Source organism: Paenirhodobacter sp. YD-8 (genome assembly GCF_056590935.1).
In genome coordinates, this window is sequence record NZ_CM152649.1 from 1,597,677 (window position 1) to 1,654,161 (window position 56,485).

Here is a 56,485-nt window from a genome sequence, read left to right on the forward strand (position 1 = left end):
CTACATCTTCGCGGTCTCGTCGCTCGAGGTGTACGGCGTGATCATGGGGGGCTGGGCGTCGAACTCGAAATACCCGTTCCTCGGCTCGCTGCGCTCGGCCGCGCAGATGATCTCCTACGAGGTCTCGCTCGGCCTGATCATCATCGGCGTGATCATCTCGACCGGCTCGATGAACTTCGGCGCGATCGTCGAGGCGCAGAAGACCAGCTATGGCATCTTCGGCTGGTACTGGCTGCCCCACCTGCCGATGGTGGCGCTGTTCTTCATCTCGGCGCTGGCCGAGACCAACCGTCCGCCCTTCGACCTTCCCGAAGCTGAATCGGAACTCGTTGCCGGCTATCAGGTCGAATACAGCTCGACCCCGTTCCTGCTGTTCATGATCGGCGAGCTGATGGCGGTGGTGCTGATGTGCGCGCTCGTGTCGCTGCTGTTCCTCGGCGGCTGGCTCAGCCCGATCCCCGGCCTGCCCGACGGCGTGCTGTGGCTGGTGGGCAAGATGTTGCTGTGCTTCTTCATCTTCGCGATGGTGAAGGCGATCGTGCCGCGCTACCGCTACGACCAGCTGATGCGGATCGGCTGGAAGGTGTTCCTGCCGATGTCGCTCGCCTGGGTGGTGATCGTGGCATTCCTGGCGAAATATGAGGTCCTCGGCGCCTTCTGGGCCCGCTGGACGATGGGGGGCTGATCCATGGCTTTCGATTACGCACGCGCGGCCAAATACTTCCTGCTGTTCGACTTCTTCAAGGGTTTCGGCCTTGGCATGAAGTACTTCGTGGCGCCCAAGCCCACGATCAACTACCCGCACGAGAAGGGGCCGATCAGCCCGCGCTTCCGCGGCGAGCATGCGCTGCGCCGCTATCCGAACGGGGAAGAGCGCTGCATCGCCTGCAAGCTGTGCGAGGCGATCTGCCCCGCCCAGGCGATCACCATCGATGCCGAACCGCGCGAGGACGGCTCGCGCCGCACCACGCGCTACGACATCGACATGACGAAGTGCATCTACTGCGGCTTCTGCCAGGAAGCCTGCCCGGTCGATGCGATCGTCGAGGGGCCGAACTTCGAATTCGCCACCGAGACCCGCGAGGAGCTGTTCTACGACAAGGCGAAGCTTCTCGATAACGGCGCCCGCTGGGAATCCGAGATCGCCCGCAACCTCGAGCTGGATGCGCCCTACAGATGACCGAGGAATTCTCGAAACTGTTCTCGGCGATGATGGAGCAGGGGGCCGAGATGGCCCGCCTGTTCAACCCGGCTTTGGAAAGTTTCAATCCCGTCGCCTTCGAAAAGCTCATCCCCACCATGTCGAAGGACATGATGGAGATGTGGTTCGGCAAGACCTTCAACCGCGAGGGGCTGGACGCGCGCACGCGCCTTCTGGTGACGATCGCGGCGCTCACCGTGCTGGGCGCGCAGGCGGATGCACAGCTGCGTCTGGCCATCCGTCACGCGATGGAGGCGGGCGCCTCGCAGCGGGAGATCGCCGAGGTGATCTTCCAGATGAGCATGTTCGGCGGCGTTCCCGCCATGACCCGGGCGCTGGAGATCGCGCGTTCGGTGTTTGACGAAAAATCGGGGGAAAACACATGACGGTGTTTGCATTCTACCTCTTCGCCGTGGTCGCGGTGGTCGCGGGCCTGATGGTGGTCCTGTCCAAGAACCCCGTGCATTCGGTGCTCTGGCTGATCCTGACCTTCCTCTCGGCCTCGGGGCTGTTCGTGCTTCTGGGCGCGGAATTCGTCGCGATGCTGCTGATCATCGTCTATGTCGGCGCGGTCGCGGTGCTCTTCCTCTTCGTGGTGATGATGCTCGACGTCGACTTCGCCGCGCTGAAGGGCGAGCTGGTGCGCTACATGCCGCTCGGCCTGCTGATGGGCGTCATCATGCTGCTGATGCTCGGCATGGGCTTCGGCGCCTGGCAGTCGGCCGACGGCGCGCAGGCGCTGCATGCGGCGCCCACCCCCGAGGGCGTGCAGAACACCGAGGCGCTCGGGCTGCTGATCTATGACAAGTACATCTACCTCTTCCAGGCGGCGGGTCTGATCCTGCTCGTGGCGATGATCGGGGCGATCCTGCTGACGCTGCGCCACCGCACCGACATCAAGCGGCAGAACGTGCTCGCGCAGATGCACCGCGATCCGGCGAAGTCGCTCGAGCTGGTGGATGTGAAACCGGGGCAGGGGCTGTGATGAGCTGCTGCGACGAACGAAACGGGCAAGGGAAAACGGGGCGCGCGCTCCGGAGGGACAGCGATGATCGGACTTGAACATTATCTGGGCGTGGCGGCAGCGCTGTTCGTCACCGGGATCTTCGGGATCTTCGTGAACCGCAAGAACGTCATCGTCATCCTGATGTCGATCGAACTGATGCTGCTTGCGGTGAACATCAACCTCGTCGCCTTCTCGTCCTTCTCGGGCGATCTGGTGGGGCAGGTCTTCACGATGTTCGTGCTGACCGTGGCCGCCGCCGAGGCGGCGATCGGCCTCGCGATCCTCGTGGTCTTCTTCCGCAACCGCGGCTCGATCGCCGTGGAAGACGTCAACGTGATGAAGGGGTAAGTGCTCATGGAAACGATCATTCTTCTGGCACCCCTTCTGGGGGCGGTCGTCGGCGGCTTCGGCTGGCGGCTGATCGGCGAGAAGGGGGCGATGGCGCTGACCACGGGCCTCCTGTTCCTCGCCTGCGCGCTGAGCTGGGTCACCTTCCTCGGCTTCGACGGCGTCACCCGCCACATCCACCTGTTCGACTTCATCCGCTCGGGCGCGCTCGATGTCAGCTGGGGCATCCGGCTCGACCGGCTGACCGCGATCATGCTGATCGTCGTCACCACGGTCTCGGCGCTGGTGCACCTCTACAGCTGGGGCTACATGGCGCATGACCCGGCCTGGGGCCATGACGAGGCCTACAAGGCGCGCTTCTTCGCCTATCTGTCGCTCTTCACCTTCACCATGCTGTCGCTGGTGACGGCGGACAGCCTGGTGCAGATGTTCTTCGGCTGGGAAGGCGTGGGGCTCGCGTCCTACCTGCTGATCGGCTTCTACTACAAGAAGCCCTCGGCCGGCGCCGCGGCGATCAAGGCCTTCGTGGTCAACCGCGTCGGCGACTTCGGCTTCCTGCTCGGCATGTTCGCGATCTTCTACCTGACCGGCACGCTGAAGTTCGACGAGGTCTTCGCGGCCGCGCCGACGCTGGCGCAGGAGAACCTGCACTTCCTGTGGCGCGACTGGAACGCGGCGAACCTGATCGGCTTCCTGCTGTTCATCGGTGCCATGGGCAAATCGGCGCAGCTGTTCCTGCACACCTGGCTGCCGGACGCGATGGAAGGCCCGACGCCGGTGTCGGCGCTGATCCACGCCGCGACCATGGTGACCGCGGGCGTGTTCCTGGTGTCGCGGATGTCGCCGCTTTACGAATTCGCCCCGCAGGCGAAGATGTTCATCGTCTACATCGGCGCCACCACCGCCTTCTTCGCGGCGACCGTGGGCCTCGTGCAGAACGACATCAAGCGCGTCATCGCCTATTCGACCTGTTCGCAGCTTGGCTACATGTTCGTGGCGGCGGGCGTCGGCATCTATTCGGCGGCGATGTTCCACCTGCTGACCCACGCCTTCTTCAAGGCGATGCTGTTCCTCGGCGCCGGCTCGGTGATCCACGCGATGCACCACGAGCAGGACATGCGCAACTACGGCGCACTGCGCAAGAAGATCCCCTTCACCTACTGGATCATGGTGATCGGCACCCTCGCCATCACCGGCGTCGGCGTGCCGCTGACCTCGTTCGGCCTCGCGGGCTTCCTGTCGAAGGACGCGATCATCGAGAGCGCCTTCGGGTCCGGCTCGGGCTATGCCTTCTGGATGCTGGTGATCGCCGCGGGCTTCACCTCGTTCTACTCGTGGCGTCTGATCTTCATGACCTTCTTCGGCAAGGAGAAGGGCGATCACCACACCCACGAGCACGCGCATGAAAGCCCGATGGTGATGCTGGTGCCGCTTGGCGTGCTGGCCATCGGCGCGATCTTCGCCGGCATGGTCTGGTACAACAGCTTCTTCGGCAACCACGACAAGATGCTCGCCTTCTTCGGCATGCCGCAGCACGAGGCGCAGATGGCCGAGGCCGGGACCGAGGCGATGCCGGAAGGCGTCGCGACCGAGGCGCCGGCGGCCGAGGGCCATGCCGTTGCCGCGACCGAAGGTCATGCGGTGGCCGAGGGCCACGCACCGCAGGGCGCGATCTACATGAGCGAGGAGAGCACCAAGGTGATGGAAGACGCCCATGCGGCGCCGACCTGGGCCAAGGTCTCGCCCTTCATCGCGATGCTGATCGGTCTGACGCTGTCGTGGCTGTTCTACATCGTCAATCCGGCGCTGCCGGCGAAACTCGCCAAGGCGCAGCCGGTGCTCTACCGCTTCCTGCTGAACAAGTGGTATTTCGACGAGCTCTACAACGTTATCTTCATCCGTCCCGCCAAGTGGCTCGGCGCCTTCTTCTGGAAGAAGGGTGACGGCGCCACCATCGACGGGGCGATCAACGGGGTCGCGCTTGGCATCGTGCCGGCGCTGACCCGCCTCGCCGGCCGCGTCCAGTCCGGCTATCTCTTCCACTACGCCTTCGCCATGGTCATCGGCATCGTGGTGCTCATGTTCTGGGTCGTCCTGACCGGGGGGTCTCACTAATGGAAAACCTTCTTTCCATCATCACGTTCACTCCCCTGGTATCGGCGGCGATCCTGGCGCTGGTGCTGAAGGGCGGGACGCCCGCGGCGGACCGCAATGCGAAATGGGCGGCGCTGCTGATCACCTCGGCGACCTTCCTGATCTCGCTCTTCCTGCTCGGCGGCTTCGACGCCTCGAACACCGGCTTCCAGTTCGTCGAGGACCGCGACTGGATCATGGGCCTGAAGTACAAGATGGGCGTCGACGGGATCTCGATCCTGTTCGTGCTGCTCACCACCTTCATCATGCCGCTGACCATCGCCTCGGCCTGGCACGTCGAGAAGCGGGTCAAGGAATACATGATCGCCTTCCTCGTGCTCGAGGGGCTGATGATCGGCGTGTTCACCGCGCTTGATCTGGTGCTGTTCTACCTGTTCTTCGAAGCCTCGCTGATCCCGATGTTCCTGATCATCGGCATCTGGGGCGGGCCGAACCGGATCTACGCGACCTTCAAGTTCTTCCTCTACACCTTCCTCGGCTCGGTGCTGATGCTGGTGGCGATGGTCGCGATGTACATGGAAGCGGGCACCACCGACATCGTCACGCTGCTGACCCACAAGTTCCCGACCGACAGCTTCGCCGTGCTGGGCTTCCACGTCGTGGGCGGCATGCAGACGCTGCTGTTCCTGGCCTTCTTCGCCTCCTTCGCGGTGAAGATGCCGATGTGGCCGGTGCACACCTGGCTGCCCGACGCGCACGTTCAGGCGCCGACGGCGGGCTCGGTGATCCTGGCGGCGGTGATGCTGAAGATGGGCGGCTACGGCTTCCTGCGCTTCTCGCTGCCGATGTTCCCGGTGGGCTCCGAGGTGCTGACCCCGGTGGTGTTCTGGATGTCGGCGATCGCCATCGTCTACACCTCGCTCGTCGCGCTGGCGCAATCCGACATGAAGAAGCTGATCGCCTATTCGTCGGTGGCGCACATGGGCTATGTCACCATGGGCATCTTCGCGGCGAACCAGCAGGGCGTCGACGGCGCGATCTTCCAGATGCTGAGCCACGGCTTCGTCTCGGGCGCGCTCTTCCTTGCGGTCGGCGTGATCTATGACCGGATGCACACCCGCGAGATCGACGCCTATGGCGGGCTTGCGGTGCGGATGCCGCGCTATGCGCTGGTCTTCATGTTCTTCACCATGGCCAACATCGGCCTGCCGGGCACCTCGGGCTTCATCGGTGAATTCCTCACCATGATGGGCACCTTCCAGGTCAACACCTGGGTGGCGCTGGTGGCGGCGACGGGCGTGATCCTCTCGGCCTCCTACGCGCTGTGGCTCTATCGCCGCGTCGTCTTCGGCGAGCTGATCAAGGAAAGCCTGAAGACGATCCAGGACATGAGCACCCGCGAGAAGGCGATCTTCGCGCCGCTGATCGCGGCGACGCTGATCCTCGGCTTCTGCCCGAACCTGATCCTTGACATCATCGGGCCTTCGGTGGCCCAGCTGATCCAGAACTATCACGCCAGCCTGCCCGCCGATCTCGCGGCGCTCGCCGGTCACTGAGGGAGAAAAAACGATGACTTCTGCGGATTTCTCCACGGTCCTGCCGGAGTTCCTGCTGGCCGTCTATGCGATGGCGGCGCTGCTCTTCGGCGTCTGGACCGGCAAGGACAAGACCGGCCCGGCGATCCTGTGGGCCACCGTCGCGGTGATGCTGGTCTTCGGGTTCTGGATCGGGGTCAGCGGCTCGGGGGCGCGTGACGCCTTCGGCGGGCTCTTCATCGACGATCCCTTCGCGCGCTTCTCGAAGGTCGCGATCCTGTTCTCGGCTGCTGCCATCCTCGCGATGAGCGCCGATTACCTCGTGCGCCGCGGCCTGCTGCGCTTCGAGTTCCCGATCCTCGTCGTGCTGGCCACCATCGGCATGATGATGATGGTCTCGGCGGGCGACCTGATGTCGCTCTATCTCGGCCTCGAGCTGATGTCGCTGTCGCTCTATGTCGTCGCCGCGCTGCGTCGCGACTCCGAGCGCTCGTCGGAAGCCGGTCTGAAATACTTCGTGCTGGGCTCGCTCAGCTCGGGTCTGCTGCTCTATGGCGCCTCGCTGACCTACGGCTTTGCCGGCACCACGAACTTCGCCGGCATCATCTCGGTGGTCGAGGCCGGTCACCTGCCGCTCGGCGTGCTGTTCGGCATGGTGTTCATGATCGCGGGTCTCGCCTTCAAGGTCTCGGCGGTGCCGTTCCACATGTGGACGCCCGACGTCTACGAAGGCTCGCCGACCCCGGTCACCGCCTTCTTCGCCACCGCGCCGAAGATGGCCGCGATGGCGCTGATCGCGCGGCTTGTTTATGACGCCTTCGGCCATGTGCCGAGCGACTGGGGCCAGGTGCTCGCGATCGTCGCCGTGGCCTCGATGTTCCTCGGCGCCGTCGCCGGGATCGGGCAGAAGAACATCAAGCGCCTGATGGCCTATTCCTCGATCACCCACATGGGCTTTGCGCTGATGGGCGTTCTCGCCGGGACCGAGGCGGGTGTCAGTGCGACGCTGATCTACATGTCGATCTACATCGCGATGAACGTCGGCGTCTTCTCCTTCATCCTGGCGATGGAGCGCGACGGCCAGCCGGTGACCGACATCTCGGCGCTCAACATGCTGTCGAAGGCCGAGCCGCTGAAGGCGCTGGCGCTGCTGGTGCTGTTCTTCTCGCTGGCCGGTGTGCCGCCGATGCTCGGCTTCTTCGCCAAGTTCGCGGTGATCAAGGCGGCGCTCTTCGCGGGCTATACCTGGGTTGCGGTGCTGGGCGTCGTCGCGTCGGTGATCGCGGCCTTCTACTACCTGCGCATCGTCTACTACATGTACTTCGGCACCGAGACCGAGGCGCTCGACAGCCGGATGCCGGCGGTGCAATGGGTGCTGCTGATGGCCTCGGCGCTGGTGATGGTCGCGGGGGCGATGAACCTCTTCGGTCTCGAGGGCGCCGCGCAGGCGGCGGCAGCGGCACTTGTCCACTGATCGCACCGAATGGCCTGAGGGCGTGGCGCGCCACGTCCTCGGCCGGGTGGACAGCACCATGTCCGAAGCGGCCCGGCTGGCCCCGCATCTTGCGGGGCCTGCGTGGATTCTGGCCCTTGACCAGACCGGCGGCCGCGGCCGGCGCGGCCGGCCCTGGCGGATGCCCGCGGGCAATTTCGCCGCCACCTATGTCTTTCATCCGCAGGTGAGCCCGCAGCAGGCGGCGCTTTACTCCTTCGTCGCGGCGCTCGCGCTCGAGGAGGCGCTGTCGCGCGTCGCCGGGCCGCATGCGCGGCTGACGATCAAATGGCCGAACGATGTGCTGCTGAATGGCGGCAAGATCGCGGGGATCCTGCTTGAAAGCCTGGGGCAGGGCGGCCGGATCAGCCAGCTTGCCATCGGCATCGGCGTGAACCTGGCCGAGGCACCCGATCCGGGCACGCTCGAGGCCGGTGCGATGGCGCCGGTGAGCCTGCGCGCCGAAACCGGCCTGGTGATCTCGCCCGAGGAATTCCTGACCCATCTGGCCGTGGCCTTCGACCGGCTGGCGCGGCAATTCGCGACCCAGGGCTTCGCGCCGATCCGCGCCGCCTGGCTCGCCCGCGCCGCGCGTCTTGGCGAGCGGCTTGTGGCGCGCACCGGAACCGAGACGCATGAGGGCGTCTTCGAGACGATCGACGAGACCGGCGCGATGATCCTGCACACGGCGGGCGGGCGGATGGCGATTTCCGCCGCCGAGATTTTCTTCTGAGGGGGGAGTGATGCTTCTCTGCATAGACTGCGGCAACACGAATACGGTGTTCTCGATCTGGGACGGCGAGAGCTTCGTCTCGACCTGGCGCATCGCCACCGATCACCGCCGCACCGCCGACGAATATTTCGTCTGGCTCAACACGCTGAAGAAGCTGCACGACATCGACGGCAAGGTGACCGAGGCGATCATCTCCTCGACCGTGCCGCGGGTGGTGTTCAACCTGCGCGTGCTGTGCAACCGCTATTACGACTGTCGTCCGCTCGTCGTCGGCAAGCCGGGCTGCGAGCTGCCGGTGGCGCCGCGCGTCGATCTCGGCACCACGGTCGGGCCCGACCGGCTGGTGAACACCGTCGCGGGTTATGACCGGCACGGCGGCAATCTGGTCGTCGTCGATTTCGGCACCGCGACCACCTTCGACGTGGTCGATGACGACGGCGCCTATATCGGCGGGGTGATCGCGCCCGGTGTGAACCTCAGCCTCGAGGCGCTGCACATGGCGGCCGCGGCGCTGCCGCATGTCGACATCACCCACCCCGAGCGGGTGATCGGCACGAACACGGTTGCCTGTATCCAGTCGGGCATCTACTGGGGCTATATCGGCCTTGTCGAGGGCATCGTGCGGCAGATCCGGGCCGAGCGCGATCGTCCGATGCGGGTGATCGCCACCGGCGGTCTTGCCTCGCTCTTCGATCAGGGCTTCGATCTCTTTGACAAGGTCGAGGATGACCTTACCATGCACGGGCTGCGGCTCATCAACGATTACAACAAGGGGCTTGGCGCGTGAGTGACCGTCTGATCTATCTTCCCATCGGTGGTGCCGGCGAAATCGGCATGAACACCTATGTCTACGGCTACGGGCCCGAGGGGAAGGAGCGGCTGATCGTCATCGACCTCGGCGTGACCTTCCCGGACATGGACAGCACCCCGGGGGTGGATGTGATCATGGCCGACAGCGCCTGGCTCGAGCAGAACGCGGCGCGGATCGAGGCGATCTTCATCACCCATGCGCACGAGGACCACATCGGCGCGCTGCCGCACCTGTGGCCGCGGCTGAAGAAGACGATGTATGCGCGCAAGTTCACCGCCCGCATCGGCGCGCTGAAGATGGAAGAGGCGGGGCTGCCGAGCGACGTGCTGAAGGTCGTCGAGCCGCGCCCGCAGGTGATCGAGGCCGGCCCCTTCAAGGTGCAGTTCGTGCCGCTGAGCCATTCGATCCCGGAAAGCTCGGCGCTCATCATCGACACGCCCGCGGGGCGGATCGTGCACACCGGCGACTTCAAGCTCGACGGCTCGCCCGTCGTCGGCGAACCCTTCGATCCGATGGTCTGGCACGAGATCGCGCATGAGGGGCAGGGGGTGAAGGTGCTGGTCTGCGATTCGACCAACGTCTTCTCGCCCTCGCCGGGCCGGTCCGAGGCGACGCTGGTCGAGCCGCTGCGCGAGATGATCGCGGCGCAGAAGGGGATGGTCGTCGCCACCACCTTCGCCTCGAACGTGGCGCGTCTGAAGACGCTCGCAGAGGCCGGCAAGGCCGCGGGGCGCTCGGTCTGCCTGCTCGGCCGCGCGATGAAGCGGATGGTCAGCGCGGCCGAGGAAACCGGCGTGCTGATCGGCATGCCCGGCACGATCTCTGCCGAGGATGCGGTCGAGGTCGGGCGCGACAACCTGATGCTGATCGTCACCGGCAGCCAGGGCGAGCGGCGCGCGGCGACGGCACAGCTCAGCCGCGGCAAGTATCTGGGCCTCGAGATGAAATCGGGCGACAGCTTCCTGTTCTCGTCGCGCGTGATCCCGGGCAACGAGCGCGGCGTGATCCGCATCATCAACGCCTTCTCCGAGATGGGCGTCGACGTGATCGAGGATCACGACGGCCGCTATCACGTCTCGGGCCATGCGAACCGCCCCGATCTCGAGGCGGTGCATGACCTGCTGCGGCCGCAGATCCTGATCCCGATGCACGGCGAGCACCGCCACCTGCGCGAACATGCGAAGCTCGGCACGGCGAAGGGGATCGCCTCGGAAGTGGCGACGAACGGCATGATGATCGACCTGACCGGCCCGGCGCCGAAGGTGGTCGAATATATCGAGACCGGGCGGATCTATCTGGACGGGTCGGTGCTGATCGGCGCGATGGACGGGGTGATCCGCGACCGGATCCGGATGGCGCTGAACGGCCATGTGCTGATCACCGTGATCGTCGACGAGGACGACGCCCCGCTCGGCGATGCCTGGGTCGAGCTGATGGGCCTGTCGGAAACCGGCCGCAACGGCGCCGATCTGGTCGAGCGGCTGGAGGACGAGCTGGCCGAATTCCTCGAACGCGCCTCGGCCAAGGTGGTGGCGAGCGACGACAAGATGGACGAGGCGCTGCGCCGCATCGTGCGTCAGGTGACGATGGAAGAGATCGGCAAGAAGCCCGAGGTGACGGTCGTCGTCTCGCGTCTGATGGCGGAGTGAGGCGGGGGGATTCGCCCCATCTCGCTTTATGAAATCTGTCCTTCCGGCCGCTTCAGGGCGACCGGAGGGGCCATGGCTCGGAGCGCATCTCCCGCTCCGAGCATGGTGATCCCTCTTGGTACCCCGCCCGAGTGGCGGCTTTGAGTCCGCTACGCTCCTTGGCATGCATTACCAAGCTTTTAGCCATGCTGGGCAATGAATGCTTCTGCTTCTTCGCAGGTCTTAAAACTAGCGTCGGATCGCTTATGATAATGCTCGCGCCTTCGATCATCACAACATCATAGATATCGAAGTAGGTCACTCCCCGCCCATCGGGTGTGCGGATGGTCTCTTTCTGTACGATCATTCTGTCTGGCATGGGGGCTTCTCGTAACGGTAGATGAAGAGGGCAGTTCTGTATGATAGCAATGGGGACATGTTCTAGCTAGACTGGCTTCAGATCTTCCTTGGAGGCTGGAATGAGCGGATTGAAGAGGTTGCTTGAGGAAACTGAGGCGGAACGTGCGTGGGCTGTCCAACTCCTGCTTGATGCAGGCGCACTGGCCGAATGTGAGGACCATGGGTATCTCACCGACGAAATGGATAGCGCCGCTTTTGACGATGCAGTTGCGGCAGGGGTGCGGGATTCTGGTGACAGCGAGGCCAGAGTGAGGCGGCGCTTGCAGGATGTGCTGGACGAGTACGGTGACGAATGCCCCGGCTGCGAAAAAAACGCTGCGGATTGATAGGGAGCCTAGGGGAAGGCCACCAGAACCAAGGGGCGATCAGCTCGGCGAAATCCGGCGTTCGATGGCGTTTGGCAGCCTGCCAGTGGGGCCCGCGCGACCGTCCACTTCGTCCGCTGAGCTGCCCCTCGCCAACAGGTGACAGTTCTGTCGGTCAAGACACCCGGGATAAGCGGACATTCTCAAATGCGAAACCCCGGGCGATGGCCCGGGGTTTTGCGTTTCCGATAGCGGGAAGGGATCAGCCTTCCGAGGTTTCCTCGACCTCCTCGGTCACCGTCGCCGGTTTCGAGGGGCGGAAGGGGCGCAGCAGGAAGTCGGGGACGTGATCGCCCATGCCGACGACGACGGGCCCGGTGTCGCGGTCGCGCGGGCGCGAACGGTCCCGCTCGCGGCGGTCGTCGCGACGCTCTTCCCGACGCTCCTCGCGCTTCGGCGCCTCGGCCACCGGGGCCTCGACGACGGCCTCGACCACCGGCTCGGCGGCGGCGACGGCGACGGGGCGGGCCTCGTCACGGTCGCGATCGCGCGAGCGCGAGCGGCTGCGCGACCGCGAGCCGCCGCGGGCCGAGGACCGGCCGTCCTTTTCCTCGTAGACCTTCGGCTCGCGATGCGCGGCATCGCTCAGCGTGAAGCCCTCGGGCACCTCGGCGCGCGGGATGTCCATCTTCACCAGCGCCTGGATCTGCGACAGGTACTTCTCGTCCGACGGCGTCGCGATCGAATAGGCGGTGCCCAGACGGCCGGCGCGGCCGGTGCGGCCGATGCGGTGGACGTAATCCTCGGCATGGCTCGGCAGGTCATAGTTGAAGACGTGGCTGACCGCCGGGATGTCGAGCCCGCGCGCGGCGACGTCAGAGGCGACGAGCAGCTGCAGCTTGCCATCGCGGAAGGCGTCAAGCGTCTTCATGCGCACGCTCTGCTCAAGATCGCCGTGGATCGGCGCGGCATCGAAACCGTGCGATTTCAGCGACTTCGCGACGATGTCCACATCCGACTTGCGGTTGCAGAAGATGATCGCGTTGGTGCAGGCCTCGCCCTCGCCCTCGATCAGCGCGCGCAAGAGCTCGCGCTTGGCCTTGGCGGTCTGGTCCTTGCGTGGCGGGGTGATCTCGACCAGCTTCTGCGTGATGGTTTCCGAGGTCGTCGCCTGGCGCGCCACCTCGACGCGGGCGGGCGCGTGCAGGAAGGTGTTGGTGATGCGCTCGATCTCGGGCGCCATGGTGGCCGAGAAGAACAGCGTCTGCCGGGTGAAGGGGGTGAGCTGGAAGATCCGCTCGATGTCGGGGATGAAGCCCATGTCGAGCATCCGGTCGGCCTCGTCGACGACCATGATCTGCACGCCGGTGAGCAGCAGCTTGCCGCGCTCGAAATGGTCGAGCAGACGGCCGGGCGTGGCGATCAGCACGTCGACGCCGCGGTCGATGAGCTTGTCCTGCTCGGCGAAGGACACGCCGCCGATCAACAGCGCCTTCGTCAGCTTGGTGTATTTCGCGTAAAGGTCGAAGTTCTCGGCCACCTGCGCCGCCAGTTCGCGCGTCGGCGCCAGCACCAGCGAGCGCGGCATCCGGGCGCGGGCGCGGCCGGTGGCGAGGCGGGTGAGCATCGGCAGGGTGAAGGAGGCGGTCTTGCCCGTGCCGGTCTGGGCGATGCCCAGCACGTCCTTGCCCTCGAGCGCGGGAGGGATCGCCCCCTCCTGAATCGGCGTCGGCGCCTCGTAGCCCGCCTCTGCGACGGCCTTCAGCACATTGGGATCAAGGTTCAGTTCAGAAAACTTCGTCATTTGCGTCCTTGCGGCGTGATCGCTTCACGCGGTGGGGGGGGACGCAAATCTCCGGGCGTCCCGGGCGAGAGCCGCCGGGGTGCGGCTGAAAAACCCCCTACTGCAAAGCGCGGGAAAGGTCAACAAACTGCACGAAAAATGCGTTCTTTGCGGGGTGGGGCTGCGGGGGCGGCGGTTGACGGCGCGCGCGGGCTCTGGCAGGGGAAGAGGCAACAGAGGAAACCTGAAAATGAACCTGTTTGCCGAGATGCGCGCGGGCGTGATCGCCGCGCTGGACCAGATGACCGCCGAGGGCACGCTGCCCGAAGGGCTCGACTTCGCTGCCGTGACGGTGGAGCCGCCGCGAGATGCCGCGCATGGCGACATGGCGACGAACGCCGCGATGGTGCTGGCAAAGGCCGCAGGCAAGAAGCCGCGCGAGATCGCCGATGCGCTGGCCGCGAAACTGGCTGCCGATCCGCGGGTGACGGCGGCCGAGGTCGCCGGGCCGGGCTTCCTGAACCTGCGTCTCGCGCCCGCCGTCTGGGCCGATGTCACGCGGGCCGTTCTGGCCGAGGGCACCGCCTATGGCCGTTCGGACCTCGGGCAGGGGATCAAGGTCAACGTCGAATTCGTCTCGGCGAACCCGACCGGGCCGATGCATGTGGGCCATACCCGCGGCGCGGTCTTCGGCGATGCGCTCGCGGCGCTGCTGGCCTTCGCGGGCTATGACGTGACGCGCGAATATTACATCAACGACGGCGGCGCGCAGGTGAACGTGCTCGCGCGCTCGGCCTTCGAGCGCTACCGCGAGGCGAACGGGCTCGAGCCCGAGATCCGCGAGGGGCTTTATCCGGGCGATTACCTGATCCCGGTCGGCGAGGCGCTGAAGGCCAAGTATGGCGACAGCCTGCTGAACAAGCCCGAGGAGGTCTGGCTCGCCGATGTGCGCGAATTCGCCACCGCCGAGATGATGGCGATGATCCGCGAGGATCTGGCGCTTCTGAACGTGAAGATGGATGTCTATTCTTCGGAAAAGGCGCTTTACGGCACCGGCAAGATCGAGGGCGCGCTGAAGCGGCTCGAGGATCTCGGGCTGATCTACGAGGGCGTGCTCGAACCGCCGAAGGGCAAGCTGCCCGAGGATTGGGAAGAGCGCGAGCAGACCCTCTTCCGTTCCACCCAGTTCGGCGATGACGTCGACCGGCCGGTGAAGAAGTCGGATGGCAGCTGGACCTATTTCGCCCCCGACATCGCCTATCACTGGACGAAGATCGAGCGCGGCTTCGAGCAGCTGATCGACGTCTTCGGCGCCGACCACGGCGGCTATGTGAAGCGGATGAAAGCGGCGGTCGCGGCGCTGAGCGAGAACAAGGTCTCGCTCGACATCAAGCTGATCCAGCTGGTGAAGCTGTTCAAGAACGGCGAGCCCTTCAAGATGTCGAAGCGCGCGGGCACCTTCGTCACCCTGCGCGACGTGGTCGAACAGGCCGGCGCCGACGTCACCCGCTTCCACATGCTGACCCGCAAGAACGACGCGGCGCTCGATTTCGACTTCGACAAGGTGCTCGAGCAGTCGAAGGATAACCCGGTCTTCTACGTGCAATATGCCCATGCCCGGGTCTCCTCGGTGCTGCGCAAGGCGCGCGAGCTGGGCTTTGACGTCTCGGATGCGGCGCTGGCTGCGGCGGACCTCTCGGGTAACACCCACGAGGCGGAGCTGGTGCTGGCGAAGAAGATCGCCGAATGGCCGCGTCTGGTCGAGATCGCGGCGCGCGCGAACGAGCCGCACCGCATCGCCTTCTACCTCTACGAGATCGCCTCGGACCTGCATGCGCTGTGGAATCGCGGCAATGACGAGACCTCGTTGCGCTTCGTGCAGGAGGGCGACGCCGCCGCCACATCGGCGAAAATCGCCCTTGCCCGGGCCTGTGCCGTTGTCATTTCGGCCGGTCTTGGTATTCTTGGCGTGACCCCGGCGGAAGAGATGCGCTGAAGCGCGCCGCGCCGGGAGAGGCAACATGCCGGGTAAACCGGCGGCGAGGCGAGCATGGCAAGCAATTACGACCGCGACAGCGGCGGATATGGCTATGAGGGCGGCGGGCACGAGCCCGGCGCCCCGCATGGCATTGCCGAGCCGGTCTCCCGCTGGGTGCAATATGCCGGTGCCGCGACCTCGATCGCGCTGATCCTCGGGGTCGTGGTCTGGGGCTACAGGCTGGCGGTGCGCGATGTCTCGGGGGTGCCGGTGATCCGGGCGCTCGAAGGCCCCGCCCGCATCGCGCCCGAGGATCCGGGCGGCGATCTGGCCCGCCATGTCGGTCTGTCGGTCAACGAGGTCGCGGGCACCGGCCTTGCCGCGCCCGCGCCCGAGCGCGTGGTGCTTGCCCCCGATCCGGAGCGTCTGACCGATGACGACGGCCCGATGTCGGCGCTGCGCCCGCTGCCCGATGTGACGCGGCCGGCGCGTGCCGCCGCGCCGGAAGAGCCGGTGCCGGCCGCCGCGCCGGTGGCCGAGCTGCCCGAGGGCAGCGCCGTCGCGATCGATGCCGAGGCGGTGCCCGATCCGGCCGCCGAGGCTGCGGAAGCGGATATCGTCGCGGGTGTCGCCGCGCCCGCTGCCGCGATCCCGCCTGCCGCCAAGCCCGCCGCCGCACCGGCCCCCGCCGCCAGTGCGGTGATCCCGCAGACGGTGCCCGGCGTCGCCCGGTCGCCGCGGCCGATGAAGCGCCCGGCGAAGGATCTTGTCGCCAGTGCGGTGGCGACTGACGCCTCGGGCAACCGCCCGACGGCGAAGCCCCGGGCGGTGACCGAGGTCGACCCGGCGAAGCTTGCCGAGGGCACGCGCGTGGTGCAGATCGGCGCCTTCGACAGCCCCGAGATCGCGCGCAAGGAATGGGACCGCATCGCCGCCCGCTTCGACCCGCTTCTGGATGGCAAGCAGCGCATCGTGCAGAAGGCGACCTCCGGCGGGCGCGATTTCTGGCGCCTGCGCGTCGCGGGCTTCGGCAATGTCGACGAGGCGCGCCGCTTCTGTGCGGCCCTCGTGGCCGAGGGTGCGAACTGCATCCCGACGCTGGCGCGCTGATGGCGAGCGGGGCGACGATCCTTGGCTGCGCCGGCGCGCAGCTTGACCGCGACGAGGCCGCCTTCTTCCGCGAGGCGGACCCGTGGGGCTTCATCCTCTTCGGCCGCAACGTCGAGACGCCCGAGCAGATCCGCCGCCTGACCGGCGATCTGCGCGCCGCTGTCGGCCGCGAGGCGCCGATCCTGATCGACCAGGAGGGCGGGCGGGTGCAGCGGCTGCGCGCGCCGCACTGGCGCGAATGGTTGCCGCCGCTCGATCAGGCCCTTGCCGCCGGTGCCGCGGCCCCGCGCAGCTTCTGGCTGCGGGCGCGGATCATGGCGGACGAGCTGCGCGCGCTTGGCATCGACGCGAATTGCGCGCCGACCTGCGATATCGCCGGCCCGCGCACGCACCCGTTCCTGCGCAACCGCTGCTTCGGCTCCGACCCCGCGACGGTGATCGCCAATGCCCGCGCGACCGCCGAGGGGTTCCTTGCCGGCGGTGTGCTGCCGGTGATGAAGCACATGCCGGGCCATGGCCGGGCCGAGGCGGACAGTCACCTGCATCTGCCGGTGGTCGACGCCCCTGCGGCCGAGCTGGCCGAGACCGATTTCGCGCCTTTCCGGGCGCTCGCCGACCTGCCGATGGGGATGACCGCCCATATCCGCTTCACCGCCCTCGACGACGCCCCGGCGACGCAATCGCCGCGGATGATCGGGCTCATTCGCGACGAGATCGGTTTCGACGGCCTCCTGATGACCGACGACATCGGCATGGAGGCGCTGGCGGGCAGCATGGGCGAGCGTGCCGCCGCCTCGATCGCGGCGGGTTGTGACCTCGTGCTGCACTGCAAGGGCGACCGGGCCGGGATGGAACCCGCGGTTGCCGCCGCCGGCCGGCTGTCGCCCGCCGCCGCCGCCCGCGCCGCGGCGGCGCTCGCCCGGCGCCTGCCGCCCGAGCCCGTTGACATCCGCGCCCTTGAAGCCGAGCTTGAGGCTTTGCTGGGCGGCACGGCACATGGCTGAGGATCCGATCCACCTGTTCGAGGCGACGAGCGTTTCCGAGCGGCTGGCCGCCGAGGCGCTGATCGTCGATGTCGACGGCTTCGAAGGGCCGCTCGACCTTCTCTTGATGCTTTCGCGCACGCAAAAGGTCGATCTGCGCAGGATCTCGGTCTTGCAGCTGGCCGAGCAATACCTGCGCTTCGTCGAGGAGGCGAAGGCGCTGCGGATCGAGCTTGCGGCCGATTATCTGGTGATGGCGGCCTGGCTCGCCTTCCTGAAATCGCGCCTGCTGCTGCCGCCCGACCCGACGGCCGACGGCCCCTCGGCCGAGGATCTTGCCGCGCACCTCGCCTTCCAGCTCGAACGCCTCTCGGCGATGCGCGAGGCGGCGGCGAAGCTGATGGCGCGCGATCAGCTCGGTCGCGACTTCTTCGCCCGCGGCGAGGAGGAAAGCGTCGAGCGGGTGCGACGCGTGACCTATACCGCCTCGCTTCTCGAGCTGATGCAGGCCTATGCCCGGATCCGCACCCGCGACGAGTTCCGCCCCTATGCCTTCGACCGCAAGGACCTGATGACGATGGAGCAGGCGCTCGAGCGGCTGCGCCCGATCCTTGGCGAGGTGGTGGACTGGACCGACCTCATGCACTATCTGCCCGAGGGATGGCAGCTTGACCCGAAGCGGCGCCGCACCGCCGCCGCCGCCACCTTCGCGGCCTCGCTCGAGCTGGCGAAACAGGGCCGGATCGAGATCCGTCAACGAGAGACCTTCGCGCCGATCTCGATCCGCGCAAGAACCACGCCGAGGCAGGGATGACCGGGACACCGCAGGAGAAATCGCTGTTCGAGGCGCCGCCGATCGCCGAGCAGGAACGGATGGTCGAGGCGATCCTCTTCGCCGCGCCCGACCCCGTGACCCTGCGCGAGATGGAGGCGCGGATGCCGCATGGCTGCGACGCGGCCGAGGCGCTCGCCTATCTGCGCCGCCGCTACGAGGGGCGGGGGGTGCGCGTGGTGAAGGTCGGCGACGCCTGGGCCTTCCGCACCGCGCCCGACCTCGGCTTCCTGATGCAGAAGGAGACGGTCGAGCAGAAGAAGCTCAGCCGCGCCGCGATCGAGACCCTCGCCATCGTCGCCTATCACCAGCCCGTCACCCGCGCCGAGATCGAGGAAATCCGCGGCGTGGCGGTGTCGCGCGGCACCATCGACCAGCTTCTGGAACTCGACTGGATCCGCTTCGGCCGGCGCCGGATGAGCCCGGGGCGGCCGGTGACCTTCGTGGTGACCGAGACCTTCCTCGACCATTTCGGCCTCGAAAGCGCGCGCGACCTGCCCGGGCTGAAGGAGCTGCGCGCGGCCGGGCTGCTTGACAGCCGGCCGATGCCGGGCACCGATGAGGAAGACGAGGAAATCACCGGCCAGACCGAACTCTTCGAGGAGGAGTGACGCGATGAACATGAACCAGCTGATCAACATGGTGATCCGGATGGTGATGCAGAAGCTGATGAATTTCGGCATCCGCAAGGGCACCCAGCTTGCCGCCGGCAAGGGCAAGCCCGCGGCCCGGATGACGCCGGCCGAGCGCAAGGCGGCGCAGGACATGCGCGCCGCGGTCAAGCGTGCCCGTCAGGCCGCGCGCATCACCCGCCGCATCCGCTGAGCCCAGGGCCCGGAAAAGCCCCGGCCCCCGGCTTCCAATTGCCCCAAATATCCCGGGGGTGAATTTTGCGCGCAGCGCAAAAGAGGATGAGACGCATTCGCGTCGAATGCGCCCCCCTTTCTCGTTTAGCCCAGTAACCGCGCCGTCATCTCGCTCAGATCCCGGCTCAGCCCCTCGACCGCCGCGATCCGTTCGAGCTCGGCGCGGATCTTCGCCTGCCGCCCCGCGTCATAGCGCGCGCGGGTCTCGAAGGCGGTCGACATCCGCGCCGCGGTCTGCGGGTTCACCGGATCGAGCCGGATCAGCCAGTCGGCATAGAAGCGATAGCCCGCGCCATCGGCGCGGTGGAAGCCCGCGTGGTTGGCCGACAGCCCGCCCATCAGCGCGCGGAAGCGGTTCGGGTTCTTCCAGGTGAAGAGCGGGTCCTCGGCCAGCCGCGCCGCGCGGTCGGCGGTCTCGGCGGGCGGGCAGAGCGCGAGCTGGGTGGTGAACCACTTGTCCATCACCAGCGCATTCTCCTGCCAGCGGGCGCGGAAGGTGGCAAGCGCCGCCTCGCCCTTGCCCTGCGCCACCAGAAGGCCAAGCGCGCCAAGGCTCTCGGTCATGTTGGTGGCGTTATCGAAGAGCGCCGCCGCCCGCGCGCCGCCATCGAGTGTGCCCAAGAGCGCCAGACAGGCCAGGCGCAGCGACCGCCGCCCGGCATCGGCTGCCTCGGGCCGGTAGGCGCCGGGCAGGGCGCAGGCGTCGAAGGTCGCGGCAAGCGTCGCCTCGTGACGCGCCGCCAGCGCCTGCATCAGCGCCTCGCGCGCGGCATGGATCGCGTCGGGGTCGGCGACCTTGCCGGACGCCGCGATCGCCTGGGCGATCTCGTCCTCTGTGGGCAGGCGCAGCACGAGGGCGCGGAAGGCCGGGTCGGCGGCCTCGTCGGCGATCAGCCCGCCCACGGCGTCGAGATATTCGACATCGGGCGCCGCACCCGTGGTCATCGCGATCAGCGTCTCGCGCGCCAGGCTGCGACCGGCCTCCCAGCGGTTGAACGGGTCGGTGTCGTTTGCGAGCAGGAAGGCCTGCTCGGCGGCCGAGGTCTGGCGCTCCAGCACGACGGGCGCCGAGAAGCCGCGCAGGATCGAGGGCACCGGCTTCGCCCCGAGCCCCTCGAAGGCAAAGCTCTGCCGCGCCTCGGTCATCTCGAGCACGCGGGTCGGCACCACCTCGTCGCCATTCGGGCCGATCAGCCCGACGGCAATCGGGATCAGCCGCGGCGGTTTCTCGGCCTGACCCGGGGTCGGCTTCGTGTCCTGCGTGAACTCGAGCGTGTAGGTGCCGTTCTCGAAGGTCTCGGTCACCGTCAGATGCGGCGTGCCGGCGTCGGTGTACCAGCGCTTGAACTGGCCCAGATCGCGGCCCGAGGCATCCTCGAACACCTTGATCCAGTCCTCGATGGTGCAGGCCTGGCCGTCGTGGCGCTCGAAATAGAGATCCATCGCCGCGCGGAACCCGTCAGGCCCCAGCAGAGTCTGCAGCATCCGCACCACCTCGGCGCCCTTTTCATAGACGGTCGAGGTGTAGAAGTTGTTGATCTCGCGGTAATGATCGGGGCGCGGCGGATGGGCGAGGGGGCCGGCATCCTCGCGGAACTGGCGCGCGCGCAGCGCGATCACGTCCTCGATCCGCTTCACCGCGCCAAGCCGCATGTCCGAGGTGAAGGACTGGTCGCGGAAGACGGTCAGCCCTTCCTTCAGGCACAGCTGGAACCAGTCGCGGCAGGTGATGCGGTCGCCGGTCCAGTTGTGGAAATACTCGTGGCCGATCACCCCCTCGATGCGCTCGTAATCGAGGTCGGTCGCGGTCTCGGGCGAGGCGAGGACGAGCTTGGAGTTGAAGATGTTCAGCCCCTTGTTCTCCATCGCGCCCATGTTGAAGTCATCGACCGCGACAAGGTTGAAGACGTCGAGGTCGTATTCGCGGCCGAACGCCTCCTCGTCCCATTTCATCGAGCGCTGGATCGCGCCAAGCGCATAGTCGGTGCGGTCTTCGTCGCCCGGGCGGACCCAGACGTTCAGATCGGCCTTGCGCCCCGACATCGTGGTGAAGGTGCCATGCGTCGCCACCAGCTCGCCCGCGACGAGGGCGAAAAGATAGGCGGGCTTCGGCCAGGGGTCATCCCACTCGGCCCAGCCCTTTCCCGCGCCGACCGGGTTGCCGTTCGACAGAAGCACCGGCGCATCCCCCTCGATCCGGACGTGGAAGCGCGCCATCACGTCGGGGCGGTCGGGGTAGAAGGTGATCTTGCGGAACCCCTCGGCCTCACATTGGGTGCAATACATGCCCTTCGACATGTAGAGCCCTTCGAGCGCGGTGTTCGCCTCGGGCGCGATCTCGACCTCGGTCTCGAGGGTGAAGGGGCCTTCAGGCAGGGCGGCGGGGTGGATGGTCAGGCCGGTCTCGGTGAGAAGGTAATCGGCGGGCGCGAGCGCCGCCCCGTCGAGCGCGAGCGAGATCAGCTTCAGCTCCTCGCCGTCGAGATGCAGCGGCGCCCCCGCCGCGCGCGGGGCCAGCGCCAGCCGCGCCGTGACCCGCGTCGCACGCGGCGCCAGCCGGAAGGTCAGCGAGACCGTGCTCAGGGTGAAGGGATAGGGGCGATAGTCGGAAAGATAGGTGGTGCCGTCCATGGAAAGTCTGCCTCCGCAATTGGCGCCAAAGCTAGGCCCCGGGGCCGGCAGGGGCAAGGGGGCGGGCGGCGGGGCGGGCGGTTGCCGCGCTGCCCGGCAATCCGGCACGATCCGGCCGAGCCTGTGCAGGGGGATCGGCCGGACCTCGCGGAAGCGCGGAGGTCACGGCATTTTCGCTGGACAGGGGGGCGGGGCGTGGCAAAAGGTGACGCGCAAAGAAGGAGGCCAGAATGACGGCACGGGTGGAACGCGAAGGGTTGCAGGTGGCGGCGGAGCTGGCCGCCTTCGTCGAGGAACGGGCGCTGCCCGGCACCGGGATCGATCCGGCGCGGTTCTGGGCGGGCTTCTCGGCGCTGCTGCACAAACTCGGCCCGAAGAACCGTGCGCTTCTGGACAAGCGCGAGGCGATCCAGTCGAAGATCGATGACTGGCATCTGCACCACCGTGGCAAGGGCCATGACGCGGTGGCCTATCGCGCCTTCCTCGAGGAAATCGGCTATATCGTGCCCGAGGGCGAGGATTTCGCCATCGAGACCGCGGCGACCGATCCGGAATTCGCCAGCATCTGCGGCCCGCAGCTGGTCGTGCCGATCACCAATGCGCGCTATGCGCTGAACGCGGCGAATGCGCGCTGGGGCTCGCTTTACGATGCGCTTTACGGCACCGATGCGCTCGGCGCGGCGCCGGTCGCCAAGGGCTATGATCCGGCGCGCGGCGCGCAGGTGATCGCCTGGGCGAAGGACTTCCTCGACCAGAGCTTCCCGCTGGTCGCCGGCAGCTGGGCCGCGGTCACGCGGCTCTGGGTCGAGGATGGCGGGCTGTTTGCCGAAACCTCGGAAGAGACCGGTCTGCGCGACCCGGCGCAATTCACGGGCTTTGCCGGCGAGGCGGGCGCGCCGGTCTCGGTGGTGCTCAAGCACAACGGGCTGCATGTCATCGTCGACATCGACCCCGCCCACCCGATCGGCAAGACCGATCCCGCCGGCATCTGCGACGTGCGGATGGAGGCGGCGATTTCCTCGATCATGGATTGCGAGGATTCGGTCGCCTGCGTCGATGCCGAGGACAAGGTGCTCGCCTATGCGAACTGGCTGGGCCTGATGCAGGGCACGCTGGCCGAGGAGGTGACGAAGGGGGCTGCCACCTTCACCCGGGCGCTGAACCCGGATCTGAGCTTCGTCGACCCGGACGGCATCGATTTCACGCTGAAGGGCCGGGCGCTGATGCTGGTGCGCAACGTGGGCCACCTGATGACCACCCCCGCGATCCTGACCCGTGACGGCACCGAGGCCTTCGAGGGGCTGATGGACGCGATGGTGACGGTTCTGTGCGCGATGCACGACCTGAAGAAGGAGACGGGGGCGCGCAACTCGGTCACCGGCTCGGTCTATGTGGTGAAGCCGAAGATGCACGGGCCCGAGGAAGTGGCCTTCGCCGCCGAGATCTTCGACCGGGTCGAGACGGTGCTGGGCCTGCCGCGTCACACCGTCAAGCTCGGCATCATGGACGAGGAGCGGCGCACCTCGGTCAACCTCAAGGAATGCATCCGCGCCGCGACGCATCGGGTGGCCTTCATCAACACCGGCTTCCTCGACCGCACCGGCGACGAGATCCACACCTCGATGGAGGCGGGGCCGATGCTGAGGAAGGGCGAGATGAAGTCTCAGCCCTGGATCCAGGCCTATGAGGACCGCAATGTCGATATCGGCCTGCGCTGCGGGCTCGCGGGCAAGGCGCAGATCGGCAAGGGGATGTGGGCGGCGCCCGACAAGATGGCCGACATGCTGGCGCAGAAGATCGGTCATCCGAGCGCCGGCGCGAATTGCGCCTGGGTGCCGTCGCCCACTGCCGCGACGCTGCACGCGACGCATTACCACCGCATCGACGTAATGGCGCGCCAGCGCGAGATTGCGGAGATGAACCGGCCCGGCCGGCTCGAGGATCTTCTGACGATCCCGCTGGCCGCCGGGCGGAACTATTCCGAGGCTGAGATCACCGACGAGATCGAGAACAACGCGCAGGGCATCCTTGGCTATGTCGTGCGCTGGGTCGATCAGGGGGTGGGCTGCTCGAAAGTGCCCGACATCCATGACGTCGGCCTGATGGAAGACCGCGCCACCTGCCGGATCTCCAGCCAGGCGCTGGCGAACTGGCTGCACCATGGCGTGGTCAGCGAGGGCCGGGTGATGGAGGCGCTGCGCAAGATGGCGGCGGTGGTCGACCGGCAGAACGCCGGCGATCCGGCCTATCGGCCGATGGCGCCGGGCTATGACGGGCTGGCCTTCCAGGCGGCCTGCGATCTCGTCTTCCTCGGTTCGGTGCAGCCCTCGGGCTATACCGAGCCGGTGCTGCACGCGCGCCGCGCCCAGGTGAAGGCGGGCGGCTGAGCCCCACGGAGGGAGAGGGGGCGCTGCCCCCTCGCCCCCGAGGTATTTCGGGCAAGGAGAAAGCAGGGGGCCGGTTTTTGCCCGGCAACGGGGCGGATTTCCCGGATGCACAGCCCCTGCGCGGTGATGCGTCTTTTCCGGCGCGGCGGGACCGACTAGCTTTTTCCGCGAAGGGAGTTTCATCATGACGAGACCAGTTGTCGGCATCATCGGCAATCGCGGCCTGCTCAACGGGCGCTATCCCGTGCACGAAGGCGGGCAGATGAACTCCTGCGCGGTGAGCCATGTGGCACAGTGCATCCCGCTGCTGATCCCGGCCGACCCGGCCTATCTGTCGGTCGAGGAGCTGCTCGAGGTCTGTGACGGATTCCTGCTCACCGGCGGGAGACCGAATGTGCACCCGAACGAATATGGCGAGGAGGCGACCGAGAAGCACGGCACCTTCGACCGCGCCCGCGATGCGATCACCCTGCCGCTGGTGCGCGCCTGCGTCGAGCGCGGCCAACCGTTCCTGGGTATCTGTCGCGGCTTTCAGGAGGTGAACGTCGCCTTGGGCGGCACGCTCTATCCCGAGATCCGCGAGCTGCCCGGGCGGATGAACCACCGGATGCCGCCCGAGGGCACGCTCGAGGAGGCCTTTGCGCTGCGCCACAGGGTGGAGCTGACACCGGGCGGGCGGTTTGCGCGGCTGTTCGGTGCGAGCGAGGTGATGACCAACACCCTGCACGGGCAGGGCATTGCCGAACCGGGGCCGCGGGTGGTGATCGAAGGGCGGGCCGAGGATGGCACGCCCGAGGCGATCTGGGTGCGCGATGCGCCGGGCTTCACCCTGGCGGTGCAATGGCATCCCGAATGGAACGCCGAGGCCGATCCGGTCTCGCGCCCGCTCTTCACTGCCTTCGGCGATGCGGTGCGGGAATGGGCGGCGGGCAAGGGGCAGGCGACGAAGGTCGCCTGAGCCCTAGAGGTATCTCGCCGCTTCCTTGCGTGCGAAGGGCTTGAGCATGTCGCCCTGCGCCGCGAGCCAGGCGCGCACGCAGGGCGCGTCGTGTTTCGCGAGTTCCCGCAGCCACCAGCCGATTGCCTTCTGGATGAACCAGTCGCGCTCGGGCGCCAGCCGCACAGCCCAGCCCTGCACCCGGTCGCGGATTGCGGCCTCTTCGGCGGTGGGGTGGTTCGACTTGGTGAAGGGCAGGGTGATGACCAGCGCCGCGCGGCGGGTCCACATGTTGGGGCTGTCGATCCAGCTCTCGACCCGGTCGAGCCGGGCGGGATCGGCGATCACGCGACGCGCCCCCGCGGCGCAGGCGGTGTCGGCCACCGCCCAGGCGTCGAACCCCTCGGCCCAGCCGGCGATCATCTCCCAGGCGGCCTCGTCTGGGCGCATCCGGGCCTGGGTCAGCAGCTTCGCCGCGGCGATCATCGCCTCGTGGATGTTGCTGTCCCACAGCCCCTGGGCGAGGGCGAGGCGTTCGTCGAGTGTCGCCTGCGCCCGCCACAGCCGCGCGCAATCCTCGATCAGCGGCACCGGCACGCCCAGATAGCGGCGCTCCGCCTTGTGATAGGCCGCGGCGCCCTCTGCGCGGCTGGCATCGCCGCAGGCCTCGAGTGCCGCGATCGCATCCGCGACACCGGGCGGCGGGCCGAGGTCTTCGGCCGCCTCCGGCTCGGCGTATTGCTCATAGGCGGCGTCCGAGGCGGCATAGGCCGCAGCCTCGGCGGCAAGCTGCGCCTCCTCGGCGGTCATCTCGCGCTCGGGCCCCTGACGGATCAGTTTCGGCTTGCGGCTGCGCCCCATCACTCCACCGTCACGGATTTCGCCAGGTTGCGCGGCTGGTCGACATCCGTGCCCTTGGCGATGGCGGTGTGATAGGCCAGCAGCTGCGCCGGCAGCGCATAGAGGATCGGCGCGAAGGGCTCGGCCACGGCGGGCATCTTCAGCGTCGCCCAGGTGCCCTCGGCCGCCTCGGCGATGCCCTTCGCATCCGAGATCAGCAGCACCATGCCGTGGCGCGCCATCACCTCCTGCATGTTCGACACGGTCTTGTCGAAGAGCCGGTCATGCGGCGCCATCACGATCACCGGCACCATCCGGTCGATGAGCGCGATCGGGCCGTGCTTGAGCTCGCCCGAGGCATAGCCCTCGGCGTGGATATAGCTGATTTCCTTGAGCTTCAGCGCGCCTTCGAGGGCCAGCGGGAACATCGGGCCGCGACCGAGGAACAGGATGTCCTGCGCCTCGGCCAGCCGCTCGGCGAGCTTCACGATCGGCTCGGAGGTCGCCAGTGCGGCGTTCATCAGACCGGGCAGCGACCGCAGCGCCTCCAGATGCGCGGCCAGCGCCTCGGGCCCGATCCGACCGCGGTCGACGCCCGCCTTCAGCGCCATCACCGCCAGCACCAGCAGCTGACAGGTGAAGGCCTTGGTCGAGGCGACGCCCACTTCGACGCCGGCCAGGATCGGCAGCGCCACATCGCATTCGCGCGCGATCGAGGAGGTGGCGACATTCACCACGGCGACGGTCTTGCGCACCTTCTCGGCGCAATAGCGCAGCGCGGCGAGGGTGTCGGCGGTCTCGCCCGACTGGCTGACGAAGACGGCGAAGCTGTTTTCCGGCAGCGGCGGCTCGCGATAGCGGAACTCGGACGCCACGTCGATCTCGCAGGGCAGGCCGGCGAGGCTCTCGAACCAGTATTTCGCCACCGTGCAGGCATAGAAGGCGGTGCCGCAGGCGACGAGGGTCAGCCGGTCGAGCCCGGTGAAATCGAGCGTTTCCGGCAGGTTGACGGCACTTTCGCCCAGATAGTGGCGCAGCGCATCGCCGAGCACCACCGGCTGTTCGGCGATTTCCTTCGCCATGAAATGCTTGTAGCCGCCCTTTTCGACGCGGGTGGCGCCAAGGTCGATGCGGGTCTCGTCGCGGTTCGCGCGGCGGCCCTCGGCGTCAAAGATCTCGGCGCCCTTGCGAGTGACGAAGGCATAATCGCCCTCGGCCAGATAGGTGATGCGGTCGGTGAGCGGGGCGAGCGCGATCGCGTCCGAGCCGACGAACATCTCGCCGTCGCCATGGCCGATGGCGAGCGGCGAGCCCTTGCGCGCGGCGATCAGCAGGTCGTCCTCGCCCTCGAAGATCCACAGCAGCGCGAAGGCGCCCTCGAGCTTCTTCAGCGTCGCGACGGCGGCCTCGCGCGGGGGCAGGCCGCGGTCGATGAACATCCGGGTGATGAGCGCGACGGTCTCGGTGTCGGTCTGGGTTTCGGCGGTCAGGCCGGCGGCGGCGGCTTCCTCGCGCAGGTCGCGGAAGTTCTCGATGATGCCGTTGTGGACCACCGCAACCGGGCCTGAGCGGTGCGGGTGGGCATTGCCCACCGTTGCCGCGCCATGCGTCGCCCAGCGGGTGTGGCCGATGCCGGCCTTGCCCGCGAGCGGTTCGTGCACCAGCAGGTCGGAGAGGTTCACCAGCTTGCCCACGGCGCGGCGCCGGTCGAGCCGGCCGGCGTTCACCGTGGCGATGCCCGCCGAGTCATAGCCGCGATATTCCAGCCGCTTGAGGCTTTCCACCAGCAGCGGCGCCACTTCGTGACTGCCAAGAACACCAATGATCCCGCACATTTACGCGCCTTTCTTCAGGCTGGCTTTTTGCGCCCGGAGGCGCTCGAACAATTTCGTCGCAAGGCCCGGTTTCGACACCTGCTTGGCGCGGCCAAGGGCCAGCGCGCCCGGGGCCACGTCATTGGTGATGACCGAGCCCGAGGCGGTCAAGGCGCCGTCACCCACCGTCACCGGGGCGACCAGCATCGTGTCGGAGCCGATGAAGACATTCGCGCCAATGGTGGTGCGGTGCTTGAACACGCCGTCGTAATTGCAGGTCACGGTGCCCGCGCCGATGTTGGTGCCCTCGCCGATGTCGGCGTCGCCCAGATAGGTCAGGTGGCCGACCTTCACCCCCTCGCCGAGGATCGAGTTCTTCACCTCGACGAAGTTGCCGACATGCACATCCTCGGCCAGTTCCGCGCCGGGGCGCAGCCGCGCGAAGGGGCCGATGGTGGCGCCGCGCGAGATGTGGCAGCCCTCGAGATGGCAGAAGGCCTCGATCGTGGCGCCGCTCTCGATGGTGACGCCGGGGCCGAAGACGATGTTCGGGCCCAGCACCACGTCGCGGCCGATATAGGTATCAAGCGCGAACCAGACCGTCGCCGGATCACTCATGGTGACGCCGTTTTCCTGCGCCTCGGCGCGCATCCGGGCCTGGAAGAGCGCCTCGGCGCGCGCGAGTTCGGCGCGGGTGTTGATGCCCAGCGTCTCGGCCTCGGGGCAGGTCACGACCTCGGCCGAAAGCCCCTCGGCACGCGCCGCGGCGACGACATCGGTCAGGTAGTATTCGCCCGCCGCATTGTCATTGCCGAGCCCCGCGACAAGGCGGGCCAGCACCGCGGCGTCACAGGCGAGAACCCCCGAGTTGCACAGGGTGATCGCCCGTTCGGCCTCGGTCGCGTCCTTGAACTCGACGATCCGCTCGAGCGTCGCACCCTGCGCCACCAGCCGGCCATAGCGCCCGGGATCGGCCGCCTCGAAGCCCAGCACGGTGACATCGGCGGGGCTCGCGGCCAGCGCCTCGAGCGTCTCGGGGCGGATGAAGGGGGTGTCGCCGTAAAGCACGATCACCCGGCCCTCGAAGCCTGCCAGCGCGGGCAGGGCCTGCGCCACGGCGTGGCCGGTGCCCAGCTGCTCTTCCTGCAGCACGACCTCGGCCTCGGGGTCGAGCTTGGCCACCGCCTTCGTCACCGCCTCGGCGCCATGGCCCGCGACGACGATCACCCGCTCGGGTTCGAGTGCGCGGCCCGCGGCCAGCGCATGGGCGACCAGCGGCGCCGCGCCCAGCCGGTGCAGCACCTTCGGCAGGTCGGAATTCATGCGGGTGCCCTGTCCCGCGGCGAGAACGATCAGCGCAATGGCCATGAGAGTGCCTTTTCTTCTGCTCGTCCCCGTTTTACCCATAGCTTGCCCCGCCGCAAGTCCGTGCTCTTCACGCTCTCTTTCGCGGTGTTACGAGAAGGAGGCTGGAATGCGCACGGTGGTTTTCGATCTCGACGGCACGCTGGCCGACACCTCGGCCGACCTGATCGCCGCGGCGAATGCCTGCTTTCGCGCCCGCGGGCTGGGCGATCTGCTCGATCCGGGCGCCGATGCGCTGACCGCCTTTCACGGCGGGCGGGCGATGCTGCGGCTTGGCTATGGCCGGATCGGCCACCCCGAGGCCGAGGCCCTGACCGAGGCCGATTATGCGCCGCTTCTGGCCCATTACGGCGCGAATATCTGCGAAAGCACCCGCCTTTACCCGGGCGCCGCCGAGGCGGTCGAGGCGCTGCGCAGCGCGGGGTTCGCCACCGCGATCTGCACCAACAAGCCCGAGGGGCTGGCCCGGCGGCTTGTCGCCGATCTGGGGATTGCGGGGCTCTTCGATGCGCTGATCGGCGCCGATACGCTGCCGGTGCGCAAGCCCGACCCCGCGCCCTATGCCGCGGCCGTCGCTGGCGCCGGGGGCAGCGTGGCGCGGTCGCTGCTTGTCGGCGACACCGCGACTGACCGCGAGACCGCGCGCGCCGCGGGGGTGCCCTGCGTGCTGGTCACCTTCGGCCCCGAGGGGACGGGGATCGCCCGGCTTGCGCCCGAGGCGCTCCTTGACTATTACCGCGATCTTCCTGCGCTCAGCGCGCGTTTGATAGTCTGAACGAGTTTTCCGATGACCGCCGTTTCCACCTCTGCGCCGGCCCCCGCCGCCGCCCGTCGTGCCACCCTCTTCGCCCTTGCCGTGGTCTTCATCGACATGGTCGGTCTCGGCCTGATCCTGCCGGTCATGCCGCGGCTGATCGAGGAGGTCGGCCATATCGGGCTGGGCGATGCCGCCACCATCGGTGGGGCGCTGTTTGCCGTCTATTCGCTCGCCCAGTTCCTGCTGGCGCCGATGCTCGGCGCGCTCTCCGACCGGATCGGGCGGCGGCCGCTTCTGCTTCTGGCCGTGGGCGGGCTCGGGCTTGACTATGTGCTGCATGCGCTGGCGCCCAGCCTCGGCTGGCTGTTCGTCGGGCGGATCATCGCCGGCGGCTGCGGTGCCTCCTTCGTGATCGCCAATGCCTGCCTTGCCGATGTCTCGACACCCGAGAACCGCGCCCGCGTCTTCGGCCTGATGGGGGCGGCCTTCGGGCTGGGCTTCGTGCTCGGGCCGGGGCTGGGCGGCATGCTCGGCACGCTCGGCACGCGGGTGCCGTTCTGGGTGGCGGCGGGGCTGGCGCTGGCGAATTTCGTCTTCGGCCTGATCGCGCTGCCCGAGACCCTCGCGCCCGAGAAGCGCCGCGCCTTCGTCTGGCGCGAGGCGAACCCGCTCGGTGTGCTGACCGTCTTCGCGCGCTACCGTGGCGTCTTGCCGATGGCGGCGGTGGTCTTCCTCTATTTTTTCGGCTCGGCGGTCTATCCGGCGATCTGGTCGTTCTGGGGGATCGCGAAATTCGGCTGGTCCGAATTCACCGTGGGCATCAGTCTTGCGGGCTTCGGCGGCGTGATGGCGCTCGCGCAGGCGACGCTCGTCGGCCCCGCGGTCGCACGCTGGGGCGAGGCGCGGGTGGCGCTCTTCGGCCTGTTCGTCGCGGCGGTCGTCTGCCTGGGCTACGGGCTCTCGACCGGGCTCGCCATGGTGCTGGTGCTGCTGCTGCTGCATGCGCCCGAGGGCTTCGTGCATCCGATGATGAGCGCGCTGATGTCGCGCGCCGTGCCCGAGGACGCGCAGGGCGCGTTGCAGGGCGGCATCTCGGCGCTGATGAGCCTCGCGATGCTGCTGGGCACGCTGTTCTTCACCTGGATCTTCGGCTATTTCCTGTCGGGCGCCGCGCCCTGGCGCAGCCCGGACGCGGCCTTCTTCACCGCGGCGGCGGTGCTTGTCGTGCCGCTCGGGTTGTTCGCGGGGCTGATGCGACGCCACAGGATCTGAGGCGGACATGGACGAGATCTTCACCGGAAACTTCACCCAGCAGGAGCCGATCCCCGAGGCGGCGATCGAGGCGGCGGTCGCAGTGCTGCGCACGGGGCGGCTGCACCGCTACAACACCGTGCCCGGCGAGGCGGGCGAGGCCGCCCTCCTCGAAGAGGAATTCGCCGCGGCGATCGGGTCGAAATACTGCCTGGCGGTGGCCTCGGGTGGCTATGCGCTTGGCTGCGCGCTGCGCGCGGTGGGGGTGAGACCCGGCGACACGGTGTTGACGAACGGCTTCACCCTGGCCCCGGTGCCGGGGGCGATCGCCTCGCTTGGCGCGGTGCCGGTCTTCGTCGAGGTGACCGAGGATCTGGTGATCGACCTCGACGATCTCGTGGTCAAGGCGGATCAGGCGCGGGTCTTGATGCTCAGCCACATGCGCGGCCATATCTGCGACATGGACCGGCTGATGGAGATCGCCCGCGCCCACGACCTGACCGTGATCGAGGATTGCGCCCATACGATGGGGGCTTCCTGGGCGGGGATGCCGTCCGGGCGCCACGGCGCCATCGGCTGCTATTCCACCCAGACCTACAAGCACATGAACTCGGGCGAGGGCGGGCTGATCGTCTCGGACGATCCCGACCTGATGGCGCGGATGATCCTCCTGTCGGGGAGCTACATGCTCTACCCGCGCCACCGCGCCGCGCCGCCCGCCGCGCATTTCGAGGGGCTGAAATACGACACGCCGAATGTCTCGGGGCGGATGGACAATCTGCGCGCCGCGGTGCTGCGCCCGCAGATCCCGACCCTGCCCGAGCGGGTCGCACGCTGGAATGCGCTCTACCGGGTGATGGAGGCGGGGCTTGCGGGCGTCGCGGGGCTGCGCCTCGTCGCCCGTCCGCAGGCCGAGGCCTATGTCGGCTCGTCCTTCCAGTTCCTGCTGCCGGGCCACGGCTCCGAGCGCATCGCCGCCCTCGTCGCGCGGCTCGCCGCACGCGGGGTCGAGCTGAAATGGTTCGGCCCGGCCGAGCCCACCGGCTTCACCTCGCGCTATGACAGCTGGAAATACGCCCCGGTGCAAAGCCTGCCGCGCACCGACCGGGTGGTGGCGGCGCTGCTTGACCTGCGCCTGCCGCTGACCTTCGCCGAGGCCAATGTGGCCCAGATCGCGCGCATCATCGCGCAGGAAGTGCCGCGCTGAGGCCGGGGCAAGGGGGCGCTGCCCCCTCGCGGCCAGGGCCGCTCACCCCCGAGGTATTTCGGCCAAGATGAAAGCAGGGGCCTCTTCCGCTTCCGATTGCCTCAAATATCCCGGGGGGAGTCCGCAGGACGGGGGGCAGCGCCCCCCTGATCCGCGAGGTCCCAGGCGCGCGCGCGGGCGGGAAGATCGGCCATCACCGCGCGCCGTTCCGCGGGCGTCATCCGCGCCCAGCGGCCGATCTCCTCGAGGCGGCGAAAACAGCCGGTGCAGACTTTCGTCTCGGGATGCAGCGCGCAGAGCTTGCGGCAGGGGCTTTCGATCGCCCCGCACTCAGCCATCGGCGCGACCGAGATAGCCGAGCCGGTCGAGCGCGCCCTGCAGGATGAACCCCGCCGCGACATGGTCGATGCGCTCGGCCCGCGCGCGCCGCGACAGATCCGCCTCGAGCATCGCGCGCTCGGCCGCGACGGTCGAGAGGCGCTCGTCCCAGAAGGTGATCGGCAGCGGCGTCAGTTTCTCGAGGTTGCGCGCGAAGGCGCGGGTCGACTGGCAGCGCGGGCCCTCCGATCCGTCCATGTTGCGCGGCAGGCCGAGCACGATGCCGGTCAGCGCCCGCCCGGCGATGATCTCGAGCAGCTTCTCGGCATCGAGGGTGAATTTCTCGCGCCGGATCGTGCGCAGCGGCGTCGCCACCGAGCGCAGCCCGTCCGAGACCGCGACCCCGATCGTCTTCGTGCCGAGGTCGAGCCCGGCGACGGCGCCGGCGCGGGGTAGGGCGGTGGCGAAGGCCTCGATCGTGTCGCAGATCACGGCGCCACCTTCGCGGCTTCGGCCGCCTGCTGCACCATGGCAAGCGCGGCGGCATCGCCCGCGAGCGCCACCTGCGCCTTGCCGTAGATCTCCTTCGCGCGGTCGGTGTCGCCGAGCATCGCAAGCGAGCGCACGGCGCGCGCCCATTCCTGCGCCGAGCCGCCCTCGGTCGTCAGCCGTTCGACCAGCCCGTCGACCATGCCGCGGATCATCTGCTGGCGCTCCTCGGGGCTCATCTCGGCGGCATTCTGCACGTCCTCGGCGCTCGGCCCCGGCATCGCGCCGGCCATCGGGGCCCCGGCCGGGGCGCCGCCCATCGGCCCCATCGCTGCGCCGACCGGTGCCCGGGTCGCCGCATCGATCTTCGCGAGCGCCTCCTTGTCGGAGACGAATTTCGACCGTGCCTCGGTCGCGATCGCATCGGCGCGCCCGGTGTCGCCCAGCATCCTGAGCGAGGAGACGAGCTTTGCCCAATCCTCGACCGGGCCGCCCTCGGAGGCGAGGCGGTCGTTCAGCTGCTCGACCATGCCGCGGATCATCTGCATCCGCTCCTCGGGCGTCATCTGCGCCGCATTCGCCATGTCGGCGGCCGAGGGGCCGCGCGCGCCCGGCGGGGTATAGTTCTGCTCGCCCGCAAGCCAGGCGAGTTCCTCGATATTCGCCCGGATCGGCGCGTTCCAGGGCGCATCGGCGGGGGTGTTGCGCAGCAGGCCGTCCCAGAGCAGGAAGGCGCGGTCGGGCCGGCCGTTCTGCCCCATCATCAGCCCGACGTAGTAAAGCGCGAGGCCGTTCTTCGGCTCCTTGTCGAGGGCGGTGGCAAAGGCCGCCTCGGCGTCGCGGGTGACAAGTCCGCCCGCCGCGACCACCATGTCCTCGCCAAGCTGGGCGTAATCCTCGCCGGTCGCCGCGTCGCCCTTCGCCGCGATCAGCCGCTTCTGCGCCTCGTAGCCGGCGCGGAAATTCCCCATCGCCATCTCGTTGCGGGCAAGCAGGGTCAGGCCTTCGAGGTCGGTCGGCCGCTCGGCCACCGCCTGGCGCAGCTTCTCCATCAGCTCGGCGAATTTCGGATCGACCGCCGGGGCCGGGCCGCGGCTTGCGGCCGCCTGCTTCTCTGCCTCGTCCTGCGAGGGGCGGCTGGCATAGGAGGTGTCGGCCTCGGCCAGACGCTGGCGGATCGGCATGTCGCCATAGCCGCGCGCGCCGAGCACCGCATAGCCCGCGAAGGCCGCGCCCAGAAGCACCACCACCATGCCGAAGGCAGCAAGGGTGGCGCCGCGCGGCGCCTCGCCCGCCCGCCGGCCCAGGTCCTTGCCGGCGCGCTCCTGCCGGTCGGCCTCGAGCATCCGGCGCGAGATCTCGATCTTCGTGCGCTCGGCCTCCTCGGGCGAGATCACGCCGCGGGCGCGGTCCTTCTCGAGATCGGAGAGCTGGTCGCGATAGACCTGCACGTCATAGCTCGCGGTCGAGGTCTCCTCCTCCGGATGCCGGCGCAGCAGCGCAAGACCGAACAGCAGGGCGATCATCGCCACGAGGGCGGCGGTGAGTATCCAGAACAGCATGGCGTCTCCTATCCTCGCCCCCGTTTAGGCGATGTGTCCGGGGCACGAAAGAGACAAGCGCGTGAGGGGGCGCCGTGTCGCATGAGGCGATGTCGCTTTTTTCCCTGCGATGCCGCTTGAGGGGGGCTTTCGCGACAGGGGCGGGTCCATCAAGGTGGGGAAGGGCGGCACTGACTCGCCGCTTTCGGACAGTCGACGGGCGAAGGAAACGCGATGAGACGGTATTCGATGTTCGCGGTGGCGCGCGAGGCGCTGCGCTACCACGCGGGCTGGGAGCGCGCCTGGCGCTCGCCCGAGCCGAAGAAGCGCTATGACGTGGTGGTCGTGGGCGCGGGCGGGCATGGCCTTGCCACCGCCTATTACCTCGGCAAGGTGCATGGCATCACCAATGTCGCGGTGATCGAGAAGGGCTGGCTTGGCGGCGGCAACACCGGGCGCAACACCACGATCATCCGCTCGAACTATCTGCAGGATGCCTCGGCCGCGATCTTCGAGAAGGCGCTGCAGCTTTACGAGGGCCTGTCGCAGGATCTGAACTACAACGTCATGTTCAGCCCGCGCGGCCTTCTGATGCTGGCGCAGTCCGAGCACGAGATGCGCGGCTACAAGCGCACGGTCTATGCCAACGCCCTGCAGGGCGTGCAGACCGAATGGATCTCGCGCGAGCGGGTGAAGGAGCTGGTGCCGATCATCAACCTCGACGGGCCGCGCTATCCGGTTCTGGGCGCGCTCTATCAGGAACGCGGCGGCACCGCGCGCCACGACGCCGTCGCCTGGGGCTATGCCCGCGGCTGCTCGGCAATGGGGATGGACATCATCCAGCAATGCGAGGTCACCGGCATCCGCACGGTGAACGGCAAGGTGCAGGGCATCGACACCACCAAGGGCGCGATCGACTGCGGTAAGCTCGCGATGGTCGTCGCCGGTCACTCGGGCGTTCTGGCCGAGATGGCGGGCTTCCGGCTGCCGCTCGAATCCGTCGCGCTGCAGGCCTGGGTTTCCGAACCGATCAAGCCGGTGATCGACGTCGTGGTCATGGCGAACCTCGTCCATTGCTACATCAGCCAGTCCGACAAGGGCGAGCTGGTGCTGGGCGGCGGCATCGACCATTGCAACAACTTCACGCAGCGCGGCTCGTGGTACACGCTCGAGGAGACCACCCGCGCCCTCGTCGAGACCTATCCGGTGGTGTCGCGGCTGAAGATGCTGCGCCAATGGGGCGGCATCGTCGACATCACCGGCGACCATTCGCCGATCATCTCGAAGACGCCGGTCGAGGGCATCTTCGTCGATTGCGGCTGGGGCACCGGCGGCTTCAAGGCGATCCCGGGCTCGGGCTGGGCGATGGCGGAACTGGTGGCGAAGGGCCATTCGCCCTTGGCCGAGGGCTTTGGCCTGAACCGCTTCCGCGAGGGCCGCTTCATCGACGAATCGGTCGCGGCCGGGGTGGCGCACTGATGTCCGCGCAGGTTTCCGGACCGGCGCTGACGCTGGTGTTTCTCGAGGATGCGATGGTGCTGACGCGGCGCACCTTCGCCGACTGGCGTGCGGTGCAGGATCATTATCCGCGCTACAAGGCCAGCCTTGCGCCCGATGGTCCCGCGCATGTGGCCGAGTATCTGAGCGCCGATTACCCCGACATGCCCGAGGAAACCGGGCATGGCTGGTCCGAGGTCGTGGCCGCCTTCGTCGCCTCCGGCGCGGAGGAGATGCCGCTCGCGCGTGACGGCGCATGGGTGTGCCGATGCTGACCCTCTCCCTTTCATCTTGCCCGAAATACCTCGGGGGTCCGGGGGCAGCGCCCCTGGCACTCTCCATCAGGAAGGCCCGCTGACATGCTGACATTCACCTGCCCCTACTGCGGCGTTGCCGCCGAGGAGAGCGAACTCACCGGCGGTGGCGAGGCGCATCTGAAGCGCTTCGGCCCCGGCTCGTCGGACGCCGAGTTCGAGGCGTATCTGTTCACCCGCAAGAACCCGAAGGGCGTGCATTTCGAGCGCTGGCGCCATGCCTATGGCTGCGGCAAGTGGTTCCTCGCCGCGCGCGACACCAACACGCTCGAGGTCTTCGGCACCTATCCGGCGCAGACGACCGAACCGCCGGCCGATCTGATCGCCGCCATCAAGAACAAGCGCCCGGGCTGGGAGGGCTGGAAATAATGAGCACCCGTCTTGCGAAAGGGGGGCGGCTTCTCGACCGCTCGAAGCCCCTCAACTTCACCTTCAACGGCACGCCGCTGCGCGGCTTTCAGGGCGACACGTTGGCCTCGGCGCTGCTCGGCTCGGGCAAGACCCTGCTCGGCCGGTCGTTCAAGTATCACCGCCCGCGCGGCCTTGTCGCCTCGGGCGTCGAGGAGCCGAACGTCCTGGTGAACCTCGGCCGCAATGCGCGGCTCGAGCCCGATCAGCGCGCCACCACCACCGAGCTTTTCGAGGGTGCCGAGGCGGCAAGCCAGAACCACTGGCCCTCGCTCGAGTTCGACATCGGCGAGATCAACGACAAGATCGGCAAGCTGTTTCCGGCGGGCTTCTACTACAAGACCTTCATGGCGCCGAAATGGGCGTGGAAGCATCTGTTCGAGCCGGTGATCCGGCAGGCCGCGGGCCTGGGCGCCGCGCCGAAGGAGGCCGACCCCGACCGGTACGAACAGACCTATGCCTTCTGCGACGTGCTGGTTGCGGGCGGTGGTGTCGCGGGTCTTGCCGCGGCGCTCGCCGAGGCGAAGGCCGGCAAGCGCGTGATGGTGATGGAGCAGACCGCCTTCTGGGGCGGCCGTGCGCCGGTCGACGGCGGCACCATCGACGGGCTGGCCCCCGACGAATGGGTCAGGAACGCCATCGAGACGCTTGAAAAGATGGAGAATGTCCAGCTTTTCACCCGCACCATGGTGTCGGGGCTCTATAACCACGGCTATGTCATCGGCTATCAGCGTGTGGCCGATCACACCCCGGGCGACGGCCGTCCGCGCCATCGTCTGTGGCGCATCCGTGCGGGTCTCGTCATCACCGCGACCGGTGCGCTCGAGCGCCCGCTCGCCTTCGCCGGCAATGACGTGCCGGGCGTGATGCTGGCCTCGGCGGTGCGCGACTATGTGGTGAACTGGGCGGTGAGCCCGGGCGACCGCGTGGTGATCGTGACCAACAACGACGACGCCTATCGCACCGCGCTGGCCGTCCTCGACGCCGGGCTCAGCGTGCCGGTGGTGATCGACGCGCGCGACAGCGTCACCGGCGCGCTGCCGATGGCGGTGAAGGCGCGCGGCGTGCGTGTGCTCGAGGGCCGCGGTGTCGCCAAGGTGCTCGGCCGCAAGGCCGTCACCGGCGTCGAGATCTGCGCCCAGGCGGGTGAGGGCGGGGTGATCGAGACCGTCGCCTGCGACTGCGTCGCGATGTCGGGCGGCTGGTCGCCGGTGGTCCACCTGTTCTCGCATGTCGGCGGCAAGCTGATCTGGGACGAGGCGGGGGCGATGTTCCGCCCCGACGCCACCCGTCCGCCGATCAAGGCCGACGGCACGGCGCTGGCCCGGGCGGTCGGCGCGGCGAATGGCGCGCTCACCCTCGACGCGCTCTGCGCCGAGGCCGGGCTCGCCGCTCAGGTCGAGCCCGAGGCGCCGCTCGCGCCGGTCTGGGTGATGCCCGCGGGGGCGAAGGAGGCGCTCAAGTTCAAGGCCTTCCTCGACTACCAGAACGACGTGAAGGTCTCGGACGTGCAGCTCGCGGCGCGCGAGGGCTATACCTCGGTCGAGCATACCAAGCGCTATACCACGCTCGGCATGGCCTCGGATCAGGGGAAGCTCTCGAACATCAACGGTCTCGCGATCCTGTCGGATGCGCTCGGTCAGGCGATCCCGCAGACCGGCACCACCACCTTCCGCCCGCCCTACACCCCGATCAGCTTCGGCGCCGTCGCGGCCGAGGCGAAGGGCGAGATCTTCCAGCCGCTGCGCCGCACCCCGATGCACGGCTGGCACGAGGCGAAAGGCGCGCATTGGGAACCCGTGGGCCTGTGGCGCCGGCCCTATTGCTACCCGCGCTCGGGCGAAAGCCACCGCGATGCGGTGAACCGCGAGATCACCAACACCCGCACCAATGTCGGGCTGCTCGATGCCTCGACGCTGGGCAAGATCGTGGTCAAGGGGCCCGATGCCGGCCGCTTCCTCGACATGCTCTACACCGGCATGATGTCGACCCTGCCGGTCGGCAAGTGTCGCTACGGGATCATGTGCAATGAGAACGGCTTCCTGATGGACGACGGGGTCGTGGTGCGGCTGAGCGAGGACAGCTGGCTGTGCCACACCACCTCGGGCGGGGCCGAGCATATCCACGCCTGGATGGAAGACTGGCTGCAATGCGAGTGGTGGGACTGGAAGGTCTACACGGCCAACCTGACCGAGCAATATGCGCAGGTCGCGGTGGTCGGTCCGAAGGCGCGCGCGGTGCTCGAAAAGCTCGGCGGCATGGATGTCTCGAAAGAGGCGCTGCCCTTCATGACCTGGGCCGAAGGCACGCTCGGCGGCTTCCCGGCGCGGGTGTTCCGGATCTCCTTCTCGGGCGAGCTCTCCTATGAAATCGCGGTGCCCGCGAACATGGGGCTGGCCTTCTGGGAGGCGCTGAATGCCGCGGGCGCCGAATTCGGCTCGATGCCCTATGGCACCGAGGCGCTGCATGTGATGCGCGCCGAGAAGGGCTTTATCATGATCGGCGACGAGACCGATGGCACGGTGATCCCGCAGGATCTGAACCTCGGCTGGGCGATCTCGAAGAAGAAGGACGACTATCTGGGCAAGCGCGCACAGGCGCGGGTCGAGATGGCGCGCCCGGACCGGTGGCGTCTCGTCGGGCTCGAGACGATCGACGGCACGGTGCTGCCCGATGGCGTCTATGCCGTGGCCGAAGGCCACAATGCGAACGGCCAGCGCAACACGCAGGGCCGCGTGACCTCGACCTACTGGTCGCCGACGCTGAAGAAGGGCATCGCGATGGGGCTGGTCGTGAACGGGCCCGAACGGATGGGCGAGGTGCTCGACTTCCCCGGCGATGGCGGGGTGGTGCACAAGGTGAAGATCGTCGATCCGTGCTTCTACGACAAGGAAGGGGAGAAGGCCAATGTCTGAGGCAATGTCCGCGCTGAAGGGCGAGACCCACGTGGGTTTCGCCACCGTGGCCGAGGCGGGGCTCACCGGCATGGTGACGATCCGGGCCGACCTTGCCGACCCGGCGCTTGCCGCGGCGCTCGGCCCGCTCGGCCTGACCGTGCCGGCGCTGCGCCAGGTCACGGCGGCCGGCGGCCGCTCGCTGGGCTGGATGAGCCCTGACGAGCTGCTGCTGGTCTGCGGCTATGACGAGGCGCCGGGGCTGGCCGCCACGCTCGCCACCGCGCTGGCCGAAAGCCACGCGCTGGTGGTGAACGTGTCGGACATGCGCGCGCGTTTCACCGTCTCGGGGGCGAAGGCCCGCGAGGTGATGATGAAGCTCTGCCCGCTCGACTTCGCCACCCTGCCGGTGATGGAGATGCGCCGCACCCGTGCCGCCCAGGTGGCGGTGGCGCTGTGGCGCTCGGGCGCGGACGAGATCAGCCTCGTCTGCTTCCGCTCGGTCGCGACCTATGTGATGGGGCTGCTCGAGGTCTCCTCGCGCCGCGGTGGCGAGATCTTCTGATCCCGGCTCGAGTAAACTCATTGTGATATCCGAATGGGGCGAGTACAATCGCCCCATTCTCATTGGAGTTCCCCACGATGAAAAAGTTCATCGCATGCGCCCTTGCCGGGGCGGTTCTCCTGACGTCTCCTGCGCCGCTCGCGGCAGAGAGCGCGAAAGATCTGCATGTCCCGAAGGGCGCGCACGTTCTGTTGTGCAAGTTCGCCGTCACGGCGCGCGACAAGACGACCCCGCCGATGGCCCTGGTGATGACTGATCCGTCCGGGAAGATGTTGGCCTATGATGGGCTCATGGCCTACGGCCATCTGCCGCCGCAACCGGTTGCGGTGCTGACTGAAAACAACATCCGCACGACCTATGGCTGGACCGTGCCGGGCGGCAAGGATGACCTCAACCAATATGCGCCGTCGATAAAGGTGCGCCTGACCGTGCAGAAGGCCGACATGTCGGCTCTGCTCATGGTCAACCCGGTGGGCTATCGCACCGAAAGCGCGCGCGGCAGCTGTCAGGCCGGCGTGGTCGACAAGTAATCCGCTTCGGGGGCGCCCGCCTCTCCGCGCCGCTGTTCCGCTTCCAATTGCCGCAAATATCCCGGGGGGAGCGCGTCAGCGCGGGGGGCAGCGCCCCCCGGCCCGCCGCCGGCAGGCCCCTCGTTTCCCGGTCTGTCCGAAAAGATCCACGGGGAGACATATTCGTATAGACGAATGAATTCCCCTGCGTCATCGTCCCCGCACGCAACAGGATACACGGGACGGACAGATGGCGGGACAGCGCGGCATTTTCGCAAGGATAGGGATGGTGGCGGTTCCCGCGGCCCTCGGGGTGGCGGCGATCTTCTATGCCGGACGGCTGAAGACCCTGCCCGAACCCGTGGCGGCGAATCGCGCGCCGGCGCTTGTCCGGGTCATCACGCTGGCCCCGACCGATCTCGTGCCGCGGATCAGCGGCTATGGCACGGTGGCGCCGGTGCGCGAATGGCGCGCCATCGCGCGGGCCGAGGGCGAGATCACCGCCGTCGCGCAGCCGCTTGCTGCGGGCGACATCGTCGCGGCCGACACGCTTCTCTTCCGCATCGACGACACCGATCTGAAGCTCGACCTCGCCAATATCGAGGCGCAGGTCGCCGCCTCGCGGGTCAAGGACCAGACCGTCGAGATCAGCCTCGGGCTCGCGCGCAAGGATCTTGAGCTTGCGCAGCAGGACCTGAAGCGGCAGGAGCGGCTGAACACCCAGGGCGTGGCGACGCAGGCCGCGCTCGAGACCTCGCGCCGGCAGGAGCTGGTGGCCGAGACCAAGGTCACCGATCTCGAGAGCCAGCTGAAGCTGAACGCGGCCGAGCGCGACGTTCTGGCGACGCAGCGCGACTCGATCCTGCGCGCGATCGCCTTTGCCGAGGTGCGCGCGCCCTATGCCCTGCGGGTGACGGCGCTCGATGCCGATCTCGGCCAATACGTCAACCGCGGTCAGGTGCTGCTCGAGGCCGAGGGGACCGAGGCAGTCGACATCTCGGCGCAATTCCCGATCGGCCGGATCGGGCCCTTGCTGCGGCTTGCGGGCGAGGGGGCGACAGTCACCGGGCTCGACGCGCGGGTGAAGCTGCCCGCGGCCGAACATGCGGTGGTCTGGAAGGCCAGGGTCGAGCGGGTCGGCGACGCGATCGACGCCACGACCCAAAGCGCGCCGGTGGTGGTGCGTGTGGACGATCCGCAGGGGCAGAGCGTGGCGGGCGAGCGTCCGCCCTTGCGGCGCAACATGGTGGTCGAGGTCGAGCTCTTCGCGCCGAAACGCGCGGCCCTCGTCGTGCCGGCCGAGGCGGTGGCGGGCGGCACTGCGCTGGTGGTGTCGGAGGCGGGCACGCTCGAGCCGCGCAAGGTCGAGACCGGCTTCGTCTCGGGCGACCTCGCGGTGGTGACGAAGGGGCTTGCGGCGGGCGACCGGCTGGTCGTCACCGATCCCTCGATTGCCGTGCCCGGCATGGCGGTGAAGCCGGTCGAGGACGAGACCCGCAAGGCCGAGATTGCGGCCGAGGCGCTCGGCCAGGCCCCCGGTGCGGCAAAACCCGGCGCCGGCATGGGCGGCGGCTCTGGTGCCGGCATGGGCGGCGGCTCGGGCGGCGGCGGTGCGGGCAAGACCCCGGAGGCCGGCCAATGATCCGCCTCTTTGCCGGCCATCGCACCGCCGCCAACATCCTGATGCTGGCGATTGCCGGGCTCGGGCTGCTGGCGCTGCCGATGCTGCAGCGCGACACCTTCCCGGCGACCCCGCCCTCCGAGGTCTCGGTCCGCATCGCCTATCCGGGCGCCGCCCCCGCCGAGGTCGAGACCGGCATCTGCACCGTTGCCGATCCGCTGCTGATGAAGGTCGAGAACCTCGCCAAGCTGACCTGTCTGGCGCGCGAGAACGCGGCGCAGATCACCGCCGAGATCCTCGAGGGCGCGGACATGACGCGCTTTTCGAACGACATCAAGGATGCGGTCGACGGCATCACCAGCTTCCCCGACAAGGCCGAGGACCCGGTGACGCAGATCGTCGCGCGCGTAGCCTCGGTCGCCTCGGTCGCCGTCACCGGGCCCGAGGACCCGGCCGTGCTTTACGCCTATGCGCAGGCGCTCGCCGACCGGCTGCGCGCCGATCCGGCGATCTCGCTGGTCGATGTCACGGGCTTTTCCGATCGCGAGGTGGCGGTCGAGTTCGACCGCGCCGCGCTCGAACGCTTCGGGCTCGACATGGCGGGCGTGGCGACGGCACTCGCGCGCGACAGCTTCGACATGCCGGCGGGCACGCTCGAGGGCGCGGCGGGCGACACCGCGATCCGCTTCCTCGGCGAAAAGCGCACGCCCGCCCAGCTTGCCCAGATCCCGCTGCGCAGCAGCGCCTCGGGCGGCACCGTGCGGCTCGGCGATGTCGCGACGATCCGCGCGGGCTTTGCCGATCCCTCCCAGGCGACCTGGTTCAACGGCCATCGCGCCGCCATCGTCGCGGTGTCGAAGACCGCCTCGCAGGACGCGCTGAAGGTCAAGGCGGCGCTCGATCGGCAGATCGCGCAGGCCCGGGCCGAGGCGCCGGCGGGCATCACCCTTGCGATCTCGCAGGATTCGACCTCGAACATCGTCGAGCGGCTGCGCATCATCGGGGTGAACGGGGTGCAGGGGCTGGTGCTCGTGCTGGTGGCGATGTGGCTCTTCTTCGGGCTGCGGATGTCGTTCTGGGTGGCGATGGGCCTGCCGGTCAGCTTCCTGGGCGCCATCTTCGCGATGCAGATGCTGGGCTATACCGTCAACATGATGACGATGGTGGCGCTGCTGGTCGCGACCGGGCTCTTGATGGACGATGCCATCGTGATCTCGGAGAACATCGTACGCCGGCGGCAGGCGGGCGAGGCGCCGCTCGAGGCCGCGGTGAACGGGGTGAAGCAGGTCGGGCCGGGGGTCATCGCCTCCTTCCTGACCACGGCAATGGTGATCGGCCCGCTCAGCTTCCTTTCCGGCAACATCGGCGCGTTGCTGAAATACATCCCGATCGTGCTGCTGATCACCCTGACCGTCAGCCTGATCGAGGCCTTCCTGATCCTGCCCGCGCACATGCGCCATTCGCTGGCGGGCGACATGCGCCCGGGCGCCGTCAGCCGCGCGGTGAATGCCGCCTTCGACCGGCTGCGCGACGGGGTGGTGGTGCCGCTCGCGGGGCTGGCGCTGCGCTTCCGCTATCTGACGCTCGGCCTTGCGATCTTCCTCGTGGCGCTCTCCGTCGCCCCCTTCACCGGCGGCTTCATCAAGTATCAGAGCTTCCCCACGCTCGAGAGCGACACCGTCGAGGCGCGTCTTCTGCTGGCCGAGGGCTCGCCGCTTGCGCGCACCGAGGCGCGGGTGGCGAAGGTGGTGAAGGCGCTTGAAAAGCTGAACGCCGATCTGACCCCCGATCAGCCGGGCGCCCAGCCCCTGGTGCAAAGCTATACCGTCACCTACGGGGTGAATGCCGACAGCCCGTCGAGCGGGCCGAACATGGCGACGGTCAGCGCCGCGCTGCTGCCCGCGGGCACCCGCACCACGCCGGTGGGCGCGGTGCTCGACGGCTGGAAGAAGGGCGTCGGCCAGATGCCCGACATGGCCGCCTTCCGCATCACCGACAAGGAGCGCGGCGCCGGCGGCAAGCCCATCGACCTGCTCCTCGAGGGGGAGGATCTGGCCGAGCTTGCCACCACCGCGCGCGAGCTGCGCCGCTTCTTCCGCGGCTTCGACGGGGTGCGCGACGTCACCTTCGACCTGCAGCCGGGCAAGCCCGAGCTGGTGGTGCGGATCAAGCCGGCCGAGGCGGCGCTGCTGGGGGTGACCCCGCTCGCGCTGGCCGGCGAGCTGCGTTCGGCCTTCCGCGGCGACAGCGCCGTCACCTTCGCCGATGCCCGCGGCCCGATCGACATCGTGGCCCGCCTTGCGGCCTCCGAGCGGCGCGACATCGGCGATGTGCTGGCGCTGCGCGTGCCGGGGGCGAACGGCGCGCTGGTGCCGCTTGCGGCGGTGGCCGAGGTGACCCAGACCCGCGGCTACAACACCATCACCCATGTGAACGGGGTGCGCGCGGTCTCGGTGCAAGGCACCATCGACCCCGCCGTCGCCAATGCGCGCGAGCTGATGGCGGCGATGCGGGCCGATTACCTGCCGGGGCTTGCCGAGAAGCGGCCGGGGGTCAAGGTCGTGGTGCTGGGCGAGGAGGAGGACACCGCGACCACCGGCGCCTCGCTTGCGCGCTTCATGCTGGCGGGCGCCGTTGGCGTCTATCTGCTCCTCGCCTTCACCCTGTCGAGCTTCATCCGCCCGGTGGCGGTGATCGCCGCGGTGCCGCTGGGCCTGATCGGGGTGATGTGGGGGCACATGGCGCTCGGGCTGCAGATCTCGCTGCCAAGTCTCGTCGGCCTCGCCACGCTCGTGGGGGTCGCGGTGAATGACACGATCCTGCTCGACGCCTTCATCGGCGAGCGCCGCGCCGCCGGCATGCCGATGCTCGAGGCCGGGCGCGAGGCGGTGCGCGACCGCTTCCGCGCGATCTTCCTGACCTCGCTCACCACCGTCGTCGGCCTCGGCCCGCTGCTCTTCGAGCAAAGCACCCAGGCCCAGTTCCTGCGCCCGATCGTGGCCAGCCTCGCCTTCGGGCTGACCTCGGCGACGCTGCTGTCGCTCTTCGTGACGCCGGCGATTCTCGCCATTCTCGAGGATCTCGGCCTCTCGGTCGCCGACCGGGCCGGGGCCGAGGAGGCCCCGCGCCCCGCCGCGGCGGGCTGAGCGCCAACAGGGCAGGGGGCGCGACACCGGCCGGTGCGCGCCCCCTTTCATGGCCATCGCCCGCACTGCACCCGATCTGTGCGGATGCGCCCTTGACCTCCCGCCCCGGCGCCCTTCAATTAGGGCCAATCGAACGCAACCGAGGACGAGACACATGGCTTTCGAACTTCCTGCCCTTCCCTATGCCCACGACGCTCTGGCCGATCTGGGCATGTCGAAGGAAACCCTCGAATATCACCACGACCTGCACCACAAGGCCTATGTCGACAACGGCAACAAGGCCATCGCGGGCACCGAGTGGGAAGGCAAGTCGGTCGAGGAGATCGTCAAGGGCACCTATCAGGCCGGCGCCGTGGCGCAGAACGGCATCTTCAACAACGCCTCGCAGCACTGGAACCACACCCAGTTCTGGGAAATGATGGGCCCGGGCGGCAAGGCGATGCCGGGCGAGCTGGAAAAGGCGCTGGTCGAGTCGTTCGGCTCGGTCGCCAAGTTCAAGGAAGACTTCGCCGCCGCCGGCGCCGCGCAGTTCGGCTCGGGCTGGGCCTGGCTGGTGAAGGACGTCGACGGCGCGCTCAAGGTCACCAAGACCGAGAACGGCGTGAACCCGCTGTGCTTCGGCCAGACCGCGCTTCTGGGCTGTGACGTGTGGGAACACTCCTACTACATCGACTTCCGCAACAAGCGTCCGGCCTACCTGACCAACTTCCTCGAGAAGCTGGTGAACTGGGAAAACGTCGCCTCGCGCCTGTAATCGCCGCGCGTGCCGGAATCGAGGGCCCGCCGGAGCGATCCGGCGGGCCTTTTCATGTCCGCGCGACGGGCTGCGGCGCTTTGTCCGGGGCACTGGACATTGGCACCGAGCAGGCCCATCCTTGGGGGCAGGGGGATGAGAGGAGGAGGATATCATGCTGCTTTCCAAGGGAATGCGGGTTCTGGTCTCGGACGAGACGCGGGCCCTTCTTCTGGAGACTGCCGGCGACACGAAAGCGCCCGAGCTGCGGATTGTGGCGGAATGCCGGGCGGCTCCGGAGGTGGAATTCGCCGACAAGCCCGGCCGCGAGGGTGACCGGGCGACCGGGCATGGCACCGCCTTCGAGCAGGGCGATCCCGAGAGGGTCGGGCAGGAGCGCTTCGCGCGCGATCTCGTGGCGTTTCTCGGCACCCATGCCGGCGAGCGGCTCGTGCTGGTGGCGCCGCCGCGCATGCTGGCCGCGCTGCGCGCCGTTCTGCCCGAGGCACTGGCCGCGCGTGTCGTGGCGGAGCTCGACAAGACCCTGACCGGCCATCCGCTGCCCGAGGTGGCGCAGGTGCTGGCCGCGGCGCTCGATCCGGTCTGACGGATCGCCGCGCGGGCGGCCTTGGCCTCCATCCCGTGATCCCGTCCGGGATCACGGGGCGGTGAAGCTGCGCCGAAGTGGCCGGTCTTCCCTTTCCTTGCCGTTTCGTGCAGTGCTGGCGCGCAACGGCAGGGGGTGGTCATGCGCGAGACGGTCAAGGGGTTCTGGGCACTGATCGCGGTCTGTCTGACCTGGGGGCTGTCCGGCATCTACTACAAGCTGCTCGCCTCGGTGCCGCCGCTTGAGGTGCTGGCGCATCGCACGGTCTGGTCGGTGGTCTTCTTCGCCGTGGTGCTGGCCTTTCAGGGCCAGCTCGGCCATCTCGTCACCGCGCTGCGCAACCCGCGGCAGGTGGGCGCGCTGGCGCTCGCGGCGGTGCTGATCTCGCTCAACTGGTATGGCTTCATCTGGTCTGTGCAGAACGGCCACGCGATGGAAGCGAGCCTTGGCTATTACATCTTTCCGCTGGTCGCGGTGGCGCTCGGCATGATCTTCCTGCGCGAGCGGATGGGGCGGCTGCAGACGCTCGCGGTGCTGATCGCCACCTGTGCGGTGCTGTGGCTGACCTGGTCGCTGGGCAAGGCGCCCTGGATCGCGCTGACCCTTGCCGCGACCTTCGGGCTCTACGGGCTGATCAAGAAGGGCATCGACCTGCCGCCGGCGGTCTCGGTCTGTGCCGAGGTGGTGCTGCTCGCCCCCTTCGCGCTGGCACTGTTGATCGCCGAGCATTTCGGCTGGGGCTTCGCGCCGCAGTCGGGCAGTTTCGGCGGCGACTGGACGATGAGCGCGCTGCTCGCCTTTTCGGGGGTGCTGACCGGCGGGCCGCTGATGCTGTTCTCCTATGCGGCGCAGCGGGTGCGGCTGGCGACGGTGGGGGTGATGCTCTACCTCAACCCGACGCTGCAATTCCTGGTGGCGGTCATCGCCTTCGGCGAGCCGCTGACCCATGCCTATCTTGTCGCCTTCCCGCTGATCTGGGGGGCGCTGGCGCTCTACTCCTTCGCCAGCCTGCGCGGTGCGGCGCAGGCTGGCTGAGCCCGCCTCAGCCGAAGGCGGTGACGAGCGCGGCTTCCAGCGCCGCGACATCGGGCACCGTCACCACGAAGTCGCGCAGGCTCGGCGCGGCAAAGCCCTCGGCCACGATGTTCTCGACCAGCGCAATGAGCGGCTGCCAGTAGCCTTCGGTGTCGAGCAGGAAGATCGGCTTCGTGTGCAGCCCGATCTGGCGCCAGGTCAGCACCTCGAAGAACTCGTCGAGCGAGCCCGCGCCGCCCGGCAGCACGACGATCGCGTCCGAATTCATGTACATCACCTTCTTGCGCTCGTGCATCGTCTCGGTGACGACGAAGGCGGTCAGGTCGCGCTTGCCCACCTCGAGCGGGAAGAGGTGGGCGGGAATCACCCCGAAGGTGGCGCCGCCGGCGGCCTGCGCGGCGCGCGCGACCTCGCCCATCAGACCGACATCGCCCGCGCCATAGACAAGGCGCCAGTTGCGCGCGGCCAGCAGCGCGCCGGTGGCACGGGCGGCCTCGGCATAGGCGGGGCGCGCACCGGGCCGGGCGCCGCAGAAGACGCAGACGGAATGGACGGGCAGGGGCATGGCTGATCCTTCGATGGGCCCGTGCGGGCAGCGGAGGCCATCCGGCCGGCGGTTCGGGCGCGCGGGGAGTTGCTTTGTGCCGTGATACCGGCTCAAGTGGGCAGGCTCAAGCCGTGGCGCAGACCGCGGGCGAAAGAGGGAAAAGGACGACGGCGATGACGGATGGTGCGGAGGGCGGCGGCAAGCGCGCGGGGCTCGGCGGGGTTGCCGCGGGGGCGGCGGTTGCAGTGGCGATCGTGGCGGTCCTGGCGGGATGGTGGGCGGTGAACGGGCCGGTGCCCGGCGCGGCGCCCGAAAGCGCGGAACCGGCGGCGCCCAGGGTGGCCGAACCCGTCGCGCCCGCGCAGGGCGAGGCGACCCCGGCCGCGACCGGGGCCGGGACGGGCGAGACGACCGCCGCGGCAGGGGCGCCGGCACCGGCCGCGCCGACCGGCGCCGCCGAGGTCGCGCGCTTCGACGTGCTGCGCGTCACGCCCGAGGGCGGGCTGACGCTCGCCGGCAAGACCGCGCCCGGGGCGAGGGTCGAGGTGCTGCTCGATGGCGCGCCGCTCGACACGGTGAGCGCCGATGCGAATGGCGATTTCGTCCTCCTCTCCACCACGGTCGCGCCCTCGGCCGCGGCACGGGTGCTGAGCGTGAAGGTCACCGGCGCCGATGGCGTCACCCGCGATCTGGTCGAGACCCTGACCGTGGCACCGAGCCCCGAGGCGCTTGCCCAGGCGGCGACGGCGGCGGGGGCGGCGCCCGAGGTGGTGGCCGAGCAGGTCGCCGCGGCCGAGACGCTGGCGGCGAAACCGCTGGTCACCGATGCTGCCGGGGCCGAGGTGCTGGCCGGTGCCTCGGAGGCGCTCGTCATCGATACGCTCGCCTTCGGCACCGGGGGCGCGATCGAGATCAGCGGCCGCGGCGCGCCGGCGGGCGTGGTGCTGCGCGCCTATGTCGACAATGCCGAGGCGGGGCTGGTGCAGGCCGGCGCCGATGGCGGCTGGCGGATGCAGCTGCCGAAGGCCGCGCCCGGGCCGCACGAGCTGCGCGTCGATGCGATCGATGCGGCGGGCAAGGTGGTGGCGCGCGCAGGCACGAGCTTCGAGGCCACGGCGCCCGAGACCCTGGCCGCGTCGGCCAAGGGCGCGGGGGCGGGGGCTGGTGCCCCGGCTGGGGCGCGCGTCGTCACCATCGCGCGGGGCAACACGCTCTGGGCGATCGCGCGCGACACCTATGGCGACCCCTATCTTTATGTGAAGCTCTTCGAGGCGAACCGCGACCAGATCCGCGACCCCGACCTGATCTATCCGGGCCAGGTCTTCACCCTGCCCGAGTGAAGGCGAAAGGGGCTGGACTCCGGCGCGCGGCGGCTTAGGTAGGGTCCGGACACGGGCGGGCAGGGATGCCCCGCCCGTCTTTTCCGATGACCCGAACCGACAGAAGGCGCCGCCGCGCCAGCGAGGATTCCATGCCGCCCTCCCAGATCACCCAATCCGGCAAGCTCAGCGCCGAGGACCGGGCGCGCAACATGCGCACGCTGCGCTCGGTGCTGCCCTATCTGTGGCCGGCCGATCACCCCTGGGTGAAGCAGCGCGTGCTGATCGCGATGGTGCTGCTGATCGCGGCCAAGGTGATCTCGGTCGCGACGCCGCTGGTCTACAAGGCCTCTGTCGACAGCCTTGCGGGCACGGCGCGCGACGAAGGCTGGCTGCTGCCCCTGGGCGCGGTGGCGCTGACGGTGATCTACGGCCTGGCTCGGCTCGGCTCGGTGGGCTTTGGCGAGCTGCGCGACGCGGTCTTCGTGCGGGTGGCACAGCGGGCGCTGCGGGCGCTGGCGCTCGAGACCTTCCGCCACATCCATGCGCTCTCGATGCGCTATCACATCACCCGCAAGACCGGCGGGCTGAGCCGGATCATCGAGCGCGGCGTGAAGGGCGTCGAGTTCCTGCTGCGCTTCATGCTGTTCTCGGTCGGGCCGCTGATCCTCGAGCTGACCCTTGTCACCATCCTCTTCGCGGTGCTCTTCGACTGGCGCTATGCGCTCGTGGTGGTGGTCACGATCTGGGCCTATGTCACCTTCACCTTCAAGGTGACCGAGGTGCGCGTGGCGATCCGGCGCAAGATGAACGATGCCGACACGGCGGCGAACCAGAAGGCGATCGACAGCCTGCTGAACTTCGAGACGGTGAAGTATTTCGGTGCCGAACGGCGCGAGGCCGAACGCTACGACGCCTCGATGGCGGGGTACGAGAAGGCCGCGGTGAAGACCGGGCAGAGCCTGGCCTTCCTGAACTTCGGCCAGACGCTGATCATCACCGCGGGGCTTGTCGCGGTGATGGTGATGGCGGCGCTCGAGGTGAAGTCGGGCAAGCTGACCGTCGGCGATTTCGTCATGGTGCAGGCCTACATGATCCAGATCACCATGCCGCTCGGTTTCCTCGGCACGGTCTATCGCGAGATCCGTCAGGCGCTCGTCGACATGGGCGAGATGTTCGACCTGCTGCACCAGCCTGCCGAGATCACGGACAAGCCCGGCGCGCCGGCGCTGACCGTCACCGGCGGCGAGGTCTGTTTCGACGCGGTGAAATTCGCCTATCACCCGGACCGGCCGATCCTGAAGGGGATCTCGCTGACCGTGGCGGCGGGGCAGCGCGTGGCACTCGTCGGCCCCTCGGGCTCGGGCAAGTCGACGATCGGGCGGCTTCTGTTCCGCTTCTATGACGTCACCGGCGGCGCGATCCGCATCGACGGGCAGGACCTCCGCGACGTCACCCAGCAAAGCCTGCATGACGCGATCGGCGTGGTGCCGCAGGACACGGTGCTGTTCAACGACACGATCCGCTACAACATCGCCTATGGCCGCGCCGATGCCACCGAGGCCGAGATCGTCGCCGCCGCCAAGGCCGCAAAGATCCATGACTTCGTGATGTCGCTGCCCGAGGGCTATGACACCGCCGTGGGCGAGCGCGGGCTGAAGCTGTCGGGCGGCGAGAAACAGCGCGTCGGCATCGCCCGCACGCTGCTGAAGAACCCGCCGATCCTGCTGCTCGACGAGGCGACCTCGGCGCTTGATACCCAGACCGAGCGCGACATCCAGGACAGCCTGAACGCCATGGGCGAGGGGCGCACCGTCATCACCATCGCGCACCGGCTCTCGACCATCGCCGATGCGGATTGCATCGTGGTGCTCGAGAAGGGCGAGATCGTCGAGGAAGGCACGCATGAGGCGCTTCTGGCCCGCGGCGGGCGCTATGCCGCGATGTGGGCGCGCCAGTCTGCCGAGGACGGCGAGACGGAGGAGAGCGCGGCCTGATCGGGCCGCGCCCATCACATCCCGGCGCGCCCCTGCCGGCCGGCCGGGGCCGGCCTTGGCAAGCGGGCGCGCTTGCGTATAAGAAGGCGCGACAGATCAAGGAGTCCGCCCGTGGATCAGACCGACAGCTTTATCGAGGAAGTCACCGAGGAAGTGCGTCGCGACCGGCTGTTTGCGGCCTTCCGCAGATACGGCTGGATCGGTGCGGTGGCGATCGTCGCGATCGTCGGCGGCTCGGCCTATACCGAGTGGCAGAAGATCCGCAACCGCGACGCGGCGCAGGCCTTCGGGGATTCGCTTCTGGCCGCGGTGCAGGCCGACGACCCGGGCGCGGCGCTGGCCGAGATCCAGGCCGATGGTCCGCGCGCGGGTGTGGCGAAGCTGATGGCGGCCGCGCAGGCGGTGCAGGATGGCCGCACCGAGGCGGCGCTGGCCGATCTGAAGGCGGTGGCCGGGGACACGTCCCTGCCCGCAAGCCTGCGCGATCTGGCCCGGCTGAAGACGGTTCTGGTCGCCGGTGACACGATGACGGCCGAGGCGCGCCGCACCGAGCTCGAGGCGCTGGCCCAGCCCGGCGCGCCATATCGGCTGATGGCGCTCGAACAGCTCGCGGTGCTCGCGCTCGAGACCGGCGACCCGGCTGAGGCGATCGCCAAGGCCCGCGAAGTGCTGGCCGATTCCGCGGTCACGCCGGGCTTGCAACAGCGCGCGACTGAGTTGATTGTGGCCCTGGGCGGTGACCCGGCGGCCGAGGCCGCCGCGCAGTAAGCGCGCGGTCTGCGCAGGACCGGCACGGGAAACGAAGGCAGGGGGACGAAAGCGGTGAAGCTGATCCGGGGAATCGCTGTGCTGGGCATGGCCGCGACGGTGCTTGCGGGCTGCGAGAAGGAAGTCATCCTGCAGGGCGAGCGGCTGGACCCGCGTGCCGTGGTGGGCGAGGGCTCGGTTCCGGGCAGCGCGATCCCCGCGGCCGAGGCGCCGCGCGCGCTGTCGCTGCCGCAGGCGCAGGCGAATGCCGACTGGCCGCAGCGCGCGGGCGGGCCCGGCCATCTGCTGACCAACCCGGCGATCGGCGCCGGCACCACGCATGTCTGGTCTGCCTCGATCGGCGAGGGCGAAAGCCGCCGCTATCGGCTGGTGGCCGAGCCGGTGGTGGCCGCGGGCCGCGTCTTCACCCTCGACAGCCGCGGCCATGTGACCGCGACGGCGACGAATGGCGCCCGGCAGTGGCAGACCGACGTCACCCCGGCGGGCGACCGCGCCGACGACGCAAGCGGCGCGGGGCTTGCCTATGACGGCGGCACGCTCTTCGTCACCTCGGGCTATGCCGAGCTGACCGCGCTCGAGGCGGCGACGGGCAAGGTGCTGTGGCGGCAGGGCTTTGACGCCGGCATCGGCGGCGCGCCGACGGTTTCGGCCGGCATGGTCTATGTCGTGGTGCGCGACGGTTCCGCCTGGGCGGTGCGCGCGGCCGACGGCAAGGTGATGTGGCAGCTGGGCAGCACGCCCGCAGGCGCCGGCATGGGCGGCGTCGCGGCACCGGTGGTCAATGACCGGCTCGTGGTCTTCCCGTTCTCGACGGGCGAGCTGATCGCGGCGCTGAAGACGCGCGGCATGACGCTGTGGACCGCTCAGGTGGCGGGCGCGCGGCTTGGCCGCGGCTATGCCTCGCTCTCCGACCTGACGGGCGAGCCGGTGATTTCGGGCGACCGGCTTTATGCAGGCTCCTCGGCGGGCAAGCTCGCGGCTTTCGACCTGAACTCGGGCGAGCGGCTCTGGACCGCGACCGAGGGGCCGAATTCGCCGGTGCAGGTGGCGGGCGGGTCGCTCTTCATCGTCAACGACCAGGCGCAGATCGAGCGGCTTGATGCCGCGACCGGCGAGGTGATCTGGTCGAAGGATCTGCCCTATTTCGTCAAGGACAAGATCAAGAAGCAGAACGAGATCTGGGTGCATTACGGCCCGGTGCTGGCGGGCGGCAAGCTGTTCGTCGCCTCGTCCGACGGTCTGCTGCGGGTCTTCGACCCGGCCAGCGGCAATCTGATCGGCCAGACCGAGATCCCCGGCGGTGCCTCGACCGACCCGGTGGTGGCGGGCGGCACGCTTTATGTCGTCAGCCGTGACGGGGTTCTGCACGCCTACCGTTGAGCCCGGGGCAAAACCCGTGTAAAGCGGCGACTTCGGTCGCACCAAGGAGCGGAACATGAGCTTTACCCTGGCCATCGTGGGCCGTCCCAACGTGGGCAAGTCGACGCTGTTCAACCGGCTGGTTGGCAAGCGCCTCGCCCTCGTCGACGACCAGCCCGGCGTCACGCGCGACCTGCGCGAGGGCGACGCACGCCTTGGCGACCTGCGCTTCATCGTCATCGACTCGGCGGGGCTCGAGCTGGCCGAGGACGACAGTCTTCAGGGCCGGATGCGGCGCCTGACCGAGCGCGCGGTCGAGGAGGCGGACATCTGCCTGTTCCTGATCGACGCGCGCGCCGGCGTGACCCCGGCCGACGAGATCTTCGCCGATATCCTGCGCCGCAAGAATGCCCATGTCATCGTCGCCGCGAACAAGGCCGAGGGCTCGGCCGGCGATGCCGGCGCGATCGAGGCCTGGAGCCTCGGTCTCGGCGAGCCGATCCGGATCTCGGCCGAGCATGGCGAGGGGCTTGACGATCTCTATGACGTGCTGCGCCCGCTCGCCGATGGTTTCGCCGAGCGTCACGCCGCCGACACGCCCGAGGTCGATGTCGATCTCGACGAGGAGAACGAGGACGAGACGACGATCCGCATGCCGACGGCGGCCAAGCCGCTGCAGCTTGCGGTGATCGGCCGTCCGAATGCCGGCAAGTCGACGCTGATCAACAAGATCCTCGGCGAGGACCGGCTGCTGACCGGCCCCGAGGCGGGCATCACCCGCGACGCGATCTCGGTCTCGACCGAGTTCATGGGCACGCCGATGCGGATCTGGGATACCGCGGGCATGCGCAAGAAGGGCAAGGTCAACGACAAGCTCGAGAAGCTGTCGGTTGCCGACGGTCTGCGCGCGGTGCGCTTCGCCGAGGTCGTCGTGGTGCTCCTCGACGTCAACATCCCCTTCGAGACGCAGGATCTGCGCATCGCCGATTTCGCCGAGACCGAGGGCCGGGCCGTCGTCATCGCCGCGAACAAGTGGGATCTCGAGGAGGACAAGCCCGAGAAGCTCAAGGAACTGCGCGAGAATTTCGAGAAGTTGCTGCCGCAGCTGCGCGGCGCGCCGCTGGTCACCGTCTCGGCGAAGACCGGCAAGGGGCTCGACCGGCTGCACAACGCGATCATCCGCGCCTATGAGATCTGGAACCGCCGGATCTCGACCGCGAAGCTGAACATGTGGCTGGGGGCGATGACCGAGGCGCACCCGCCGCCGGCGCCGGGCGGGCGCCGGATCAAGCTGCGCTACATGACCCAGGCGAAGACCCGGCCGCCGGGCTTCGTCATCATGGCGACCCATACCGACAAGATCCCGGAAAGCTACGGCCGCTATCTGGTGAACGGTCTGCGCGCCGATTTCGACATGCCGGGCACGCCGATCCGCATCTTCTTCCGCGACCAGGGGTCGAAGAACCCCTACAAGGAGCGCAAGAAGTCGATCCCGTCGCGGCTGACGAAACACGTCGAGGCGCGCAAGGCGGCCGAGCGCAAGGGCAAGGCCGCCTCGGGCGGCGTCGCGCCCTCGGGCACGATGCGGCCCGACAAGCCCAAGCCCAAGGGCCAGCGCCCGCCGAAGAAATGAGAAGACCCCGCCGTTGCGAGACGGCGGGGTTTTTCATTCCGACGGCTCGGCCGGGGCACGGGCGGAGAGGGCGCGTGAGTATTTTTGCCAAGAAAAAGCCGGGGGGCCGGAAAACCAGTGGCCGGGCGTTGAAGGCCTTGGTTTGTTTCTGGTGCAAATACTCCCGCCGGAGGCATCCGCCCTCTCAGCCCGCGCGGCGCATCCAGGCTGTCACGCCAAGGGCGAGGATCGCGACCCCCGCGCCGGCGACCAGCGCCGGGTTTTCGGTATTCGCGGCGAGGATGCCGATCAGTGCCCAGATCACGCCGGCCGGATAGGCCGCGCCCGGGGCGAGGCGGGCAGTGACGGCAAGTCCCACGATCACCGCCGCCGCCAGCACGACCCAGCTTGCGAGGCCAAGGGGCAGCAGCCCATAGCCCACCAGCACGGTGCCGGTGGCAACCATGGTCGCGGCGGTGAGCCAGCCGGCATAAAGCCCGATCGGCGCCGCGCGCAGGGCGAATTCGGCGCCCTTCGGCACGCGGGCGAGGGCGGCGAGCGCCAGCGCCGCCATGATCCAGATCTGCACCGTGGCGAGCACCGGCGCCTGCATCGCCACCGCAAGCCAGCTGGCGCCAAGCGCCATCGACAGCAGCAGCGGCCAGCGCGGCGCGTCCCAATCCGCGTCGTCGGCCCGCCGGAACAGGCCAAAGCCCGCCTGCACGATCAGCGCGAGGAAGATCAGCCCCCAGATCGAGAAGGCCCAGGGCGCGGGCTGGAACGGCGGGTTCACCACCGGCACCGGGAAGGCCGCCGGGTCATAGCCGCGGAAGTTGCGCGCGCTGTAGGAGGCGGCGGCGAAGGCCAGAGCGGCAGTGAAGGTCAGGATCGC

General features: G+C 68.5%; 49 protein-coding genes (2 of these 49 only partly in view). 39 read left to right on the top strand and 10 right to left on the bottom strand.

From position 1 onward, the window contains the following. The 12 genes from nuoH to AC0QTQ_RS07905 form a co-directional block, all read left to right on the top strand. Positions 1–685 carry the 3' portion of an NADH-quinone oxidoreductase subunit NuoH gene (nuoH, locus tag AC0QTQ_RS07850; RefSeq protein ID WP_113901020.1) on the top strand. The gene continues 353 nt to the left of window position 1, outside the view, so 685 of the gene's 1,038 nt are visible here — the last part of the coding sequence; its start codon lies beyond the left edge, outside the window; its stop codon occupies positions 683–685. 3 nt (positions 686–688) lie between these two features. Beyond that, positions 689–1,180: an NADH-quinone oxidoreductase subunit NuoI gene (gene nuoI / locus AC0QTQ_RS07855; RefSeq protein WP_121531349.1), complete on the top strand. Its 492-nt coding sequence runs from the start codon at positions 689–691 to the stop codon at positions 1,178–1,180. Further along, a complete protein-coding gene (locus tag AC0QTQ_RS07860; protein WP_113901018.1) occupies positions 1,177–1,587 on the top strand; it encodes a carboxymuconolactone decarboxylase family protein in 411 nt (136 codons plus the stop codon). The genes nuoI and AC0QTQ_RS07860 overlap by 4 nt, the downstream gene beginning before the upstream one ends. Then, entirely contained in the window at positions 1,584–2,186 is a 603-nt protein-coding gene (locus AC0QTQ_RS07865; protein WP_128147061.1) for an NADH-quinone oxidoreductase subunit J, read from the top strand. Before AC0QTQ_RS07860 ends, AC0QTQ_RS07865 begins: the two co-directional genes overlap by 4 nt. A 63-nt stretch (positions 2,187–2,249) precedes the next feature. After that, positions 2,250–2,555: an NADH-quinone oxidoreductase subunit NuoK gene (gene nuoK / locus AC0QTQ_RS07870; RefSeq protein WP_121531345.1), complete on the top strand. Its 306-nt coding sequence runs from the start codon at positions 2,250–2,252 to the stop codon at positions 2,553–2,555. A 6-nt stretch (positions 2,556–2,561) separates the two neighbouring features. Then, complete coding sequence (gene nuoL / locus AC0QTQ_RS07875; RefSeq protein ID WP_480258987.1) at positions 2,562–4,670, top strand: NADH-quinone oxidoreductase subunit L; 2,109 nt, start codon at positions 2,562–2,564, stop codon at positions 4,668–4,670. After that, entirely contained in the window at positions 4,670–6,205 is a 1,536-nt protein-coding gene (locus AC0QTQ_RS07880) for an NADH-quinone oxidoreductase subunit M (protein ID WP_121531341.1), read from the top strand. The genes nuoL and AC0QTQ_RS07880 overlap by 1 nt, the downstream gene beginning before the upstream one ends. A gap of 13 nt (positions 6,206–6,218) precedes the next feature. Beyond that, on the top strand, positions 6,219–7,658 hold the full coding sequence (gene nuoN, locus AC0QTQ_RS07885) for an NADH-quinone oxidoreductase subunit NuoN (RefSeq protein ID WP_121531339.1): 1,440 nt from the start codon (positions 6,219–6,221) through the stop codon (positions 7,656–7,658). Further along, entirely contained in the window at positions 7,648–8,409 is a 762-nt protein-coding gene (locus AC0QTQ_RS07890) for a biotin--[acetyl-CoA-carboxylase] ligase (RefSeq protein ID WP_281272450.1), read from the top strand. The genes nuoN and AC0QTQ_RS07890 overlap by 11 nt, the downstream gene beginning before the upstream one ends. 10 nt (positions 8,410–8,419) lie before the next feature. Next, a complete protein-coding gene (locus tag AC0QTQ_RS07895; RefSeq protein WP_121531335.1) occupies positions 8,420–9,196 on the top strand; it encodes a type III pantothenate kinase in 777 nt (258 codons plus the stop codon). Between the two features lie 47 nt (positions 9,197–9,243). Further along, positions 9,244–10,869, top strand: a complete 1,626-nt coding sequence (locus tag AC0QTQ_RS07900) for a ribonuclease J (protein ID WP_128147240.1) — start codon at positions 9,244–9,246, stop codon at positions 10,867–10,869. 458 nt (positions 10,870–11,327) lie between these two features. Beyond that, complete coding sequence (locus AC0QTQ_RS07905) at positions 11,328–11,594, top strand: hypothetical protein (RefSeq protein WP_480258988.1); 267 nt, start codon at positions 11,328–11,330, stop codon at positions 11,592–11,594. A gap of 241 nt (positions 11,595–11,835) precedes the next feature. On the opposite strand, the gene AC0QTQ_RS07910 is transcribed toward AC0QTQ_RS07905, so the two are convergent. Next, positions 11,836–13,377 (bottom strand): DEAD/DEAH box helicase, encoded by a 1,542-nt coding sequence (locus AC0QTQ_RS07910; RefSeq protein ID WP_480258989.1) that lies wholly within the window; start codon positions 13,375–13,377, stop codon positions 11,836–11,838. A 229-nt stretch (positions 13,378–13,606) separates the two neighbouring features. Between AC0QTQ_RS07910 and argS the strand changes: the two genes are divergently transcribed. The 6 genes from argS to AC0QTQ_RS07940 are packed head-to-tail and all read left to right on the top strand — an operon-like array spanning position 13,607 to position 19,084. Continuing rightward, complete coding sequence (gene argS / locus AC0QTQ_RS07915) at positions 13,607–15,352, top strand: arginine--tRNA ligase (protein ID WP_480258990.1); 1,746 nt, start codon at positions 13,607–13,609, stop codon at positions 15,350–15,352. Positions 15,353–15,406: 54 nt separating this feature from the next. After that, positions 15,407–16,444 carry an SPOR domain-containing protein gene (locus AC0QTQ_RS07920; protein WP_480258991.1) on the top strand — a complete coding sequence of 346 codons (1,038 nt, stop codon included), beginning with the start codon at positions 15,407–15,409 and terminating at the stop codon, positions 16,442–16,444. Then, entirely contained in the window at positions 16,444–17,448 is a 1,005-nt protein-coding gene (gene nagZ, locus AC0QTQ_RS07925) for a beta-N-acetylhexosaminidase (RefSeq protein ID WP_480258992.1), read from the top strand. The genes AC0QTQ_RS07920 and nagZ overlap by 1 nt, the downstream gene beginning before the upstream one ends. Continuing rightward, positions 17,441–18,241 carry a segregation and condensation protein A gene (locus AC0QTQ_RS07930; RefSeq protein ID WP_121531323.1) on the top strand — a complete coding sequence of 267 codons (801 nt, stop codon included), beginning with the start codon at positions 17,441–17,443 and terminating at the stop codon, positions 18,239–18,241. Before nagZ ends, AC0QTQ_RS07930 begins: the two co-directional genes overlap by 8 nt. Further along, positions 18,238–18,870 (top strand): SMC-Scp complex subunit ScpB, encoded by a 633-nt coding sequence (gene scpB / locus AC0QTQ_RS07935; protein WP_480258993.1) that lies wholly within the window; start codon positions 18,238–18,240, stop codon positions 18,868–18,870. Before AC0QTQ_RS07930 ends, scpB begins: the two co-directional genes overlap by 4 nt. 4 nt (positions 18,871–18,874) lie before the next feature. Continuing rightward, entirely contained in the window at positions 18,875–19,084 is a 210-nt protein-coding gene (locus AC0QTQ_RS07940; RefSeq protein WP_121531319.1) for a hypothetical protein, read from the top strand. Between the two features lie 125 nt (positions 19,085–19,209). Here the strand turns inward: AC0QTQ_RS07940 and pepN are convergent, their stop codons facing one another. After that, positions 19,210–21,756, bottom strand: a complete 2,547-nt coding sequence (gene pepN, locus AC0QTQ_RS07945; RefSeq protein ID WP_480258994.1) for an aminopeptidase N — start codon at positions 21,754–21,756, stop codon at positions 19,210–19,212. Between the two features lie 230 nt (positions 21,757–21,986). Here pepN and AC0QTQ_RS07950 point away from each other — a divergent pair, with 230 nt between their 5' ends. Together AC0QTQ_RS07950 and AC0QTQ_RS07955 are read left to right on the top strand one after the other, a co-directional pair. Next, positions 21,987–24,143, top strand: coding sequence for a malate synthase G (locus AC0QTQ_RS07950; protein ID WP_480258995.1), 2,157 nt, complete (start codon positions 21,987–21,989; stop codon positions 24,141–24,143). Positions 24,144–24,327: 184 nt separating this feature from the next. After that, positions 24,328–25,101: a gamma-glutamyl-gamma-aminobutyrate hydrolase family protein gene (locus AC0QTQ_RS07955; protein WP_480258996.1), complete on the top strand. Its 774-nt coding sequence runs from the start codon at positions 24,328–24,330 to the stop codon at positions 25,099–25,101. Between the two features lie 3 nt (positions 25,102–25,104). Here AC0QTQ_RS07955 and AC0QTQ_RS07960 read toward each other — a convergent pair whose 3' ends face one another. The 3 genes from AC0QTQ_RS07960 to glmU are packed head-to-tail and all read right to left on the bottom strand — an operon-like array spanning position 25,105 to position 29,102. After that, positions 25,105–25,941 (bottom strand): DNA alkylation repair protein, encoded by an 837-nt coding sequence (locus tag AC0QTQ_RS07960; RefSeq protein WP_480258997.1) that lies wholly within the window; start codon positions 25,939–25,941, stop codon positions 25,105–25,107. Next, positions 25,941–27,755: a glutamine--fructose-6-phosphate transaminase (isomerizing) gene (gene glmS, locus AC0QTQ_RS07965; protein ID WP_480258998.1), complete on the bottom strand. Its 1,815-nt coding sequence runs from the start codon at positions 27,753–27,755 to the stop codon at positions 25,941–25,943. The genes AC0QTQ_RS07960 and glmS overlap by 1 nt, the downstream gene beginning before the upstream one ends. Next, a complete protein-coding gene (glmU, locus tag AC0QTQ_RS07970) occupies positions 27,756–29,102 on the bottom strand; it encodes a bifunctional UDP-N-acetylglucosamine diphosphorylase/glucosamine-1-phosphate N-acetyltransferase GlmU (RefSeq protein ID WP_480258999.1) in 1,347 nt (448 codons plus the stop codon). It lies immediately after the preceding gene. 106 nt (positions 29,103–29,208) lie between these two features. On the opposite strand from glmU, the gene AC0QTQ_RS07975 reads away from it, so the two are divergent. From AC0QTQ_RS07975 to AC0QTQ_RS07985, 3 genes are read left to right on the top strand one after another with little or no spacing between them, the layout of a single operon-like run. Beyond that, a complete protein-coding gene (locus tag AC0QTQ_RS07975) occupies positions 29,209–29,874 on the top strand; it encodes an HAD-IA family hydrolase (protein WP_480259000.1) in 666 nt (221 codons plus the stop codon). 12 nt (positions 29,875–29,886) lie between these two features. Then, positions 29,887–31,128: an MFS transporter gene (locus AC0QTQ_RS07980; RefSeq protein WP_480259001.1), complete on the top strand. Its 1,242-nt coding sequence runs from the start codon at positions 29,887–29,889 to the stop codon at positions 31,126–31,128. Between the two features lie 7 nt (positions 31,129–31,135). After that, on the top strand, positions 31,136–32,314 hold the full coding sequence (locus AC0QTQ_RS07985; protein ID WP_480259002.1) for a DegT/DnrJ/EryC1/StrS family aminotransferase: 1,179 nt from the start codon (positions 31,136–31,138) through the stop codon (positions 32,312–32,314). Positions 32,315–32,415: 101 nt separating this feature from the next. On the opposite strand, the gene AC0QTQ_RS07990 is transcribed toward AC0QTQ_RS07985, so the two are convergent. From AC0QTQ_RS07990 to ccmI, 3 genes are read right to left on the bottom strand one after another with little or no spacing between them, the layout of a single operon-like run. Then, positions 32,416–32,715: a DUF1289 domain-containing protein gene (locus AC0QTQ_RS07990; protein ID WP_480259003.1), complete on the bottom strand. Its 300-nt coding sequence runs from the start codon at positions 32,713–32,715 to the stop codon at positions 32,416–32,418. Next, positions 32,645–33,124, bottom strand: coding sequence for a Holliday junction resolvase RuvX (gene ruvX, locus AC0QTQ_RS07995; RefSeq protein WP_121531300.1), 480 nt, complete (start codon positions 33,122–33,124; stop codon positions 32,645–32,647). The genes AC0QTQ_RS07990 and ruvX overlap by 71 nt, the downstream gene beginning before the upstream one ends. After that, complete coding sequence (ccmI, locus tag AC0QTQ_RS08000; protein ID WP_480259004.1) at positions 33,121–34,683, bottom strand: c-type cytochrome biogenesis protein CcmI; 1,563 nt, start codon at positions 34,681–34,683, stop codon at positions 33,121–33,123. Before ccmI ends, ruvX begins: the two co-directional genes overlap by 4 nt. A 213-nt stretch (positions 34,684–34,896) precedes the next feature. On the opposite strand from ccmI, the gene AC0QTQ_RS08005 reads away from it, so the two are divergent. The 11 genes from AC0QTQ_RS08005 to rarD all read left to right on the top strand — a co-directional run bounded on the left by AC0QTQ_RS08005 (position 34,897) and on the right by rarD (position 47,991). Continuing rightward, complete coding sequence (locus AC0QTQ_RS08005; protein ID WP_480259005.1) at positions 34,897–36,141, top strand: sarcosine oxidase subunit beta family protein; 1,245 nt, start codon at positions 34,897–34,899, stop codon at positions 36,139–36,141. Beyond that, positions 36,141–36,434, top strand: coding sequence for a hypothetical protein (locus AC0QTQ_RS08010; protein WP_480259006.1), 294 nt, complete (start codon positions 36,141–36,143; stop codon positions 36,432–36,434). Before AC0QTQ_RS08005 ends, AC0QTQ_RS08010 begins: the two co-directional genes overlap by 1 nt. Positions 36,435–36,518: 84 nt before the next feature. Next, positions 36,519–36,842, top strand: coding sequence for a sarcosine oxidase subunit delta (locus tag AC0QTQ_RS08015; protein ID WP_480259007.1), 324 nt, complete (start codon positions 36,519–36,521; stop codon positions 36,840–36,842). Further along, positions 36,842–39,796 (top strand): sarcosine oxidase subunit alpha family protein, encoded by a 2,955-nt coding sequence (locus tag AC0QTQ_RS08020; protein ID WP_480259008.1) that lies wholly within the window; start codon positions 36,842–36,844, stop codon positions 39,794–39,796. The genes AC0QTQ_RS08015 and AC0QTQ_RS08020 overlap by 1 nt, the downstream gene beginning before the upstream one ends. Continuing rightward, positions 39,789–40,340 (top strand): sarcosine oxidase subunit gamma, encoded by a 552-nt coding sequence (locus tag AC0QTQ_RS08025; RefSeq protein ID WP_480259009.1) that lies wholly within the window; start codon positions 39,789–39,791, stop codon positions 40,338–40,340. The genes AC0QTQ_RS08020 and AC0QTQ_RS08025 overlap by 8 nt, the downstream gene beginning before the upstream one ends. A gap of 77 nt (positions 40,341–40,417) precedes the next feature. Then, positions 40,418–40,870: a hypothetical protein gene (locus AC0QTQ_RS08030; protein ID WP_480259010.1), complete on the top strand. Its 453-nt coding sequence runs from the start codon at positions 40,418–40,420 to the stop codon at positions 40,868–40,870. A gap of 268 nt (positions 40,871–41,138) precedes the next feature. Next, on the top strand, positions 41,139–42,491 hold the full coding sequence (locus tag AC0QTQ_RS08035; protein ID WP_480259011.1) for an efflux RND transporter periplasmic adaptor subunit: 1,353 nt from the start codon (positions 41,139–41,141) through the stop codon (positions 42,489–42,491). Continuing rightward, complete coding sequence (locus AC0QTQ_RS08040) at positions 42,488–45,616, top strand: efflux RND transporter permease subunit (RefSeq protein ID WP_480259012.1); 3,129 nt, start codon at positions 42,488–42,490, stop codon at positions 45,614–45,616. Before AC0QTQ_RS08035 ends, AC0QTQ_RS08040 begins: the two co-directional genes overlap by 4 nt. A 154-nt stretch (positions 45,617–45,770) precedes the next feature. Continuing rightward, positions 45,771–46,370 carry a superoxide dismutase gene (locus AC0QTQ_RS08045; protein WP_121531286.1) on the top strand — a complete coding sequence of 200 codons (600 nt, stop codon included), beginning with the start codon at positions 45,771–45,773 and terminating at the stop codon, positions 46,368–46,370. Between the two features lie 154 nt (positions 46,371–46,524). Beyond that, on the top strand, positions 46,525–46,956 hold the full coding sequence (locus AC0QTQ_RS08050; protein WP_480259013.1) for a baeRF12 domain-containing protein: 432 nt from the start codon (positions 46,525–46,527) through the stop codon (positions 46,954–46,956). A gap of 141 nt (positions 46,957–47,097) precedes the next feature. Beyond that, on the top strand, positions 47,098–47,991 hold the full coding sequence (gene rarD / locus AC0QTQ_RS08055) for an EamA family transporter RarD (RefSeq protein WP_121531282.1): 894 nt from the start codon (positions 47,098–47,100) through the stop codon (positions 47,989–47,991). 7 nt (positions 47,992–47,998) lie between these two features. Here rarD and AC0QTQ_RS08060 read toward each other — a convergent pair whose 3' ends face one another. After that, on the bottom strand, positions 47,999–48,556 hold the full coding sequence (locus AC0QTQ_RS08060; protein WP_121531280.1) for an LOG family protein: 558 nt from the start codon (positions 48,554–48,556) through the stop codon (positions 47,999–48,001). Between the two features lie 155 nt (positions 48,557–48,711). Between AC0QTQ_RS08060 and AC0QTQ_RS08065 the strand changes: the two genes are divergently transcribed. From AC0QTQ_RS08065 to der, 5 genes are all read left to right on the top strand, one after another. Continuing rightward, positions 48,712–49,878, top strand: coding sequence for a LysM peptidoglycan-binding domain-containing protein (locus AC0QTQ_RS08065; protein ID WP_480259014.1), 1,167 nt, complete (start codon positions 48,712–48,714; stop codon positions 49,876–49,878). Between the two features lie 191 nt (positions 49,879–50,069). Then, a complete protein-coding gene (locus tag AC0QTQ_RS08070) occupies positions 50,070–51,854 on the top strand; it encodes an ABCB family ABC transporter ATP-binding protein/permease (RefSeq protein ID WP_480259206.1) in 1,785 nt (594 codons plus the stop codon). A gap of 111 nt (positions 51,855–51,965) precedes the next feature. After that, entirely contained in the window at positions 51,966–52,622 is a 657-nt protein-coding gene (locus tag AC0QTQ_RS08075) for a tetratricopeptide repeat protein (protein WP_480259015.1), read from the top strand. Between the two features lie 87 nt (positions 52,623–52,709). Continuing rightward, positions 52,710–54,002: an outer membrane protein assembly factor BamB family protein gene (locus AC0QTQ_RS08080; protein ID WP_480259207.1), complete on the top strand. Its 1,293-nt coding sequence runs from the start codon at positions 52,710–52,712 to the stop codon at positions 54,000–54,002. 55 nt (positions 54,003–54,057) lie between these two features. Further along, positions 54,058–55,614: a ribosome biogenesis GTPase Der gene (gene der, locus AC0QTQ_RS08085; RefSeq protein ID WP_480259016.1), complete on the top strand. Its 1,557-nt coding sequence runs from the start codon at positions 54,058–54,060 to the stop codon at positions 55,612–55,614. 184 nt (positions 55,615–55,798) lie between these two features. Here der and AC0QTQ_RS08090 read toward each other — a convergent pair whose 3' ends face one another. Continuing rightward, positions 55,799–56,485, bottom strand: the 3' portion of a protein-coding gene (locus tag AC0QTQ_RS08090; protein ID WP_480259017.1) for a hypothetical protein. The gene runs 15 nt beyond the window's last position; 687 of the gene's 702 nt are visible here — the last part of the coding sequence; the start codon falls outside the window, past its right edge; its stop codon occupies positions 55,799–55,801.

Bases quoted from the DNA above. Each gene is read 5' to 3' on its own strand.
- AC0QTQ_RS07955 (WP_480258996.1), top strand. From the start codon at position 24,328: ATGACGAGACCAGTTGTCGGCATCATCGGCAATCGCGGCCTGCTCAAC.
- AC0QTQ_RS07860 (WP_113901018.1), top strand. From the start codon at position 1,177: ATGACCGAGGAATTCTCGAAACTGTTCTCGGCGATGATGGAGCAGGGG.
- scpB (WP_480258993.1), top strand. From the start codon at position 18,238: ATGACCGGGACACCGCAGGAGAAATCGCTGTTCGAGGCGCCGCCGATC.
- argS (WP_480258990.1), top strand. From the start codon at position 13,607: ATGAACCTGTTTGCCGAGATGCGCGCGGGCGTGATCGCCGCGCTGGAC.
- AC0QTQ_RS08050 (WP_480259013.1), top strand. From the start codon at position 46,525: ATGCTGCTTTCCAAGGGAATGCGGGTTCTGGTCTCGGACGAGACGCGG.
- AC0QTQ_RS07960 (WP_480258997.1), bottom strand. From the start codon at position 25,941: ATGGGGCGCAGCCGCAAGCCGAAACTGATCCGTCAGGGGCCCGAGCGC.
- AC0QTQ_RS08010 (WP_480259006.1), top strand. From the start codon at position 36,141: ATGTCCGCGCAGGTTTCCGGACCGGCGCTGACGCTGGTGTTTCTCGAG.
- AC0QTQ_RS07865 (WP_128147061.1), top strand. From the start codon at position 1,584: ATGACGGTGTTTGCATTCTACCTCTTCGCCGTGGTCGCGGTGGTCGCG.
- AC0QTQ_RS08070 (WP_480259206.1), top strand. From the start codon at position 50,070: ATGCGCACGCTGCGCTCGGTGCTGCCCTATCTGTGGCCGGCCGATCAC.
- AC0QTQ_RS08005 (WP_480259005.1), top strand. From the start codon at position 34,897: ATGAGACGGTATTCGATGTTCGCGGTGGCGCGCGAGGCGCTGCGCTAC.
- nuoL (WP_480258987.1), top strand. From the start codon at position 2,562: ATGGAAACGATCATTCTTCTGGCACCCCTTCTGGGGGCGGTCGTCGGC.
- AC0QTQ_RS07930 (WP_121531323.1), top strand. From the start codon at position 17,441: ATGGCTGAGGATCCGATCCACCTGTTCGAGGCGACGAGCGTTTCCGAG.
- AC0QTQ_RS08030 (WP_480259010.1), top strand. From the start codon at position 40,418: ATGAAAAAGTTCATCGCATGCGCCCTTGCCGGGGCGGTTCTCCTGACG.
- AC0QTQ_RS07990 (WP_480259003.1), bottom strand. From the start codon at position 32,715: ATGTCGCGGCGGGGTTCATCCTGCAGGGCGCGCTCGACCGGCTCGGCT.
- AC0QTQ_RS08080 (WP_480259207.1), top strand. From the start codon at position 52,710: ATGGCCGCGACGGTGCTTGCGGGCTGCGAGAAGGAAGTCATCCTGCAG.
- AC0QTQ_RS08045 (WP_121531286.1), top strand. From the start codon at position 45,771: ATGGCTTTCGAACTTCCTGCCCTTCCCTATGCCCACGACGCTCTGGCC.
- nuoI (WP_121531349.1), top strand. From the start codon at position 689: ATGGCTTTCGATTACGCACGCGCGGCCAAATACTTCCTGCTGTTCGAC.
- AC0QTQ_RS07920 (WP_480258991.1), top strand. From the start codon at position 15,407: ATGGCAAGCAATTACGACCGCGACAGCGGCGGATATGGCTATGAGGGC.
- AC0QTQ_RS07900 (WP_128147240.1), top strand. From the start codon at position 9,244: ATGAACACCTATGTCTACGGCTACGGGCCCGAGGGGAAGGAGCGGCTG.
- AC0QTQ_RS07950 (WP_480258995.1), top strand. From the start codon at position 21,987: ATGACGGCACGGGTGGAACGCGAAGGGTTGCAGGTGGCGGCGGAGCTG.
- AC0QTQ_RS08020 (WP_480259008.1), top strand. From the start codon at position 36,842: ATGAGCACCCGTCTTGCGAAAGGGGGGCGGCTTCTCGACCGCTCGAAG.
- AC0QTQ_RS08060 (WP_121531280.1), bottom strand. From the start codon at position 48,556: ATGCCCCTGCCCGTCCATTCCGTCTGCGTCTTCTGCGGCGCCCGGCCC.
- AC0QTQ_RS07940 (WP_121531319.1), top strand. From the start codon at position 18,875: ATGAACATGAACCAGCTGATCAACATGGTGATCCGGATGGTGATGCAG.
- nagZ (WP_480258992.1), top strand. From the start codon at position 16,444: ATGGCGAGCGGGGCGACGATCCTTGGCTGCGCCGGCGCGCAGCTTGAC.
- AC0QTQ_RS08065 (WP_480259014.1), top strand. From the start codon at position 48,712: ATGACGGATGGTGCGGAGGGCGGCGGCAAGCGCGCGGGGCTCGGCGGG.
- AC0QTQ_RS07880 (WP_121531341.1), top strand. From the start codon at position 4,670: ATGGAAAACCTTCTTTCCATCATCACGTTCACTCCCCTGGTATCGGCG.
- glmS (WP_480258998.1), bottom strand. From the start codon at position 27,755: ATGTGCGGGATCATTGGTGTTCTTGGCAGTCACGAAGTGGCGCCGCTG.
- ccmI (WP_480259004.1), bottom strand. From the start codon at position 34,683: ATGCTGTTCTGGATACTCACCGCCGCCCTCGTGGCGATGATCGCCCTG.
- AC0QTQ_RS07910 (WP_480258989.1), bottom strand. From the start codon at position 13,377: ATGACGAAGTTTTCTGAACTGAACCTTGATCCCAATGTGCTGAAGGCC.
- AC0QTQ_RS07905 (WP_480258988.1), top strand. From the start codon at position 11,328: ATGAGCGGATTGAAGAGGTTGCTTGAGGAAACTGAGGCGGAACGTGCG.
- nuoN (WP_121531339.1), top strand. From the start codon at position 6,219: ATGACTTCTGCGGATTTCTCCACGGTCCTGCCGGAGTTCCTGCTGGCC.
- AC0QTQ_RS08025 (WP_480259009.1), top strand. From the start codon at position 39,789: ATGTCTGAGGCAATGTCCGCGCTGAAGGGCGAGACCCACGTGGGTTTC.
- glmU (WP_480258999.1), bottom strand. From the start codon at position 29,102: ATGGCCATTGCGCTGATCGTTCTCGCCGCGGGACAGGGCACCCGCATG.
- pepN (WP_480258994.1), bottom strand. From the start codon at position 21,756: ATGGACGGCACCACCTATCTTTCCGACTATCGCCCCTATCCCTTCACC.
- AC0QTQ_RS07975 (WP_480259000.1), top strand. From the start codon at position 29,209: ATGCGCACGGTGGTTTTCGATCTCGACGGCACGCTGGCCGACACCTCG.
- der (WP_480259016.1), top strand. From the start codon at position 54,058: ATGAGCTTTACCCTGGCCATCGTGGGCCGTCCCAACGTGGGCAAGTCG.
- AC0QTQ_RS07895 (WP_121531335.1), top strand. From the start codon at position 8,420: ATGCTTCTCTGCATAGACTGCGGCAACACGAATACGGTGTTCTCGATC.
- nuoK (WP_121531345.1), top strand. From the start codon at position 2,250: ATGATCGGACTTGAACATTATCTGGGCGTGGCGGCAGCGCTGTTCGTC.
- AC0QTQ_RS08040 (WP_480259012.1), top strand. From the start codon at position 42,488: ATGATCCGCCTCTTTGCCGGCCATCGCACCGCCGCCAACATCCTGATG.
- AC0QTQ_RS08015 (WP_480259007.1), top strand. From the start codon at position 36,519: ATGCTGACATTCACCTGCCCCTACTGCGGCGTTGCCGCCGAGGAGAGC.
- AC0QTQ_RS07985 (WP_480259002.1), top strand. From the start codon at position 31,136: ATGGACGAGATCTTCACCGGAAACTTCACCCAGCAGGAGCCGATCCCC.
- AC0QTQ_RS07980 (WP_480259001.1), top strand. From the start codon at position 29,887: ATGACCGCCGTTTCCACCTCTGCGCCGGCCCCCGCCGCCGCCCGTCGT.
- rarD (WP_121531282.1), top strand. From the start codon at position 47,098: ATGCGCGAGACGGTCAAGGGGTTCTGGGCACTGATCGCGGTCTGTCTG.